Here is a 57,671-nt window from a genome sequence, read left to right as displayed (position 1 = left end):
CGATTTGTTTGCGCGTTTAATGGCTGGTGTGGATATGAGTTTCGATCAACTCTATCGCGGTTACGTTGGCAAAAACGTATTGAATTTTTTTCGCCAGGACCATGGTTACAAAGACGGCACTTACCGCAAGCATTGGCACGATGGTCGTGAAGATAATGAACACCTGGTAGAAGCGGTGCAGTCGCTGGATGCGAGCAAACCTGAATTTAAAGATGAGTTGTATCAGGCGTTGGTTACTCGATATAAAAAATAAGATCAGGGATTGCTTAGGTGGTTTTTGTTTTGAGTGTTGGCGAAAACATGAATCTATGTAGTCGCTTTATGATATTAAAGGCTCAACCTCAGTAAAGTGTATTTCAATAATTTCAAAGGGGGGTGCGGGCAATCCATAAGTCGCCCGCCCCCTTGTACAGGCTTCGTTCACCCCCTCATCCTCATAAATAGCGAAGGTTGCGATTAAGTTAGCACCTTTCGCAATGTCGAATTTGCAAATTCCTTACTTTTTTTCAAGAAAACTACTCGTTCGTCGATTAAATATTCTTCATTATTTGCAGTTATATGTGGTGACAAGGTTATTTGCTTTTGATGGCCAGATTTTTGCGTACAGATTTTCTGAAACCAAATACGGTTTGATTCGTCACAGTTATACAGTTGTCCAAAGGAGGATGCGCGATGCCCACGCGTAAGGTTGATGTTGCAATTATTGGCGCCGGTACAGCCGGGTTGAGCGCTTACAATGCGGCGAAAAAATATACCGACGATATTCTTATCATTGAGGCTGGTAAATATGGAACTACCTGTGCCCGCGTTGGTTGTATGCCCAGTAAATTATTGATCGCTGCTGCTGACTATGCCCATCATGGCCAGCAGGGCGCAGATGTATTCGGTATTACTTACGCGGCTCCACTCATAAATGGCGTCGCTATTATGCAAAGGATTCGCAAGGAGCGGGACCGTTTTGTGGGTTCTGTTATTGAATCCGTTAATGAATTTCCCATCGACAATAAACTTGAAGGACGCGCCAGGTTTATATCGGCGCATGAATTGGAAGTGACAAAAGAAGATGGGTCTCTGGAAATAGTTCACGCGAAGCGAATTATCATCGCAACCGGTTCATCACCTTCCATTCCTGAATTTTTAAATGCTGCGGGTTCGCGTCTTTTGGTAAGCGATGATGTGTTCGAGTGGTATGACTTACCAGCGTCAATTGCGATTTTTGGACCGGGTGTTATTGGTTTGGAGCTCGGTCAAGCATTAAGTCGCCTCGGAATAAAAGTGGCGGTTTTTGGCAAGAGCGGCGAGTTGGCGGCGATTAGTGATCCGGCGATTAGCCATTGTGCTGATATTGAATTCAATCGCGAATTTTATTTGGATCTGAATGCCGAAATCGAAAATATTCGCCAGGAAGAACATGGGGTAACTATTCAATATCGCCATCGTGAAAAAGGGATGGTTGAAGAGCAATTTGATTACGTATTAGCGGCAACGGGGCGGCGCCCGAATATTGAATTTCTCGCATTGGAAAATACAGATTTGGCATTGGATGCTAAAGGCATTCCACTCTACAACCGTTACACCGGTCAGTGTGGTAATTCATCTATTTATATTGCTGGCGATGTATCCAGCGATGTGCCCTTGCTACACGAAGCTGTGGATGAGGGACGAATTGCGGGCGCCAATGCAGCGCGTTCATTACGCGATCCGGAAGATATTCGTGCGGGTGTGCGCAGGACGCCACTCAGTGTAGTGTTTACTGATCCGCAAATTGCCAGTGTCGGGCAGAATCTGGAGTCAATCAGAAAAGGTTGCAATGATTGTTACGCGATTGGTGAAGTGAATTTTGAGGATCAGGGGCGTGCACGGGTCATTAATAAAAATCGTGGCTTGTTGCGGGTCTATGGGGAGCAGGGTACTGGCCTCTTGCTAGGCGCCGAGATGTTTGGCCCGGCAGCCGAACATATCGCCCATCAATTGGCATGGGTTATCCAATTGCGGTTAACGGTCCAGCAAGTACTTGAGCTACCGTTTTATCATCCGGTGCTTGAAGAAGGGGTCCGAACAGCATTGCGCGATTTGAACCGCAAATTAAAGACGGGGGCTTCAAGCGGGAATTCCTGCCTTGATTCGGGGCCGGGTGCGTAACGATCAGTTTGTGCAAATATTGGCTGTCCTTAAATTGCTTGTCTGCAGTCCAGGTGTAAATATCCGGTTAATTTCGCGAATCATTCTCAATTAATTCATCCCCAAGGGTATTTACTGTCATTCTTGGGGTGAATTTTTCAGGCAAATGCCTATAATGCCCACCCGTCCTATGTAACAAATCCTGGCACACAATGCCGAACTTTCGTTTCCTTTCCAATATCACCCGAATAAATGGAGTCTCATCGTGAAAGCACCTGTAAGAGTTACCGTCACTGGCGCCGCTGGCCAAATCAGCTACTCATTGTTGTTCCGCATTGCTGCTGGCGACATGTTGGGTAAAGACCAACCAGTAATCCTGCAATTGCTGGAAATCACCCCGGCCCTGAAAGCGCTGCAAGGCGTGGCGATGGAATTGGACGATTGCGCATTCCCATTGTTGGCTGGCATTGTGACTACTGATGACCCGGCTGTTGCCTTCAAGGATACCGATTACGCCTTGCTGGTTGGTGCGCGCCCACGTGGCCCGGGTATGGAGCGTAAAGACCTGCTGGCTGCTAACGCCGCGATTTTCTCGGTACAAGGTAAAGCAATCAACGACCACGCTTCACGCAACATCAAAGTGTTGGTAGTGGGCAACCCGGCAAACACCAACGCATTGATCGCACAACGCAACGCCCCGGACATCAACCCACGCCAATTCACTGCGATGACCCGCCTGGACCACAACCGCGCGTTGTCACAACTGGCCACCAAAACCGGTACCAGCATCAACAACATCACCAAGGCACTGATCTGGGGCAACCACTCTTCTACCCAATATCCAGACCTGCACAACACGTTGGTTGATGGCAAGCCAGCCCTGAGCCTGGTTGACCAGGCATGGTACGAAGGCGATTACATCCCAACCGTACAGCAACGCGGTGCTGCAATTATCGCTGCTCGTGGTGCTTCATCTGCTGCGTCTGCGGCTAACGCTGCAATCAACCACATCCGCGATTGGGCTCTGGGCACTCCAGCGAACGATTGGGTGAGCATGGGTGTGTACAGCGATGGTTCTTACGGCATCGAAAAAGGTTTGATCTATTCATTCCCGGTTGTGTGCAAAAACGGTGATTGGGAAATCGTTCAAGGTGTTGAGATTAATGAATTCTCACGCGCACGTATGACTGCAACTGAAAAAGAATTGCAAGAAGAGCGTGATGCAGTGAAAGAATTGTTGCCAGCGTAATTTTCGTTGCGCAATAAAAAAAGGGAGCACTTGCTCCCTTTTTTTATTCAAAATAAATTACATCACTTGGGGCCGAATATCAGCCATAAAATAAATCCTAACAATGGAAGTAACAGTAGCACTAGCGTCCAGACAACTTTTGTCCCTGTGCTCGCACTGCTTTGAACCGTTTTAACAATTGCGTAAATGACGCAGACCAACAGAATAAAACCAAAAAATCCGCCAACTTGTACGTCCATAATTTATCTCCTGGTGTAATTTTTGATATCTATATTGCTAGACAATCAGGTTAAATAATCGTTCGCGGCAGATTAAATTTGTTTGAACTCCATCCATGCGCTTAATCGTGTCCCTGCGGGTAAGTGCCATTTTTCTCCCAGCACCGCCCCGCGCTCCACACAAATATAAAACTGCTCATTGCCTGCGCCTATGTCCGCAATTTTAGCGGCTGCTTCAGTGCCTGGATTCCACACGACAACACTGGGGCAATTATGGTGCGTGATTTCAATGGAAGGTGATCCCTTGATGATAACTGGATTTTCAATTGCCGGATAAACGCGGTCAACCGGTCCTGGAAAATTCACATTACCGGATTGGCTTTTCACAGCGTAATTTTCAAAATTATCGAAATAATTTCTACCCGATAAACCTTCAACCCGTACATCCGTTAATGAACTGATGCGGTGGTAATTATGCATTGCCCAACTGCAATCAAAGTCTGCGGTGTCGGTATTGTTAATAGTTAATTCAATTTTTGCGCTATTGGCTAATGTCATGCGAACTTCTGCAGAAAAATCATGAGCAAATAAATCATTGGCGTCACTTTGGTATAAGAACTCTAATTCAACACTACCATCTGCTTGTTCGCGTGCACCACTAAATTCCCAAAACTGATTGCGCGCAAAACCATGTTTGGGTTTTGCCGGGTCTGCCTGGTTAACGCCAAACCAGGGTAAACATAATGGCACTCCACCGCGCAAGGCTGTACCGGGAGTGAAATCGCAATTAGGGCTTAACCAGAGCAACGGGTCTCCATTAACCGTTTTGAATTCCAACAGGTGCGCACCTTGCAGAGAGATCACAGCGGAGCAAAGTGAGGTTTCAACGGTCAGCAAGGGAAGGCCGGTGCCCGGTGCATCAGGATAAACTTCCCTGCTATTTGTTAATGTTAAAAATGGCGATTTCGCAACCAGTTGCTGGAGTTGTTGGGTGCTAGCGGCAGTAGGAGTATTGATATGCATGGGATCTACCAAATTCGGGACAAGTATGACGGGATTTTATAGAAAACCATGCAAGCAAACAGCCAAAATTTTTGGTTTTGTGGCCGTTAAACAGTATCATGCGCGCCTTTTCGACAATTTTGATTTTTCCCAACCAAGTGGGCATTAATAAATAGGTGCATGAGTGAGAAAGTCGCAGTTAGCTGATGGTTTTGTAATTGGACAACGCTGGATAAGTGAATCGGAAGCGGATTTGGGGTTGGGTATCGTACTGGATGTATCCAACCGCCGCTTAACCCTGAGTTTTCCGGCAGCTGGCGAGCGCCGCACCTATGCGATGGATAATGCCCCGGTGAGCCGTGTTAAATACGAAGTGGGTGAGAAGGTGCGTCATCAGGATGGCACTAAGGTTGTTATTACGGAAGTGATAGAGCAGGCTGGTTGCCTGTTGTATATCGGTCTCACTAAAGACAATGAAACACTTTCTATTCCCGAATTTGAACTCGATAGTTTTGTGCAGTTCAGCACTCCACGTGACCGCTTGTTTGCCGGTCAAATTGATAAGCACGACCATTTCACGCTGCGTTACCAGACGCTGCATTATCAAAACCAGCATCGCCAATCGCCGATATTTGGTTTGGCTGGCCCGCGTGTGCAATTGTTGCCGCACCAGTTATATATCGCCAGTGAAGTATCCCGGCGCCATGCACCGCGCGTTTTACTTGCTGATGAAGTCGGTTTGGGAAAAACCATTGAGGCCGGTTTGGTATTACACCAGCAATTAATGAGTGGCCGTGTGCAGCGTGCATTGATTGTCGTCCCGGCGAGTTTGCAGCACCAATGGCTGGTAGAAATGCTGCGTCGTTTTAATTTGGCATTTACTCTATTGGATGAAGCGCGTTGCAATGCATTGGTAGGTTTGGATAGCGTTGAAGAATCCATCGATTATGTTGACGATTTTGAAGATGACACCGAAAAATCTGCAGACACAAGCAATCCTTTTGAAACGGCGCAATTGATTATTTGCTCATTGGATTTTCTCACCAGGAATAATTATCGCTATGAACAGGCTGTACAAGCTGAGTGGGATTTATTATTGGTAGACGAAGCGCATCATTTGCAATGGTCAGAGAAAAAACCAAGCAAGGCTTACAATTGCATCGAAGGACTGGCAAAAAAATCCAAGGGATTATTGTTGTTGACAGCAACACCTGAACAACTCGGACTGGAAAGCCACTTTGCACGTTTGCGCTTGCTTGATCCGGATCGCTATTACGATTTGGAAACATTTATCGCTGAACAAAAAGCCTATCAGCCCTTAAACGAGTTGGTGCAGGAATTGTTGCAACAACAGCAAGACACCGCCGTAACGATTCCAACGACGTTATTAAAAGCATTGGCAGATTATTTGCCGAAAGAAACGCTTAACGAGTTGCAAGCACAAGCAGAAAGCCAAAGCCTTGCTGTTGCGCTGGACACTGCTGTGCATTATTTGCTGGATCGCCACGGTACTGGCCGCGTTCTATTCCGTAATACCCGCAACTCGGTGGCAGGTTTCCCTGATCGTAAATTACATGCGCATTCATTGACACTTTCTGATGAAGATACTCAAGCACTACAAACCCAACCTCTCGCAGTACAAATTTGTGCAGAACAATTCTGGCAACAAAAAACAGATAGCGATTGGTGGTTGCAAGATCCGCGTGTAACCTGGTTGGCTGAATGGTTGCGTCAGCATCGCCGTAAAAAAACGGTAGTGATTTGTGCGAGTGCTGATTCAGCGCAATCAATTGAAGAGTTCTTGCGCCTGCGCAAAGGTTTTACTACCGCAGTATTCCATGAAGGTTTGAGCCTGATTGAGCGCGATCGTGCAGCGGCTTACTTTGCGGAAGCAGAAGATGGTGCACAGGTATTGGTGTGTTCGGAGATCGGCAGTGAAGGCCGCAACTTCCAATTCGCACAAGATCTGGTGCTCTTTGACTTGCCTACCAACCCTGATTTATTGGAGCAGCGTATTGGTCGTCTGGATCGTATCGGCCAAACTGCTACTGTGAATGTTCATGTGCCTTTCTATCAGCATTCTGCACAGGAAAAAATGTTGAACTGGTATCACCAGGGGTTGAACGCATTTGAAAAAACCTGTGCAATTGGTCAAGCAGTATATGTTCAGTTTGCGGAAAAATTGTTGCCTGCATTGATAAACAATGACGAGGTTGCGTTTGCAAAACTCACTGGAGAAACTAATGCATTTGCCAGTAATTTGGTAGAACAATTACAGCAGGGGCGCGATCGCTTGCTTGAGTTAAATTCCTGCAAGCCCGAGCAGGCGCAGGCATTGGTTGATAAGTTGGCAGAAAACGACGCGAACGCTGCGTTGCCAAATTACATGGAGCAAGTGTTTGATAGCTTTGGTATCGACTATGAAAAACACAGTGAAAAAAGTTTGGTGTTACACCCCAGCGATCATATGCGGGTCGCAGAGTTTCCCGGTTTGCCGGAAAGCGGTTTAACGATTACCTATGATCGCCAGCAAGCATTATCGCGTGAGGATATTCAATTTCTTTCATGGGAGCATCCGTTGGTTGTTGGTGCACAGGATTTAATTTCCCTCAGCGAGTTTGGTAATACCGCATTATGTACGTTGAAGTTGCCACCGTTGAAGCCGGGAACATTAATGTTGGAGGCGCTGTTTGTATTGCATTGTCCGGCTCCCGCTGAGTTGCAGTTGTTCCGTTATATGCCACAATCTTTATTGCGTGTATTGCTGGATGATAAAGGGAAAGACTTGTCTGCCGTATTAGGTATTAGCCAGCTTAGTAAACTATTACAAAAAGTACCGCGTAATAATGCACAGGATCTGGTGCGCCATGCGCGCCCGACCTTAACCACCATGGTGCAAAAAGCAGAAGATATTACAGCAGCAAAACAAGCGGAATTAATTGCCGAAGCCACTGCCAAAGTCACTGAGCAACTCAATGGCGAATTATCGCGTATGAAGGCCTTGAAGGCGGTTAATCCAAATGTGCGCCAGGAAGAGATTGATTACTTGCAGCAACGTTTGGCCGCCAGCCAGCATTTCCTGGGGCAGGCAAGCATTCGTCTGGATGCATTGCGTGTAGTGATGACAATTTAATCCAATAAAAAGGCAAATATTATGTATATATTCTCTGCCAATGGCCGTGCCAAGAAAGCATTTGATGATATTAAAGAGGGGCAAATGGTGCCCTTTATTGTGTACATTAATTTCAAGGATCTATTTGGTGCGGAACACTTATGTAAACTTTATTTAATGCGCGCCGGTTTCACTGAAATTGATATTGAAAATCGCAAGCTGGTGCCGAGTAATTTAACCAGTGATCCACGGGTAATTGCTGCGGACAAAGCCATGGCTGAAGCCATAAAAGATGGCTATATGATTCAAATGTTTGATGAGTGATACTTCTCTTGCGGTTCAGGTGATGTAAATATAACGCGAGCCTCGAACTTTTTCTTTGCCATTGTGTCTAGTAAGAACTTTTTACAATGGCACTACAAGTATGTTAGCTATATCTTCTGAAATTAAAGAGCCGGCCGGTTATGGCCGGTTTTTTTCTTTTACTAAAACTTATCTCAATTCACCACGGCCAATAGCAATTGCTATCACGCTTTTGCTTCACTTATTGGTTTTCCGGGTGGCTATTGAAAGCAAAACATTATTTCCCTCGGATCCCATCGAGCCTCATCTACGATATGTCGAGCTTCCCACACTGGAAGAGCCAGTTGTGTCGCAAATAGAGTCGCCTTTTGTCGATTTTAAATCATCGGCAATCACCCTGCATCCGCTGCCAGAAATAACTATGCAAGCAGAACCTCTTTCGCCACAGGAGTTAAGAGAGCTTTTGGGTGGTGATGATTTTCCGTCGCAAAATAATTCCGCGGATATTGCTAAAAATGTTTTTCATCCGGGCTTGCGTAAACAATTAACGGACGAGGCAAATAAGCCTGTGCTTGCACGCGTGGAAGACAGGGGATTGGAAACTTACATAGACCCTTCAGGGGCGACTATTGTTGTGTCTGCAAGCGGCAGTTGCTTGAGTTCACCTGCGACTAAAATTGGAGAGCCAAGGAATTGGTATATGATTCCCTGCGCCGGAAAAAACGAAAGCGAAAAAGTGATGGATCGAATTGATGAGGCGGTGAACGGGACGTTGAAATTCAAATAACAGGGCTGTGCCATCAGGTGCGTGTCGTATATTTTTTGCAATGAAAAGGGTTCAATAAATTGAACTACTACGGGAATGATGTCGTTGTGATGCAATTTGATAGATCTGTAAGGGCGCAACAAACGTTTGTGTGATTGAAAAATAAAAAACCGCCATAACATTTTCATGCTATGGCGGTTTTCACTGAATATCCAAAAGAATTTAATTAACTAATTAATCAAATTTTTTAGGGCGATAGCCTGATTTTTTGCTGGCATTGTCACGGTCATTAAAGCGTGGTTTGTCACGACCGCCATCTCTGTAACCACCTTCGCGAGGAGCTCCATCCCTTGGGCCAAAGTCACGCTTTGGTTTTCCTCGACCAGGGAAGTCATCGCCACCACGTGGGCCGGTATCCAAAGAAATTTCCAGTGGGCGGTTGCGCACGCGCACTTTTTTCAGTTTGGCCAGAATGTCTTTTGAAATACCGGTTGGCAAATCGACGGTAGAAAATTCATCGTGCAATTTGATGTGGCCAATGAAACGGCTTTCAATTCCTGCTTCGTTGGCGATAGCGCCAACGATATCACCGGGACGCGCTTCATGGTTGCGGCCCACTTCAATACGGTAGCGATCCATGTTTTCATCGTTGCGTTCACGGCGCGGACGATCTTCACGCGGGCCGCGATCACGTCCGCCACGATCATCGCGATCACGACCACCGCGGTCATCACGGTCGCGACGTTCGCTGCGCTCGGGTTTTACATCGGTAAATTTCACTTGCAGCGGACGCTCGCGTTGCAACAGGAAGGCGAGGGCAGAAGCGATTTGCTCTGGTGACACATCATTTGAGTGGCTGTATTCAGCCAATAAATCATTGAAGAAGCTCAGATCAGGTTGCTCTTGCAAAGCATTGGTGATTTGCTGGGTAAATTGATCGATACGATGTTTGGTCACCGTTGCACCGCTCGGCAATTCCATCAAAGTAATAGGTTTTTTAGTGGCCTTTTCGATGGTGTAAAGCAAGCGCTTTTCACGTGGGGCAACAAACAAAATGGCTTTACCGCTGCGACCAGCGCGGCCAGTACGACCAATGCGGTGAACATAAGCTTCGCTATCGTAAGGGATGTCGTAGTTCACAACGTGGCTTACACGCTCAACGTCAATACCACGGGCCGCAACGTCGGTGGCAATAACAATATCCAGCTTTCCGGTTTTCAACCGCTCAATAGTGCGCTCACGTAATTGCTGATTCATGTCACCGTTAAGTGCAGAAGCAGAATAACCGCGCGCTTCCAGTTTTTCGGCAAGCTCAACCGTAGCGGTTTTGGTGCGCACGAAAATAATCATGCCGTCGAACGGCTCAACTTCCAGGATGCGGGTCAGTGCATCGAGTTTGTTGGTGCCGCTCACCATCCAGTAAACCTGCTCAATATTGGCATCGGTAGATTGGCTGCTGGCGATTTTAATTTCTTTGGCATCAGTTAAGTAGTTGTTGCAGACATTGCGGATTTCTTTCGGCATTGTTGCAGAGAATAATGCGGTTTGACGGGTTTTCGGCGTATGTTCCAAAATCCATTCAACATCATCGATGAAGCCCATACGCAGCATTTCGTCGGCTTCGTCGAGTACCAATGCTTTTAAATTGTTCAGGTTCAAGCTACCGCGACGCAAGTGATCCATTACGCGACCGGGAGTACCAACAACAACGTGAGCTCCACGCTTTAATTGCCGTAATTGGGTAGTCATTTCCTGACCGCCGTAAATCGGCAGTACATGGAAGCCAGGGATTTCGCTGGCGTATTTTTGGAAGGCTTCAGCAACCTGGATCGCGAGTTCGCGCGTCGGTGCCAATACCAGAATTTGTGGATCTGCTTGTTTGGTGTCGATGCGTGACAACAATGGCAACGCAAATGCCGCTGTTTTACCGGTGCCGGTCTGTGCCATACCCAGAATATCGCCACCTGCCAGCAGTACTGGAATAGCAGCGGCCTGGATCGGGGATGGTTGTTCGTAGCCAACTTTTTGGATGGCGCGCATAACGGGTTCAGAGAGGGCTAAATCGGAAAACAAAATGGGTTCAGACATGTAATAACCTGTGTTTAAACATAAAAATCGCACGCAAAAAACTACGAGATAACAGCAGTGCTGCATCTTGTCTTTTTACGATGTGATTTTTATTGGTTTTTTAATAGGTGTTTGCGAAAAATTGCCAAAAAAAGCAAACGTGAATGGGCAAACACAATAAAGTGGGGGCGATGATTGATCGCTAAGCGTATGAACTACATACAAGGTTCGGCAGCGCGTGAAAATAACTCGGAGAGCCAGGGCACGATTGCAACCGTAAAAGGCGATTTAATCAACGAATTCCCGCGTCATCTGCAAAGCAGACACTTATGCAATCCACAAACTCCAATTCATATAACCGATTGCATACTATGGGGCAGGCTGAAGTGATTTGATAAACAGAATCGATCAGCGTCAATATCTACCAGGTGGTTGGAAATCCAGTATTCAGAAGTCCAGCAAATGGTCCGGCAGCCCTCAGACATCCAGTCTGTTCAGCATTACCCCGGCAAGACATTCACGATCAAGGAAGGGGGTCACTGAAAGTGCGCGAAGTATAGGGGCTTGCACGCCGGGATGCCAGTTAAATTTTGCGCTTTGCTGCAATGGTGCGGGCAATCCAGCGGTCCAATGCATTGGCAAATGACTGGCGATCTTGCTGGCTGAAGGGTAGCGGGCCATCGTTCAATATTGTGCCGCTGGCACGCATGGTCTCCATAAAATCGCGCATATTCAGGCGCGCGCCAATATTTTCACGGGTATATTCTTGCCCGCGCGGGTTGATGACGGCAGCACCTTTGGCTAATGCATCGGCAGCGAGCGGAATATCCGCAGTGATCACCAAATCATCGGGTTGCAGTGAGTCGACGATGTAGTTATCCGCCACATCAAAGCCGCTACTGACTTGCAAGCTCTTGATAAAAGGTGAAGCGGGCACCGCAATATATTGATTGGCCACTAACGTGAGCGGAATTTGCCGCTGGTGCGCGGCGCGGAACAAAATTTCCTTGACGACTTTAGGGCAGGCGTCACCATCAACCCAAATAGGCATAAATCTCTCTAAGGCAGTAGAATGGCCAAACTTAATTCAGGATCGGCATGATGGCAGAAAAACACATTTCCACAACTGCTTTAGCGCGCTTGCTGGGTAAAGAGAGCAAGGAGCTATTTATTCTGCTGACCTCCGGTGGCTGGATAGTCAAAGTGGATAATCATTGGCAGCTCACCGAAAAAGGAAAATTCGAGGGTGGGGTTTATGTGAATCATCCCAAATACGGCGAATATATCGCCTGGCCTGAATCCATCCAGCACCATCCATTATTAAAACTTTTACCTGAGGCGCCACTCAGTGCGACAAATCTTGCGCATAAATGGGATATTCCCGCGCGCCTGGTGAATTTATTGCTCGCCGAAAAAGGCCTGATTAAAAAACATATCCGCGGCTGGCTGTTAAGCGCCAAAGGTAAATCATTGGGCGGGCAACAGCAGGAGGCTGAATCCGGGATTCCATTTGTCACCTGGCCTGAAACGATTGTGGATGAAGCGGAATTGATCGCTTCATTATTGCAAGTTAAGGGCGATCCCGGTTTGGATGGGCAACCGGCGCTGGATGGCCACCGCGTAAACAACGCAGTGCAGCGCCGGATCAATAACTGGTTGTATCTGGCGCGCATCGTTCATGCGCGCGATTATTTATTAATGTGGGATACGGAATCGGCGATTGCCGATTTTTATCTACCGGAAGCAGATTTATGCATTGAGTGTTGGGCTGATCAACTGGCGCAGGAAAAAAATCGTGCGGCCGTAATCAGCGGCGAACTTGAAAAGCAACAGCTTTATAAAAAACATAAAGTCGCCTATATCGAATTCCACAATGAAACCATTCATCAAATTGACGAAATGCTTGCGCGTGAATTACTGCGGCGTGGCATTGCCGTTTATTAATTTTATTTATCCAATTTTGTAAGGAGTTTTTATGGCAAGCGTATTTACCCTGATTATGGAAGGCAAAATTCCCGGCAATTTTGTCTGGAAGGATGACAAGGCAATCGCAATACTGACTATCCAACCTATTCGTCAGGGGCACGTATTGGTAATCCCGCGTGAGGAAATTGATCACTGGAATGATTTGCCCCTGGATCTTGCTGCGCACCTGATGCAAGTCAGCCATAAAATTGCCAATGCGTTGAAAGTGGCTTATCCCGCAAAACGTGTAGGTTTAATGATTGCCGGTTTGGAAGTTCCTCATACGCATCTTCATATCGTGCCAGTGGATCATATGGGCGACTTAAGTTTTGATCACGCCAAAAATGCTGATGGTGATGTACTCAAACAAACTGCCGAAAAAATTCGCGCCACCTTGCAGGCGCAAGGTCACCAGGAAGCACACGTGTAATCCCGCATGAACCTGCTTTTCGCTCCCGGCGCCAACTTGTTCTGGACCAGTTGTGCCATTGCCAGCCCGGCATTACTTATCGCGGCGATCACGGCTCCCTGGCGTATGCTATTGACAGAGTCACTGCGCCAACACGCTTTTTTTGCGGCGATATTAGGATTGGCGATTATCTGGTTATTACAGGTTTCGGTATGGAGCGCAATTGCCATACATCCGTTGATGATGATTGTTACCACTATGGTTTTCGGATGGAGTTTTGCTTTATTGATTGGTGGCGGGGCGCTTGTCGTTCTGGAGATTTTCCAATTGCCATTGCGCACTGCCAATATGGATTGGGATATGGCGCTGGCGCAATTTGATTTGCGCACATTTCCCGTGGATTTTGTTTTAAGTGTATTAGTGCCGGCGAGTTGGGCCTGGTTAATGATCTGGCTGGTTGATCATTGGAAGTTTAAAAACCCGTTTACCTACTTTTGGGGCGTGGGTTTTTTTGGCGCAATGATCAGTTGTTCGCTAATTGGTGCGTGCTCGTGGTTGTTGTTTTACATTACTGGCAGTGAAATCCAGCTTGAGGCGGTGCGTGAACATTTCTGGATATTTGTCTTGCTCACCTTTCCCGAAGGTTTCCTTAACGGTATCCTCGCCACTGTAATGACCGTATTTTATCCCGAGCTGGTAAAAACCTATCGCGATGATTGGTATACCCGTGACTAAGTAGTTAACCCGCTAGCAATTTGACAACAATAATGACCCGAAAAATATTCTCGTTCTTCCGTAATGTTATTGCTCTGCTTGTGATATTCGTTGTATTGGTTATTCCCAATCGTTTATCGGATATTTACCTTGATAGCTTTTTTCGTTTTCCCCTCGAATTTTTACTATTGGGCCTGTTATTGCTGATCCCCGGATCAGTGGGGAAAGTCTTGCGTTGGTTAGCGGCGAGCTTGCTTGCTGTAGGATTGATTTTCAAAATTGCCGATATGGCAACCTTCAATATTTTTGCGCGTCCGTTTAACCCTATCTTTGATGCTTATTTGTTGGTGAATGGCAAGGATTTATTAAATGGTGCGGTGGGAAAGTTTGCGGCAGTGTTGATTGTTGCAATGCTGGTTGTGGTTTCACTGGCCATTATTGTACTGGCATTTTTATTAATGGAACGCGTACGTAAACTCCTGACAATCCAGCCAAAAGCCGGTGTGATTTCGCTGCTGGTATTAGTGTGTATCTGGGGCGCATTGTGGTGGGCAGGTTCACCGCGCTTATCCACACAATTTTATGACCAGCTTGCAATGCATGTTACCAATACTCGCAATAGCATTAACGACATGAAGGATTTCGAGCAACTGCTGGCACAAAGTGATGAGGCAAAAATACCTGATCAAGGTTTATTTCAAACGCTGCAGGGCAAAGATGTATTGATTATTTTTATGGAGTCGTACGGGCGTACAGCGCTGGATAAACCGGAATTTTCTGAACACATTCGGCCGTTACTGCAAGCGCAAGCTGAACAATTGCAAGCGGCTGGAATCGGTGTGCGTAGCGCGTATTTTACATCGCCAACAGTGGGTGGATTAAGCTGGTTAGCCCACGGCACTGCCATGTCCGGTTTATGGGTAAATTCGCAAGTTCGTTACGATTCATTGGTGATGAGCAAGCGCGAATCGTTAAACCGCTTATTTCATCGCGCCGGTTGGCGCGCGGTTGGTGTGATGCCAGCCATAACCCTGGCGTGGCCGGAGGGTAATTATTATGGTTACGACCATATTTATCACGCTTACAACCTTGGCTATGAGGGCAAACCATTTAACTGGATTACCATGCCGGATCAATTTACGTTAGCGGCATTTCAACGTCATGAATTGCGGCCTGAAAATCGTTCGCCGGTAATGGCAGAAATTGCATTGATTTCCTCCCACGCGCCCTGGACGCCGGTGCCGGAATTAGTGGATTGGAATCTGGTTGGTAACGGCGAAATTTTTAACGAGCAAGCCACGCGTGGCGATAGCCCGGAAACAGTGTGGAAAAATCCTGAACGCATTCGTTTACAATTCCGTTTATCTATTGAATATACCTTGCAGACCGTGGTTGATTATGTGCTGAAGTACGGTGATGAGAATTTGGTAGTAATGGCATTTGGCGATCATCAGCCAGCGCCCCTGGTAACCGGCGACAGTGATAATCGCGATGTACCCGTGCATTTTTTTGCGCGCGATCCCAACATCCTTGATGCTATTGCCGGCTGGAATTGGGCAGAGGGAATGATCCCGGCTGATACAGGTCCGGTATGGACAATGGATCAGGTGCGTGAGCGTTTTATTACTACGTTTTCCGCACCCTGATTGTAATTCATTAGCCTGTTAATCAGGATTTGGTCGCCGGTAGCGCTAATAAATCCCAATGGCCGATAGTGCAGTTTCCGGTAGCGGCATGTTGCAAACGGAATTGTTTCCATTCGTCTAACGCGTTTTGATCGATACCGTAATCGTGCGCGACGGCATTGGCTACTCCATCAATTAACGCTTCAACCAGTTGCTGTTGCTGGCCATGTAGTTGCCATGGGCTGGCGGCGATTTGTACTGTATAACCTGCGTTTTCCAGTTGTGTTTTTAAATACGCCGTCGCTGCCGGGCCAAGGGCAGGGCCGAAGCCCTTATCGCGTAACTGGTCTTTATTAAATGCCGCTAATACCGCTTCATCCAACGGATGTTGTGGCGACCACTGTGTAGTTCCATCGTAATTGAGTGCCGCATAAATAGCTGTTTTGCGTGAATCGATACGCGCAATTAATGCATCGCAAAATTCGCGCGAGGCCAAATCAAATAATGCGGATGCAGTAACAATATTGGCGCCGGTCAAGGGCAATTCATTTACGACCGTTAAATCGGCTTGATAATCTTCAATCAATAATTGCTTGCCATGGCGTTTAAGCGCTTCATCCAATAATTTTCCATCCAGATCCACCAGGCGCCATACAAAATTACTGGCGCCGAGTTTGGTGAGTGCACGCAACGTTGAACCGGTGCCCGAGCCCAGATCAACCAATATACGGTCTGGTGAAATGGGATCTTCTTTTTGTCCGAGCCAATTCAGCGCATGATTTACCAATGATTTATCGCGCGCAGAAAAATCGGCGGGTTCACGTAAATCCAGCCAGGCGATGGAAAAGCTACTCATACATTCCTCAAACGAATAATTAAATCGATAATACTATTTGCACAATCTGCCCAGGTGGGCAGTGTGGTTGCAGCCTGTTGCGCGCCTGCTTGCAGTTGCTGGCGATAATCAGGATTTGTCAGTAATTGTTCAAGTGCTTTTGTTAAAGCATCAACATCACCCGGTGAAATTAAAATTCCTGCATTCGCTGGAACAAGATCCGGTACAGCACCTGCGTTGGTGGCGATAACCGGCAATCCAAACGAGAGCGCTTCGGCGAAGGCCATTCCGTAGCCTTCAAAATGTGAAGGTAATACAAATGCGTCAGCATTGGAAAACTCAATGGAAATATCGTCAACATTGCCGACGAAGGTAATACGTTGCTCGAGATTATGTTGTTGCACCAACTGTTGTAGATGCGCAACCCACAACGGATCAAATCCCGCTCCGCCAACAAACCGTGCATGCCAGTGTAAATGCGCGATTCGTGCAAGCGCATTGATTAATACATCGTGGCCTTTACGTTTTGTCAGCGTAGCGACCGTGAGTAATTGCGGGATGGGATGATTGCCCGGCGCAAACACTTGTGCCCGGGTCCCCGGACAGGCAAGAATAATTTTTTCCGGAGCAACTGCAAAATCACGCGCAATAATTCTGCCCGTCATGGCACTGGTAACAATTACCGCTTTTGCTGCGGCCAGTGCGCGGGTTTCGGAAATTTTTAATGCATTTGATTGCTTCGCGCTAATACCGGTTTCCAGCGCCAGGGGATGATGGCACAAAGCAACAAGAGTTAATCGCTGCGATTCGCGTGTGGCGATTTCATCCATAACGCCAAAGGCCAGGCCATCCGCAATCACTATCGCTCCGTCCGGAAGGTTGGCAAATATTGTTGCTGCGTCTACTAACGCCGTGGAACCGGGCGCAGGAAATTCAGCAGAGAGTGATAACAGTTGCACATGAATGCCAGCGCTTTTCAACTCTTTGATTAATTCACGGTCATACCCATAACCGCCGGTGAGGCTGTTAATATTGCCGGGCACTGCAAAATACAGAGTGAAAGTGCTGTTATTGGGGGTTATGGAATCAATCATTGCCGGTGCAGTTCGCATTTAATCCGAGAGTTGTGTCAGGGCGGTTGAGTCAGGTGCTAATTCTGCCTTAAGATCACCATCACTGACACAATAAAGACCACAAATATAAGGCCCTGTTTATCGGGCCCTGATTCCAGTGACCTGCATGAATCTGAATAACACTATCGAACACTGGTTAACCGGTGCGCAAAAATCCCTGTCTCCCGCCAATCGACCTTTCGTCACGCTCAGCTATGCCCAGAGTCTGGATGGCAGTATTGCCCTGCGTTCGTCCGAGCCGATGGCGCTGAGCGGGAGTGAATCCCTGCGTTTAACCCATCAATTGCGTAGCATGCATGATGGTATTTTGGTCGGTATCGGCACTGTGTTGAGTGACGATCCGCAATTAAATGTGCGGCATTGGACCGGTAGTAATCCGCAACCGATTGTATTGGACAGTCAATTACGTATGCCCAGTGATGCGCGCTTACGTCAATGCACTGAAAAACCTTGCTGGATTTTAACCACACAGGAAAGTGAATGGCCAAACCAGGATGGTATCGAAATTTGCCAGTCGCAACCGGGTAGCGATGGCCGTGTCTGTTTGAAAAATGCACTGGCGCTGCTTTATGAAAAAGGCATCCGGCATTTGATGGTGGAAGGTGGTGCCCATGTCATCACGGCTTTTTTGAAAGCGCAATTGGTGGACGCGGTTGTAATCACACTCGTTCCGCGAATTGTGGGCGGTTATAAAGCGGTGGGTGATTTGGAAATCAATGCGCGCGTGGATTTGCCCGCGATAAATCCATTTCACAGTGAGCGTCTCGGTGATGACTTGATTCTCTGGGGCACACTGGATTATCGCAAAGGTGCCGAATGAAAAATAGCGCGCAACAACTCTGGTTCACTGGTCCCCATCAATTGGAAATTCGCGAACAACAAATTTCCAAACCCGCCGCCGGTGAATTGTTGGTTGAAGTGATTTGCTCGGCGATTAGTGCCGGAACAGAAATGCTGGTTTATCGCGGGCAATTGCCAGCGGAAATCGCGCTGGATGCCACGATAGAAAATTTGCAGCAACAAGGTTATCCCTTGCAATATGGCTACGCCAGCGTTGGCAAAGTGATTCAGTCAGGCGCTGGTGTCGATGAATCCTGGTTGGGGAAAAATGTCTTTGCATTTCAACCTCATGCCAGTCATTTTGTTAGCCGTATTGAAAATGTAATTATTATTCCCACTGATATTGCTGCGGAAGATGCAGTGTTCCTCGCGAATATGGAAACCGCCGTAAATCTTATTCACGATGGAAAACCGTTGCTGGGTGAGCGTGTAGTGGTGTTAGGGCAGGGCATTGTTGGCTTGTTACTCACCAGTTTGCTGGGGCAATTGCCGTTAACGGATTTGCTCGTAGCCGACAAATGGCCATTGCGCCGCGAACATGCAGAAAAATTCGGCGCAAACACATTTGATCCGCTTATTGATCACGAGCGGATCGCACAGCAAACGCATTTGAATGCCGTGCAGGGCGCCGATCTGATTTATGAGCTAACCGGTGTGCCGGAGGCATTGAACCTTGCAATTGACTTAAGTGGATTCCACAGTCGTATTGTTATCGGCAGTTGGTATGGCGTTAAATCTGCACCGGTTTATTTAGGCGGCGCGGCGCATCGCAATCGCCTGCAAATAATTACCAGCCAGGTGAGCAGTATTGCACCGGATTTATCCGGACGTTGGGATAAGGCACGCCGCTTTGATGTTACCTGGGATATGATCCGCCGCATTAAACCATCGCGCTTTATTTCGCAGCGTTCAACACTTGTGCAAGCGCAAATGATTTATCAACAATTGGATCAACAACCTGAAGCGCTAATCCAGGCGTTGTTTGTTTACTAATATCAAGTTAAAAAATTAATCGGGAACTATTATGTACAGCGTAGCCGTAAGACGAGACTTTATTGCCAATCATTTTCTGGTTGGCGGCGATTGGGGTTCTGAAAATTTTCCCCATGCGCATCATTTTATCGCCGAAGTTATCATCGAAAGTACCCAGTTGGATAAGCACGGTTATTTAGTGGATATTGTAGAAATTGAAGCGGCTTTAAATAACACCATTGCTTACTTTCGCGACTCACTGCTCAATGAAAAACCGGAATTCGCTGGCCTTAACCCAAGCATTGAACATTTCAGCCGTATTATCAGTGAAAAATTATTGGTAGCGATTAATCCTCCCGGAACCGGATCTTTCACGGTAAAACTTTGGGAAAATGAATACTGCTGGGCGTCTTACAGGAAAGATTTTTAAAAACAAGAGAGTTAACCTTGTAATTATTGCGCGGCAGATTCTGGTCTGAGGCTAATCGTGGAAAAAATTGATCTCAAAAAAGAGTTTAAGCATTTATATCAAACATCTGCAAAAAAAATTGCTGAGGTTGATGTTCCTGCGCTTAATTATTTGATGATTGACGGAAAGGGAGATCCGAACACAACGCAAGTATATGCTGAGGCAGTGGAAGCGTTGTTTTCTGTATCCTATACCGCCAAATTTATGCTTAAAAAAGGACCTCAAGCGATTGATTATACGGTTATGCCATTGGAAGGGCTCTGGTGGGCTGATGATATGTCGGTATTTGCTGGCAACGATAAATCACAATGGAAATGGACCATGATGATTATGCAGCCATTGTTTGTAACTCAATCCATCATCCACTCTGCAATCGCAGAGGTAACCAAAAAGAAAAAATTACCGGCTTTATCTCAATTACGTTTTGAATCTTTTGCTGAGGGGCGCTGTGCACAAATTCTACATATTGGCCCATTTACAGAAGAAGGCCCTACTATTGAGCATCTTCATCAATACATCCAGGCAAACGGTAACCTTGCTGGAAAACACCACGAAATTTATTTAAGTGATATTCGAAAGGCAGCGCCGGAAAAATGGAAAACAATTATCCGACAACCATTTTGTTAGATGTTGTTGCGGTGATTTGCTCGCTGATGTAGATGAAAAGCGACTAAAGGGATTATTTAAGGTAATAACAACTATTATTTTGGCGTTGAATACATGTTTAATTTTCTAAATCATCATCATTTTGTCGCTTCATTTGGCTTGAATTACAGTTGAGTATGAATGTGTCTAAGGATTTTCTTTTTAAGTTTAATTGAGTTCTTTTTGAGTGTTTTTCCTGTGTTACAGTGGGATTCATCCTTTTTGAGCAGACTCCCATGAAAATCACCCAGGTTTGTGGCAATGCGCTTTACTCTATTCGGTTTGTAGAGTTTTTTAAAAGTGATGGGCATTTGTTGGATGCGTATTTCGAACTTATTAATCGCCCATTTAAATGCATCGGTATTTTTGCAACGGCAGAAGCGGCAAAAATGGAAATGATGCGATTAACAGCGTTGCATGACCAGATTGTCCACAAAACCTTGCCCAGCCGGGAACGAAAACTTCAACAGCATTGATGTGTTTATTTTTGTTGATCGATTCCACATTAATTCACTTTATTTTTCAATTAGTGCATAAGGTGAAATTGCAAAATATAAACAAGTGCCCCGGCAACATATCCGATCGTCGCTAGCGCACTTATTTTTTTCAAATACCAGAGAAAATCGATTTTTTCCAGGCCCATGGCGGCTACACCTGCTGCCGAACCTATGATCAATATTGATCCCCCGGTGCCCGCACAATAAGCCAAAAACTCCCAAATAAAACTATCGGCAGGATACTGTTCGAGGCTATACATTCCCATTGATGCGGCTACCAATGGAACGTTGTCGACAACAGCGCTAGCAAAACCAATCAATAGTACGATTACGTCCAAACGGCCTACGGTGTCATCGAGCCAGCCCGCAAGGCTTTTCAGAATTTGCGAATGTTCCAGCGTCGCAATCGCTAATAAAATTCCAATAAAAAATATAATCGATGAGGTGTCTATGCGGCTTAACGCATGGCTGATACTTAAGTGATCTTTATGTTCCTCATCTTTATTTTTATGCATCAAATCGGCGACTAACCAAAGAATGCCCAGTCCAAAGAGAATCCCCATAAAGGGAGGCAAGTGGGTAATTGCCTTGAAGACGGGAACTGCAATCAACACGCCAAGCCCCAGAAAAAATACAATATTTCTTTCTTGTGGAGTAGTTGAGCTTTTAGTGTTCATAATTTTAGCTACAGGGGCTTCGGCTGTTTTTCCGCGCAACACATAAGCGGTGATGAGCAGCGGGACTAACAGGTTTACTGCAGATGCAAGAAATACATTGGTAATTATATTGACTGGTGTGATCTGGCCGCCAATCCATAGCATGGTGGTTGTCACATCGCCAATCGGTGACCAGGCTCCACCAGCATTGGCGGCAATAACAATCATGCCGGCAAAAAATAAACGATCCTCACGTTTCGCCAGCAATTTTTTCATGAGTGAGACCATGACAATAGTGGTGGTGAGATTATCGAGAATTGCACTAAGAAAAAATGTCACCGTACCAACCAGCACCATGAGCGTTGATAGTTTTGTTGTTTTGATTCTGTCGGTAATTACCTGGAAGCCATTGTGGGCATCAATCACCTCTACAATTGTCATTGCACCTATCAGGAAAAATACAATCTGGGCCGTATTTACCAGTGTCTCTGCTAATTCTTCTGATATGTGCCCACTATTGGATAGCAACGCATAAACAGTCCACATAAGCCCCGCACTTAAGAGTGCCGTGGCGGCTTTATTAATTCTGAATGGATGTTCAAGTGCAATGAGAATGTAAGCAATGATAAATATGACGATGAGGGTTGTTAGCATAATAACTGCTTCGAGGCTTTTGGTGTTTAATAGCGTTATATTTGCGCAAAGGCTACCATGCTCAAACGGGCTAGTAAAATGGGGTATGTAAAATACCCGGTCAAAGTATTGTTGATGCTTCAGACGTTATATTTTCAATTAATGTTTACGTGAAATTATTTTTTGTTTGTTCCGGTGTCTGCAATTAATTCTTCCTCTTTGGTATCTACACGTTTTTTAGTAAAACCCAGACATCCTAATCCAAAGACTAACACCACTACATCACGCAAACGCATCAATGCAATCATCGCCAATGCTGACTCCATCGGTAAATTTAAATACTGAAAGGTCCAGAATACGGCGGCTTCCATCGTGCCTATTCCTCCGGGGAGCGGAAGTAATAAAGCGAGGCGCAATGCGACAAATAATAAAAGAAATCCGGTGAGAGGTAGCGGGGTATCAGTTAACCAAAGAATGAGGTGGAGTTCAGCGATGAGGCCGGCCCAGCCGAGCACTGATAATAAAGCAGCATAGAGCAAACGCTTTTTTTGATGGTATAAACAGCGGCGTAAATCTTCGCTTAATAAGTTCCATTGGGTTTTTATGTTGCATAAATAGCGGTGCGCTTGCCAGCGATGGGTGATGTTATTAAAACGTTGAGCGAGCCAGCCGGGTTGTTTAAATACGAGTGTGCCCAGGGTTGAGAGCAATATAAGCACAATAACAAGCGCTATGAGGATGGAACCCCAATTGGCAGTGGTGTTAGCGGAGGAGGTAAGTAATAACAAAACACCCAACACTAACACCGTAAAATTTACCCAGAGCTCATAGAAACGATCCAGCCCCAACGAAAGCAGCGCTTTGTGCAATGGTAATTTTGCATTGCGCCAGAGCCAGAATATTTGCAATGGTTCGCCACCAAATTGTGGTCCGGGTGTAATAAAACTAACGGTTTGCCCAGCCTGGCGAATCAGGAGCAATTGGAAAAAATTAACCGGTGCTTGAATAGCGTTGCCGAGTATTAACCAGCGCAGATTGAATACAAGAATGATGGCAAGGTTTGCACCAAACAGGATGATGTAATCACGGGCAGGCAGGTTTTCCAGGTTGGTAAGTATTTCACCAAAGGGTAATTGCGATAAAGTCCAGCCTGCAAGAATCAGTGCAGAAACCCACAGTAAGGCAATCAGCAATTTTGCTTTAGACATTAAGCTCCATCCTGACGATTTACCCAAACATCGTCACCACGCCATAACGCATAATTACCCGGTCCCAGCAATAGTAACCAGCTGCAGGTGAACAAGAGCGCAGGTTGATGCCATTCATTCATTAAATAACTGCAGAGCATTAATAATAAAAGTGCTGCAATACGCGCGCCTGCACCCAACAAAATCAGAATAGCGAATATGGCAATCGCCACGGCGCTGATGGACGATAATAAATCGTCGACATAAATCAGAAAAAAAATCAGCGTTGAGATAATGATCCGCAAGGCGGGTTGAAAGAGGTATTTACTCATTGCATCGAGTTCGAAAAAAAACTCCAGGGTTTTCGTTTGTGTTCCATCAATGCGACCGGAAACCACTAGCCAATCTACTACGAATCCAATCAGGATGGGCAGCATAAAAGCTGCGCCGAGTAATACCGTGGCATCTGCTGGAAATACAGGTAATAAAATCACAGCGACAAACCCCATTTGAAATCCGGCGAACGCGCGACGTAATTGGCTGGGTAAGAGTGGGTAGGTAGGAAGGTTGTGTTTATGTCGCCAATAAATCCCAAAAATAAATACGTAATAGGCGAGGCTGACCGCAAAAAAACTCCAGTGTAATTTGCCTAACTGAATCGCAAGTAATGGCGCAATCAATAAACCCAATGCATCAAACAGTGTATCGAGTTCGCTGCCGAGCAAACTCGTCCTGCCCGTGCGGCGTGCGATAAAACCATCGACGCGGTCCAGTATCGCAGCGGCGCTATACAGTAAACCCGGTAACCAGGCGATGATGCCGATGGGATCGGGTTGGAATAAAAAGCCGCCGGTTAACGCGATTAATCCACCGCGTAGTAGCGTAAGGTTATTCGCCCAACCCAGGTTTGGAAATGCGGGCGAATTTTTTTCAGGGCGATTTAACGTAGCGCGCTTCCAGGTTTGCCACCAGCAAAAAAACCAGATGCTGGTGGCAATTGGAAAATACATGGCTGGCTGAATATTTGCGTTGGGAAAAATCCAGAAAATTGTACTGGATAAAACAATAATGAGTAGTCCGACAACGCCAATAATACGCAACTCTTTGTAGATGGTTGTATTGTGCATATTGTTGGCCTTTTAAGAATTATTGTTTTCGAATGCAGGGCATTTTACGCATTAATCAGTGTGACGATACCCATACCGATAAAAATAATGCATGCAGCTTTGTGCGCAAAACCCAGCGGTAATTTATCCATCAGCCATTTGCCTGCAAAAATAACGGGCACATTGGCGAGCAGCATTCCGAACGTTGTTCCGGCAATGACGGCTATGGTCATCAACATATCGGCAGAATATTTTGCTGCGAGAATAACGGTGGCGATTTGGGTTTTATCGCCAATTTCAGCGAGAAAAAATAATACCAATGTGGCCATAAAGGGACCGTAGTTGGCGAAGCGGCCCATGTCGCCATCTTCTTTATCGGGAATTAATAACCAAAGGCCGATAGCGATAAAACTTCCGCCTATGATCCACGGAATCCAATGCGGTGGAATTACATCAGCTAACACGGCGCCCAACCAGGCAGAGAGGGCATGGTTAACCAGCGTTGCAACCAATACTCCTAAGCTAATGACCCAGGGGCGACCGTAGCGTGCGGCAAGGAAGAGGGCAAGTAGCTGGGTTTTATCGCCGATTTCCGCGATAGAGACGGCAAGCGTTGAACTGAGGAATGCTTCCATTATTAAAGTACCAGGGCGGGATGAATACATGAGATACAACCGTGTCCCGCCCGGGGCCACAGTGGTATCTCAGGTCTCATCAATCCGGTGTGGTGAGCGATGCGTGATCGCCGCACAGAGGACGCTTTTGCCATATCGATTGAGCGATAAGTTTGTTGACAAAAGCGCTCGGCATTTAACGTTAATGCCGGAGCAGATTACTCCCCCGAGAGGGTGCGCGCATTATAGAGAGGGTAAATAAATGCGACAACCCCGGTACGGTGAATAAAGGAATCTATTTGTATTTTCCAGCCAATGATTTGACTGCAGTTGTGCTTATTCTTTTTAACTTATTGAAATAAAAGAAAAAATTAGATTGGCATTGCGATTGCAATTACCCCGGTATTCACAGATAAAACGTCAACAATCCGATGGATTATTGACGCTCGCTTCTGAATTGCGAACAAGAAAAGGTCACTCGGGGTATCTATGACGCAAGCAGCATTCAGTCTGGTAAAAGCACCTGCCGGTAACAGTCGTCGGTTGAGTTTGTTACTGCCAGACAGTGATACCAGCCCTTCGGTAATTCACGGCCCCGATTTACTTGTCGCCGATAAAGGACAGGAATTACACACGCTGTTTAACGAAATGTCCGAACAATTGGCCGATTCGTACCACTTGCTGGAAAACCGTGTTGCGGAGTTAAACCAGGAGCTGAATCACCTCAGTGACCGCCGTTTGCAAGAACTGGCGGAGAAAGAGAAGCTCGCGAATCGCCTGGAAAGCCTGCTTAATTTTTTGCCCGGTGGAGTCGTGGTGCTGGATTCCTCCGGTTATGTTTCCGAATGTAATCCGGCCGCGAAAGATTTATTGGGCGAGCCATTACAGGGGCAATTGTGGCGCGACGTGATCAAGCGCAGTTTTGCCCCGCGCCAGGATGATGGCCATGAAGTGTCATTACGGGATGGTCGCCGTATCAGTATCCAGACACGTAACCTGGGCGAAGATGGCCAGATTATTTTACTGACTGACCAAACCGAAACCCGCCGTTTGCAAGGTGAGTTGAGCCGGCATGAACGCTTGTCTGCATTGGGCAAAATGATGAGCGCACTGGCCCATCAAATCCGCACGCCCTTGTCATCCGCGATGTTGTACGCCGGGCATTTATGCAGTGGCAAACTGGATGAAGAACGCCGCCAACAATTTTCTGAAAAAATCCTCGGACGTTTGAATAACATCGAGCGACAAGTTCAGGACATGCTCTTTTATGTCAAAGGTGAATTGGCATTAAACGATGTGATTAGCGTGGCGCAATTACAGGCGGAACTTGCTGAAGCAATGGAAGTCCCCTTGATGACCAGTGAATCCACCTGCGAGTGGGTGATCCATTGCCGGGAAAATTATATCCAATGCAATCGTGATGCATTAGTTGGCGCGTTGCTGAATCTGGTTAATAACGCCATTCAAGCCGTAGAGAAAAAAGCGCATTTGCGCATTGAATTTAATAGTTATCCGCAAGCATTGAACGATAGCAAGTTAGCAAACGAAGTGCCGCAACTGTGGATTCGTGTTTGCGATAAAGGGCCGGGAATTCCCGCAGAAATGTTAGCGAATGTCGGTGATTTGTTTGTTACTACCAAAGCCCAGGGCACAGGTCTGGGATTGAGTGTCGTAAAGGCGGTAGCGCGCGCGCACAAGGGTAAATTTTTGCTGCAGTCCACCGCAGGCAAAGGCACCTGCGCCAGTATGCTATTACCTTTTGCGAAGTTTTAATTTGTTTTGGTAGTGGCAGCGTCACTACTTATTGATGCCGGTTTTAAATATATTTTTTATTAACGTAATTAATCCTAACGTTATTTTTCTGGAGAATAGTCATGGCCCTTGCATTGCAACAAGCATCGTTTGAAAGTGCAATCAAAGTGCTGGTTGTTGAAGATGACAACAATTTGCGCGAAGCCTTAACCGATACGCTGCAATTGGCAGATTATTCTGTTGTCGCTGTTAATAGTGCGGAAGAAGCTATCAAGCAACTGGCTGATTACAACGATATCCGTATGATTGTTTCCGATGTGAATATGGGGGCAATGAGCGGGCACGATTTATTAAAAATCGTTAAAAAAGAATATCCGCATATTCCGATGATGCTGATTACTGCTTATGCCAGTATCAGTGAATCGGTCGATGCAATGAAGCATGGCGCGGTGGATTACCTGGTTAAACCATTCGCACCGCAAACGCTGGTGGAAACTGTTGCGCGCCATTTGGGTGTTGCGCAATTCTCCGGTGATGAACCCGTGGCCATGGCGCCATCCAGCAAACAATTATTGCTATTGGCGCAGCGTGTTGCGCAATCAGATTCAACGGTATTAATCGTGGGTGAATCGGGCACGGGTAAAGAGGTGTTGGCGCGTTATATTCACGATCATTCTCCGCGTCGCAATCAACCTTTTATTGCTATTAACTGTGCGGCTATTCCGGAAAACATGCTGGAAGCGATGTTGTTCGGCCATGAAAAAGGGGCTTACACCGGCGCGCACACCAGCAGCCCCGGTAAATTTGAACAGGCTAATGGCGGAACATTGTTACTGGATGAAATTTCGGAAATGGATATCGGCCTGCAAGCAAAATTATTGCGGGTACTGCAAGAGCGCGAAGTGGAACGTTTGGGTGGACGTAAAACAATTAAGCTTGATGTGCGTGTTATTGCGACGTCCAACCGCGACATGCGCAGCGAAGTCGTTGCTGCAAAATTCCGCGAAGACTTGTATTACCGTTTGAGTGTATTGCCATTGCAATGGGCACCCCTGCGTGATCGCCTGGAAGATATTATTCCGCTCGCCGATAAATTGTTGCAAAAGCACGCGCACAAGCAAAACCGTCGCGGTGTAAGTTTGTCGCCTTCTGCGCAGCAACAATTACTGGCTTATCCGTGGCCGGGTAATGTGCGTGAATTGGATAATATTATGCAGCGCGCGTTAATTTTACAGCCGGGAAAATCTATCCAGGCAGAGGATTTGGGGCTAGGTGGACACGGAACTTATTCACAAAGCCCAACGCACTACAGCCAGAAACCTAATTTGCTGGAAGCGGCGCAAGTGATTGGCGGTTCTGTGGAATCGGTTGCTCCAATCGCGGCTGAGTCGCACTATCAACCGGTTATTGCTGCACCGGCTTACGCTAGCACTGCGTATCGCGCCAGCCAATTTTCTGTTGGTAATCTGGCGGGCGATAATATTGCATTGATTAGCAATACGCCCGTGCATCACTCCTCGTTGAATAATCCGGCATTGGGTAATGATTTAAAACAGCGCGAATACGAAATTATTATGAATACCTTGCGCATAGAGCGCGGCAGCCGCAAAAATACCGCTGAGCGTTTGGGGATTAGTGCGCGTACCTTGCGTTATAAGATCGCTCGCTTGCGTGAAGAAGGTTATGAAATTACGGAGTGATTATGACGAATTTGCCCCACGAGTTTGTGGGGCAATTTTTATGTAAGCTTAATGCATAAAATCAAACTCATACTCGCAAGTTTCACGCGCCAGTTTTTTGGCCTCCCATTTTTCTTCCAACTTACGACGGCATTCCATATTGCGACGGATTTGTTGGCGTTTGCTTTTTGAAATCACCACATCGGCGAGGAAACTTGCCATGGCACTTTCTAATAATTCCTGCTCATTAATCAATTCAGCGTTGTTCATGAAAAGCTCCTTTGGACGAGGGCGTTACAGGTATTTTCGAGTGGATCTTATTCCGCGCGAATGACAGATGCGTGAACTCTCTGCGACAAATTGATTACGATTTCCGATCACATTTCAGGCGTTTTCTGGCAATGGATTGCCATGCGGCAAATCTTGGCCTGCTTTGTGCAAAATCCCCTGCAATGACGAATTTTCTCGCTGTTCTGCCAATTTTTTGTCAGTTCAAATTTTTGTTGGTATAGGCAGCGAATAAAGTGAAGGGGAACTGGATCATGACTGATCGTGTAGATATCAACCGTTTACTGGGCGATATGCGCAGCCTGAAGGCGCAAACGCAAGTATTTCAAAGACCCCAAGGTGTTGGTGATACACCTGCTGGCCTGCGCAGCCTGGGTGCGTTGCCGGTTGAGGGTACAGTTAAAACCCCAAGCTTCGGCGATTTAATGACGCAGGCGATCAATAAGGTAAATGACGTACAAAAAACTTCCAGTTCCATGGCGGAAGCGTATGAACGCGGTGTGGCGGGCGTGGATATTACCGATGTAATGGTCGCTTCACAAAAAGCGTCAGTCGCATTTCAGGCGACCGTGCAAGTGCGCAACAAATTGATTGATGCCTATCGCGATGTAATGAATATGCCAATTTAGTTTGTAGCGATGATTGTCGATTTAAAACAATTGTTAACCGTTAAAAAGTAATTCCAAGGTGTAAACATTATGGCTACTCCCGCCACAGCTGATAACGAAAACCTGCCCGCCGAAAAAAGTAAAATTGGCGGTGATTTTTTAGAAGGTTTGAGCAACCTGAATTTGTTGCGTCAGGTTGGTTTGATGATCACGCTTGCCGCCAGTGTTGCTATTGGTTTTGCGGTGGTGATGTGGATTCAGGGTGATGATTATCGTCCATTGTATGGCCGCATGGATAACCTGGATGCTGGTAGCGTGATTGAAGTGCTGGAGCAAAACCAGATTAAATTTAAAGTGGATGCAAATTCCGGTGCAATTCTGGTTGCCGCGGAAGATGTACACATGGCGCGTTTGAAGCTGGCTGAATTTGGTTTGCCATCTAACCCCACCCAGGGGTTTGAGCTTATGGATAAAGAGCAACCATTAGGCACCAGCCAGTTTGTAGAAGGCACTCGTTACCAACGCAGCATTGAAGGGGAACTCGCACGCACCATCACGAGTATTAACAGTATTCGCAGTGCGCGCGTGCATTTGGCAATTCCGAAAAAAACTGTATTCGTGCGCGACGCTACTAACCCGACAGCATCCGTTTTTGTGGAAGTATTTTCCGGCAGGGGTGTTGAGCCGGCGCAAGTCAAGGCGATTATGAACCTGGTCGCCTCATCGGTTCCCGGAATGAAAATGGCCGATGTAACAGTCGTTGACCAGCACGGTAATTTGTTATCAACCGGTGAAGAAAGTGCTGATCTTCTGCTTGCCGAAAAACAACACAAATATTCGCAGGAAGTAGAGTCCAGCGTTATTAAACGTATTAACAGTATTTTGGAGCCGGTTGTTGGTAGCGGTAAATTCCGCGCGGAAGTGAGCGCTGATGTTGATTTCACTGCGGTGGAGCAAGCGGCTGAAACGTTTAATCCGGATCTACCGGCAATTCGCTCCGAACAAACCTTAAACGAAACCCGTCGTGCAGGCGATACTGCGGCGGGAATTCCCGGCGCACTTACTAATCAACCCCCCGGGACAACAACCCAGGTTCCTGAACAAATCGACCCGGCTACCGGTCAGCCGGTAGCAAAGCCAGAACCAACGAATAATCGGGAACAAGCAACCCGCAATTACGAATTGGATCGCACCGTAAGCTATACCAAGCATCAGCAGGGCGCATTGAAGCGTTTAACGGTTGCAGTGGTAGTGGATGATAAAGTGGTCGTAAATGCGGACGGAACCCAAACCGTAACACCATGGACTGAAAACGAATTGGAACGCTTGTCTATACTGGTGAGGGATGCGGTGGGCTTCAGCGCTGTGCGTGGTGATAGCGTCAATGTATTGAACTCACCGTTTGCCGGGCGTGTCCTCGACCCAAATGCCGGTGTTGAAGAAACGCCCTGGTGGGAACAATGGATCATGCCCAACATCAAATACATTGCCAGCGTGTTGGTTATACTCCTGATTGTATTTGGATTGTTGCGACCGATGTTCAAGAGCCTTTCCAAACAAGGTGGCAGGCTGGCAGAGGAAGAGGAAGCCCGTCAATTGGCTGCACTTGAAGCTGCGGGTGGTATGGCTGGCCTGGAAAATATGTCAGATGAAACAGTAACCCTTACCGGTGGCCACGCGCTTATGCTGCCTGGGCCTGAGCAAGGTTACGAAGAACAAATTAATGCTATTAAAGGTTTGATTGCCGATGATCCGGGCCGTGTTGCCCAAGTTGTTAAAAAGTGGATAAATCGCGATGACTGATGCAAATACCAACGATAAAGCGGTCGCCAAACCGGCGCTAAAAATGCGCTATGTGGATCAGGCAGCGATTTTATTGATGTCGCTGGGCGAATCTGATGCGGCAGAAATTTTAAAGCACATGGGGCCAAAAGAAGTGCAACGTATTGGCGCTGCCATGACCCAATTGCAAAACGTGCAGCAATCCGAAGTGCAAGCGGTACTTGGTAATTTTTTGGATGAAGTCCGCACCTTAACCGGTTTGGGTGTCGGTGCTGATAATTACATCCGCAAAATGCTGGTGACAGCGTTAGGTGAAGATAAAGCAAACAGCCTGATTGACCGTATCCTGATCGGTGGAAATACCACGGGCCTGGATACACTCAAGTGGATGGAAGCGCGTTCCGTCGCCGATATTATTCGCAATGAACACCCCCAAATCCAGGCGATTGTTATCGCGTATCTGGACGCAGATCAATCGGCTGAAATCCTCGGTTATTTTCCGGAAAAAGTGCGCCTCGATATTATGATGCGTGTTGCATCATTGGATACAGTTCAACCGAGTGCATTGCAAGAACTGAATGATATCCTGGAAAAACAATTTTCCGGTAATGCCGCATCGCAAACGAAAACGATGGGTGGTTATAAAGTTGCTGCGGAAATTATGAATAACCTGGATGGTTCGATCGAAGCCGAATTGATGGAAGGTATTAAAGAGATTGACGAAGACATGGGTAACCAGATCCAGGATCTCATGTTCGTATTCGACAATCTCAAAGAGGTGGACGACCGCGGTATCCAGGCATTGTTGCGCGAAGTTTCTTCCGATGTGTTGGTGGTCGCTCTCAAAGGGGCCGACGACGAACTCAAGGAAAAAATATTCAAAAATATGTCCAAACGTGCTGCCGAATTGTTGCGCGACGATTTGGAAACCAAACCGCCAATGCGTTTGGCCGATGTGGAAGCGGCGCAAAAAGAAATTCTTATTACTGCGCGTCGCATGGCCGATGCGGGCGAAATTATGCTGGGTGGTGGCGGCGACCAAATGGTGTAAAAGCCATGGTCGCCAGTTCATTGCAATGTGTTGTTGAAATAAAGCGCTGTTTGCGTGCGCTGTTGAGATTAGATGAGCATGTCGGATTCCAGTTTACCCAGCCGTATTCCTGCTGAATCGGTTGATCAAGCAACGACCTGGGTGTTGCCGCCGGTGAGCGACAACGGGCGGGTGCTTTCATCTGCGGAGAAAGAAGCGCGTGAGCGGCGCGAACGGTTGCTTCGGCGCGAACAGGAAAAAATCGAAACTGTTGAAATTCCTGTCGTTGAACAAACCCCGCAAGTTGGAATGACTGCGGAGGAAATGCAGGCGATTTTTGATGAAGCTGAAAAAGAAGGCTTTGAACAAGGTCATAAAGAAGGTTTTGCTAAAGGCAACACCGAAGGTTATGAAGCAGGCCGCCAGCAAGGTTTAAAAGAAATGCGCGCGCAATTAGTCGCGGAGCAACAGCGCTTCCAGGCGTTGGCGAATGCGTTATTGAATCCACTGACTGCACAAGATGATGATATTGAGCACATGTTGCTGGATGTAATCTGCACACTCACCCAAAGCGTAGTGCAACGCGAACTGCAAACCGATTCATCGCAAACCCTGGCGTTGGTTCGCAATGCGATTGATGCATTGCCTATTGGTAGTAAAAATATTCGCGTTTGTGTCAATCCGGATGATCTGGCGGCGATCGAAACTTACGCGGCCGAGCAACAACTGGAATGGAAGTTTTTCGGCGATGCTGAATTATTACCCGGTGGTTGCCGTATAGAAACGCCGGAAAGTCGCGTGGATTTTTCCGTATCTTCCCGTTTGCAAACAGTGCTGGAACAATTTCTTACCAAACAATTGGCGGGTACTGATGACGATAGTGATGAAGGGGAATCATCGTCGGGTATTGATTCCTCATCCGTTGCTGTTGTCGATGACGAAAAGTAGGCTGTTATGTCTGAACGCCAATCCCTGACTTCACGCATTCGCAGTTACGCACCACGAAAACCCACCCTGGTTGAACCCCAGGCGGAAGGGCGCATTACCCGCGCAGTCGGCCTGACACTGGAAGCGGTTGGGTTGAATGTATCCGTGGGGCGCCAGTGCGAAATTATTAATAACGATAATCGTCGTATCGAAGCAGAAGTCGTGGGGTTTGCGGGTGATAAAGTTTTCCTTATGCCCATCAAACAAGTAGAAGGCTTGCAACCTGGCGCACGCGTTGTACCTGTATCTACGCAAATGGGCATGCGCGTTGGACCGCAATTACTCGGACGTGTTGTTAACGGCATTGGCCAGCCGCTTGACGGTAAGGGCCCTTTGATCGGTGATGAATTCCTCGACTTTCACCCCCGGGCAATCAATCCTTTGCAGCGTCATCCCATCAGCGAACCATTGGATGTAGGTGTGCGTGCGATTAATGCGCTGATTACTGTCGGTCGTGGGCAACGCCTTGGGCTGATGGCAGGTTCCGGTGTCGGTAAAAGTGTGTTGATGGGCATGATGACCCGCTTTACTACGGCAGATGTCGTTGTCGTGGGATTGGTTGGTGAACGTGGCCGTGAAGTAAAAGAATTTATTGACCACATCCTGGGTGAGGAAGGTTTGCGTCGCGCAGTGGTAGTTGCATCACCCGCTGATGACGCCCCCTTGATGCGTCTGCGTGCATCGCAATTATCGAGTCGTATCGCCGAATACTATCGGGATCAGGGTTTGAATGTATTGTTGCTGATGGATTCACTGACCCGTTTTGCCCAGGCGCAACGTGAAATTGCCCTGGCGATTGGTGAACCGCCAGCGACTAAAGGTTATCCTCCTTCCGTTTTTGCAAAGATTCCCCAGTTGGTTGAGCGTGCCGGTAATGCGGCAGAAGGGGAAGGGTCCATTACGGCGTTTTACACCGTGTTGACAGAGGGCGATGACCTGCAAGATCCGATTGCGGACTCCGCGCGCGCTATCCTCGATGGTCACGTGGTGCTCTCACGCCGTTTGGCGGAAGAAGGGGTTTATCCTGCCATTGATGTGGAAGCATCCATCAGCCGGGCCATGCAGAATATTGTTGATGATGAGCATCTGAAAATGATGCAGCGTTTCAAGCAATTATTAGCCAGGTACCAACAGAATCGTGACCTTATCTCCATCGGTGCCTATACCCCGGGCGCAGATCCGGATACCGATATGGCGATTGAACGTTTTCCTCATTTGCGCGCGTTCATCCAGCAGGGCATCAAACAGGGAGTGCATATGCCTGAATGTGTTGCCAACCTGAAATCCCTGTTAAAACCTCCGGCAAATACCAGGGCGAATAGCCCGTTGGCTGCACAGCATCGTCAAAAATAAATACTTTTTAATTATAAAAATACAGAAGTTCACATTGGAGGACGTTAATTAATGGCGGAATCGCGGGCAAAACGCATGCAAGTCGTGTTGACGTTGGCAGTGCGTCAGGAAGACGAGGCCGCTGAGAAATTACGTCAATTTCGCGATCAGGTTGTGCAGGAGGAGCGCCAATTGCAGGATCTGCGTGATTACGCTGCCCAGTATCTGCAAGCCCAGGGGGGATTGCGTGAGGGTATTCTTGCCCATGAACTGATTAATTACAGTAGTTTTATTCATCGTCTGAACGAGGCTTGCACTGAGCAGGAAGGTAAAGTGCTGCGTATGCAATCCCTGCTACTTAACATGCAGAAGCAGTGGCAGATTAAACATCAAAAACGCAAGTCAATTGAGGATTTGATCAAACGTTTGCAACATGAGGATGATGTAATCCTTGAAAAGCGTTTGCAGAAAGAATTGGATGAACTAAGCTCGCTGCAGTTACGGCATAGGTCCAATCAGGAATAAATCGCTGATTTAACCCGGAAAACTGGACAAGTCCCTACTGCAAGTCAGGCGTTATAGGCTATCCTTAGGGGGTGCCTGCCGATGGGCCACCCCAGAGCCGGGAATGATCTGAAGTATTTTAACGAGGTAAGACATGGCGATCACGTCAACAGTATCCCCTGACGGTAATCAAGTCACAATTTATATCCAGGGCCGCTTTGATTTTAGTTCCCACCAGGAATTCCGTAGTGCCTACGAAAAACTTTCCCATGCACCGACTCATTATCGAGTCGATTTACAAGGTACTTCGTATCTCGATAGTTCTGCATTGGGCATGTTATTGCTGTTGCGCGATTACGCCGGTGGTGAGCAATCCAATATCCAGATCGTAAATTGCGCCCCTGATGTGAAAAAGATTTTATTGATCTCCAATTTTGAGCAGCTATTTGACATTCAATAATTGCCTGACAGTAATTGATTGTTTGTAGTTTCCACTTTTCCGGTTGCAAAGGTTTGTTTCCACCTTCTTTATACGTTGAGTGTGCGAGTGTTGTATGGAAGCGATCTTATGAATGATGTGCGTCGTTTGAAAATTCTGGTCGCTGACGATACAGATACTGACAGGCTTATTTTGGAGAGCATTGTACGCAAAGAAGGGCACACCGTTGTTTCTGCGTGCAATGGCCTTCAGGCGATTGAAGTTTACAACGCTGAGCGTCCGGATATCGTTTTGCTGGATGCGTTGATGCCGGAGCTGGATGGCTTTGGTGCGGCGCGAAAAATCAAAGAGCTGGCGGGTGATGAGCTGGTTCCTATTATTTTCCTCACATCATTGTCTGATACCGAATCCCTGGTGCAGTGCCTGGATGCCGGGGGCGATGATTTTTTATCCAAACCCTATAATCGCATCATTCTCCAGGCCAAAATAAAATCCTTCAATCGCATGCGCGAACTGCACAGCACCATGCTGACCCAGCGCGACCAGATTGTGCAATACAACAATCGCTTGTTGCAGGAACAAATGGTCGCCAAGCATGTGTTCGATAACGTTGCCCATAGCGGCTGTTTGAATGCAAATAATGTGCGCTATTTTTTGTCGTCACTTGCCGTATTTAACGGTGATGTATTGGTTGCGGCGATGCGACCTTCAGGCAGCATGATGGTATTGCTGGGTGATTTCACCGGTCACGGTTTGCCCGCTGCTATTGGCGCTATGCCATTGGCATCCACATTCTATGGCATGGTACCCAAAGGGTTTTCCATGACCGATATCCTGCGTGAAATCAATGGCAAATTAAAAAATATTCTGCCGGTAGGCATTTTTTGCTGTGCGGTGATGATGGATATTAATTTTCGTAAGCGAAAAATTAAAATCTGGAATGGTGGTTTACCGGACTGCTTTGTTCACCGGCACTCCGACAGCAGCATTACTCCTGTTAAATCAACTCATCTACCTTTGGGTGTTTTATCAAATCGCGCATTCAAAGACGATTGTGAATATATTGAGTTAGAAAAAAATGACCGCATTTTTGTCTGGTCGGATGGTATTCACGAAGCGCGTAATGCGGCGGGCGAAATGTTCGGCGAAGCGCGGTTGAAACAGGTCTTTGCCAACAATCGTAACCAGAATCGCTTGTTTGATGAAATTATCGAGGGAGTTCAGCAATTTGTCGGTGGCGGAGAAAAAGATGATGATTTATCGCTACTGGAAATTCGCATGGATGAACCGGAGCGGGTTAATGCCTATGCCAAAGAGGCCAGCGACCGTTTCGGCAATGCTGATATTGAATGGAGCATGCGTTTCGAAGTAAAACCTACCAGCTTCAAAGTATTTGATCCACTGCCCATGTTGTTAAATGTGCTTATGGAAGTTCCCAGCCTGCGCGGCTTCAGCAGCACGCTTTACACTATTTTGGCTGAGCTTTATACCAATGCATTAGAGCACGGTGTACTTAAATTAGACTCCGGGCTCAAGCAGACACCCGATGGTTTTTCTGAATATTATCGCTTGCGTGAAGAGCGGATTAATCTCGTCGGTAGCGGTTATGTGCGCATCAATATCTTGCATAAAACCAATGAAAATGGCGGCCTGTTAAAAGTGCGTATTGAAGACAGTGGCGACGGTTTTGATTTTGCCAATCGCAGCCACGATAACCTGTCAGCATTCGGCTATAGCGGGCGTGGTATTGCTTTGGTGGAAAAGCTTTGTGGTGGTGTGAAATACTCTGGCCGTGGCAATATTGCGGAAGTCGATTTTTCCTGGCTGAAGGATGACTAACGCAAATTTGACGCGACATAATATCAATCGAGATGCCAACCAATGGAACACCTGGATTACGAAACCCTAAACACCCTGAAGCAAGTAATGGAGGATGATTTCAATTTATTGATTGAAACCTTCACGCAGGATTCCACCGAACGCCTTAAGAAATTGCAGGAGCTTATTCAGGGAAATGACGCCGACCTGATTCGTCGGGCAGCCCATAGTTTTAAAGGAAGTAGCAGTAATATCGGTGCCCAGCAGTTATCGGCCCTGTGCGCTGCGCTGGAAAAGAAAGCGCTTGCAGGAGAGTTGGAAAATTTAACTGTGGATGTGGCACGCATCGAGCAGGAATTTCAACTGGTTCTAACCCAACTGGATGCGTTCCATTAATTTGCCAACCGGTATTGGCACCTCCCTTGCAATATCTCCGCTGAACCTACTTATCGACTGGGCAAACGGCAAATACTTGCCGACGCTTATGGCAGGAGCAGCAAATGAATAGTGGCAATCTTCTTAATAGCTTGCTGGGTGCAACAGGTGCCAATGCGGCCGCCAGTAAAAATGCATCACCTAAAATCCGTATTGATACCAGCGAGCAATTTCGTAATGCATTGGAACAGGCCCGGCCAGAAGTTGCCGCTCCCAAGCCTGCTGCGCGAAAAGCGCCACCGACTCCCGCCCCCAGGGCAGAGCCACGCTCCGTTGATGCCGCAGACTCTCGTGCTAAAACCAAAGCAGATGCTCGACCATCGGCAGATCGTCAAATAGAAAGGTCTGTTTCAACGACTGGTGCCAGCAAAAAAAGCGAAACCAACACTTGCAGCAAGGCTGGCGATTCGGGAAAAAATCCCGAATCAAAAGACGTTGTTCGCCAGGAATCCAATGATATTGAACAGGCTGCGGTAGCCCAGGCCAAGCCTACCGGGGAAGTTGATGCCGCAGAGACAGAAGTTCCTGTCATTGTTAATGCATTATTAGCGGCTGGTGAATTAGAGGTTTCACCAGATGTAAGCACTGAAGATCCCGGCTTGGCGCTTGAAGACCCATCAAAAAAAGCGGTTACCCCCGATGATGCCTCAATAAATCCGGCACTCCTGCCGCTTGACGGCACATTGGTATATCCCTTGGTCGCAACACCACCCGAAAATGCTCCAGTGCTTCAGGTGCTAAGTGGAAGCGGTAAGGAGGATGCTAGTGATTTACCAGAATCCGATATAGATGCTTCTATATTGTTAGCCCAGTCTGGTGCGTCGGCTGTTACAACTCCCTCACTCAAAACTGTTACGACTTCTTCGTTCAATAATGTTTCAGGCACAAATAACGGTAATGCCAATGCTCCTTTAACCACGCCAATGATTAATCAGATGCCAATAGATACCGCGGCCTCCAAGCCTGACGAGCAGGCCGGTTTACTGGGTGAGCCAGCGCCGGAAACATCGGCAGATAACCCGGATTTCCTCCTGTTAAGTGGTAAAGCGGTGCTCGGAAAACTAATGGATACCAATGTTTCAGCGGATAAAACTGCTGCGACAATTGATGCAGCAAAACCTGCATTGACCCCCACTGTGTTGACCGAACCTTTAACGCGTTTGGCAGAACCCCAATCTCCTGCTGCGAGAAATTTTGTAGTGCAAACCGGTGTTCCGGTTGCTGTTGGACAACCACAATGGAATCAGGCTGTTGGTGAAAAAGTATTGTGGTTGGCGGCGCAAAATGTGAGTGCTGCTGAAATTCGCCTTGATCCACCGGATCTTGGGCAATTGCATGTAAAAGTCAGCGTAAACCAGGACCAGGCAACTGTGACATTTACCAGCCCACATCCAATGGTACGCGACGCATTGGACCAGCAACTTAACCGTTTACGCGAAATGTTTTCCGAGCAAGGTTTAAATCTGGTGAATGTAGATGTTTCCGATAAATCCTTCGCACAACATGAGCAAGAACGCGGACAGGGCGGAAGCGCGGGTACGTCGGGTGATGTGGATGATGATGAACTGGTCCCGGTTGCAATGACAACCATCACATCGACTCGTCTTGTCGATCATTACGCCTGATTATTTAGATTTTCCTCCCCAACAACGTTGTAGTGGCGAGAAGCTGAGCGAATTGCTCAGCTTCTCTACATCTTTGTTTTTTATCGAATTTCCCCTCGCAAACTGCACAGCCACTGCTAAGCTTTCAGAGGCGATACTGGCACAGGTATTGCTCAACCCCTTTTGATCTCTGAAAGTGACGGAGTTTTGACATGGCTGCTGCTCCCCAGAAAGCTACTAATGACGCAGGCGATGAAGCCGGCGGTAAAAAAAAGAAAAAATTATTATTAATTATTGGTTTGGCGGTAGCGTTGGTCGCTGTTTCCATTGGTGGAACGGTGGTTGCGCTCAAAATGTTATCGCCGGCGCCCGCAGCGACCGATGAAAAATCGGCGGCGAAAGACGAGGAAAAGTCACCGCTGGAGCCTGCTATTTATTTCGATATGGCCCCGAATTTTACTATCAATTTTAATGTGAATGGCCGGCAGCGTTATCTGCAGGCTGCGATCACGTTGTTATATCGGGACCCTGCGTTAGAAGCATTATTAAAATTACACATGCCTGCGATTCGCAACGGGTTGGTGATGCTATTCAGCGGCAAGAATTTTGATGAATTGCAATCTACCGAGGGTAAAGAAACTCTAAAGGCCGAAGCCTTGGAAATTATCAATAACCAATTAAAGAAAGAGCAACAAGCACTCGCTGAAAAAAATGAAGATGATGAAAAAAAATCGCCTTCCACTGTTGAACAAGTGCTGTTCACCAATTTTGTAATGCAATAAGGAATCCGTCGTGCAAGATCTACTCTCACAAGACGAAATTGATGCGCTCTTACATGGCGTTGATGACGGTGATATAGATACCGAATCGGATGTAGAGCCGGGTACGGTAAAAAATTATGACCTGACCAGTCAGGATCGTATTGTGCGTGGGCGCATGCCAACGCTGGAGATGATCAACGAACGTTTTGCGCGTTACACCCGTATTAGCATGTTCAACCTGTTGCGTAGAACCGCGGATGTATCTGTTGGTGGTGTTCAAATCCAGAAATTTGGCGAATACGTACACACGCTTTACGTGCCTACCAGTTTAAATATGGTGAAATTTCGTCCGTTGCGCGGTACTGCACTAATTATTCTGGATGCGCGCCTGGTATTTAAATTGGTGGATAATTTTTTTGGTGGTGATGGTCGCCATGCAAAAATTGAAGGTCGCGAATTTACGCCGACAGAATTACGCGTTGTGCAAATGGTTTTGAACCAGGCTTTTGTGGATTTAACAGAAGCCTGGAAAGCTGTGTTTCCAATTACATTTGAATATGTCCATTCTGAAGTAAACCCTTCACTCGCTAACATCGTGAGCCCGAGTGAAGTGGTTGTGGTAAGTACATTCCATATTGAGCTGGATGGTGGCGGCGGTGAAATGCATATCACCGTTCCTTATTCAATGATTGAACCCATTCGCGAAGTACTTGATGCCGGTTTGCAAAGTGACAGCGATGAACACGATGAGCGTTGGGAAAAAGCGCTCCGTGAAGATGTACTTTCCGCAAAAGTGGATTTGGAGTGCGATATCGTCCGCCGCGATATTACCCTGCGCGATATTGTTGATTTAAAAGTAGGTGATGTAATTCCGGTGGAATTTCCGGATTACCATGTACTTACCGCAAACGGAGTGCCGATGTTTCGCACACAACTAGGACAATCCAACGGTTTTCTCTCATTAAAAGTTAAAGAATTTATTGATCGCAGTAGTGCCTACAACATAACTGGTACTAAAGGCGAAAATGCAAACGCGAACAAAGGTGATAAAAATGGCAGATGATGACATTGATCAGGACTCAATGGCCGATGATTGGGCCGCGGCGATGGCTGAACAAGCCGATGTCGATGCAGCCATGGCCCATGCGGTGAGTTTTGATGAATTAAAAAATGAAGTAACCAAACAATCAGCGCCGGGCAGCCCGGACCTGGATGTAATTCTGGATATCCCTGTTTCCATTTCAATGGAGGTAGGGCGCACGTCAATTACGATTCGCAATTTGCTGCAATTAAATCAGGGTTCAGTCATTGAATTGGATCGTCTTGCCGGTGAGCCATTGGATGTATTGGTGAACGGAACCCTGATTGCGCACGGTGAAGTGGTTGTAGTTAACGAAAAATTCGGAATTCGAATGACCGACGTTATTAGCCCGGCCGAGCGGATTAAAAAATTACGTTAGTGGAACTGATTTAGGAATGCATAATGAGCCCCGCATTTAAAAAAGTAATTTACAGGGTGACAGGGGCGGGGCTATTAGCAGCTGCGATGACTTGTTCGGCTGCTAATGATGTCACTGCGTCACCATCTGCAGAAGTTTCTTCAAACGCCGTTGCCTCGACATTGTCGGCGAGTTCAGTCGTAGCGTCACCGATGGTACAAAATCCGGATACGGCCGTTGTTCCTGCTACCCCACAAAACGATGTGCAAACACCTGCGAATAACACGAATCCCTACTATAAAAATGCAAATGGTAATAACCCGCCTATTGGTAGTGGTGGGCATTTGCTCAATGTAACGGTGGGCTTGTTGTTGGTAATCGGTTTGATTTTTGGTCTCTCCTGGTTTGTAAAACGTTTCAACCAGGGAAATTTTTCCGGTAACTCACACTTAAAAATTATTGCCACCATGCCATTGGGCACGCGTGAGCGTATCGCGTTAATCGATGTTGGTGGCCAACAATTGTTGTTAGGTATTACTCCAACACACATCAATACGTTACATACGTTTGATACGCCTATCGCCGCAAATTCAGCGGATATGAACACCTCCGATTTTGGCCGCAAACTAATGGCAATATTACAGCGGCCAAGTGATGCTGGCGACCAATCCGATCAATCGAGTGGCAATAATAATTCCGGAAAGCGGGAATAATTATGGTGAATTATCAATTACCCACAATTAAAAAATTAAATAGCAAAAAATTAATTAGCCTGGGTTTTATTTTATTGCTGTGGTTATTCACAAATGTAGTTGCAGCACAAACGAGTTTGCCACCGGTTACTGACCCGGGTTCTGGTAGTTTGCCCATGGCACAAACCAATGCATCCCAGCTTGGCAGCCTTCCGGCCATCCCCGGCTTGCCCGCTTTGACCGTAAAAACCAACCCAAATGGAACGCAAGAATACACAGTAACCCTGCAAATTCTTGCCATCATGACGGCGCTGACATTTTTGCCAGCGATTTTAATGATGATGACTTCATTCACGCGCATCATTATTGTGTTTTCTATTTTGCGACAGGCATTAGGTTTACAACAATCACCATCAAACCAGATTCTGATCGGCCTCGCGTTATTCCTTACGTTATTTATCATGCAGCCGGTATTAAATAAGGTGAACCAGGATGCGCTGCAACCTTATCTCAACCAGCAAATCACTGCTCAGGATGCATTAGCAAAAACGGCGGCACCTTTTCATAGTTTTATGCTGGCGCAAACACGTGAATCCGATATTGCACTTTTTGTCGGCATTGCCAAGCATCCACCCATTGCAACACCGGAAGAAACGCCGTTCAACATATTGGTTCCGGCATTTATTATCAGTGAATTAAAAACGGCATTTCAGATTGGTTTTATTATTTTCATTCCCTTTTTAGTGATTGATATTGTGGTATCCAGTGTGCTGATGGCGATGGGTATGATGATGCTGTCACCACTTATTATTTCCCTGCCATTTAAAATTATGTTGTTTGTATTGGTCGATGGCTGGGCCATGATTGTTGGCACACTTGCTGCCAGTTATGGCATATGACGGAGGTAATATCATGACACCCGAAGTCGTTATGGATTTATTTGCAGATGCTTTTTATCTCACTATTTTAATGCTGCTGGTGATTATCGGCCCGGGCCTGATTGTTGGTTTGATCGTCAGTATGTTTCAGGCCGCTACGCAAATTAACGAACAAACGTTAAGTTTTTTGCCTCGCTTAATTGTAACCCTGATTACTTTGATGATTGCTGGCCCCTGGTTGCTGACCAAGTTTATGGATTTGTTCAATCGACTTTTCTCCAGCGTTCCCAGTTTAATCGGCTAGGTTGCTCGCGATGCAAGAACTGATCATCAGTGAAGAGCAACTCAGTCAATTTATCGGTACTTATATTTGGCCGATGTTGCGTATCAGTGCATTCTATTTTGCAGTTCCTGTGATTGGCGCGCGTACCGTGCCGGCGCGCTTGCGGATTATTCTCACCCTCTTCACTACTATGTTGATAGCGCCGGTTTTGCCTGCTGCACCAATTACTTCTTTATTATCAATGCAAGGATTTGTGATGGTAATCCAGGAGGTATTAATTGGGTTGGCGCTTGGGTTTTGTATGCAAGTCGTTATGCATGTTTTTATCCTGGCTGGCCAATTTATGGCGATGAAAATGGGTTTGGGATTTGCGGCGATGAATGATCCCTCCAGCGGTGTAAGCGTAACAATTCTCTCGCAATTTTATTTATTGCTATCAACATTATTGTTCTTAAGTACAAATGGTCATTTGGTGGTATTACAGTTATTGATTGATAGCTTTGCTACCTTTCCTATTGGTGGCGACGGTATGAACAGTGCACATTTTTCCACGATTGTGGATATGGGTTCCTGGTTGTTTAGCGCCGGTTTATTGGTAACCTTGCCACTGTTTACATCATTGATGATTGTGAATATGTCCTTTGGTGTAATGAGCCGTTCCGCACCGCAACTAAACGTATTCACCGTTGGTTTTCCGATCACATTGATTTTTGGTTTTATCCTGATGTGGTTTACCCTGGCCAATTTCCTTCCTGTGTATTACGACATTATGGAAGAGGGAATTGGTACGCTGCGTACTTTGGCATTGAGCCCCTGACAAAGGTGATCTATGGCTGAAGAAGACGACAGCGGTCAGGAAAAAACGGAAGAGGCCAGTTCGCGCAAAATTGAAAAAGCGCGCGAAGAAGGCCAGATTCCCCGTTCACGTGATTTAACTACCACTGTTGTATTATTACTGGCGACTATTGGCCTTTATATTTTTGCAGATTTCATGGCCGATAAAATAATCGGCATTACCCGCGCCAGTTTTGTGATTCCCCGCGAAACTATTTTTGATACCAATGCCATGATCGCCCTGTTGGCCGCTGCAATCTATGATGGCTTATTTAGTATTGCTCCTTTAATGGCCGTTTTAGTGATTGCCTCAATTGCCGGCCCAATTGCCCTGGGTGGATTTATTTTTAGCGGCAAGGCCATGGCGCCGCAATTAAATCGCATGAACCCAATCGCCGGCATCAAGCGTATGTTTTCGCTGAACTCATTAATCGAACTGATTAAGTCAGTTGCCAAGGTCTCATTAATTTTGTGGGCAACCATTTTGATTTTGCAAATGTATGCACAGGATATGTTCCGCATGTCAGACGAGCCTGTTGGCGACGCGATTATCCATTCGCTCGATATCTCGATTTTCGCCACCATCTTGTTATCAGTGACGACTATAGCGATTGCAGCAATTGATATTCCGATCCAGATTTACCAGTACAACAAAAAATTAAAAATGTCGCGGCAGGATTTAAAAGACGAAGCCAAAGACACTGACGGCAAACCGGAAGTCAAAGGGCGCATCCGCCAATTACAACGCGAAATGGCCCAGCGCCGCATGATGGGAAATGTCCCGCAAGCCGACGTCGTCATTACCAACCCCGAACACTTTTCTGTTGCGCTACGATACGACCCGGAAACTATGGATGTACCCATCATGCTCGCAAAAGGCGGCGATCATATGGCGATGAAAATCCGCGAAATCGCCAACGCCCATAAAATTGAAATTATCCAATCGCCTGTATTGGCGCGTGCGATTTTTTATACCACAGATGCCGACGAAGAAATTCCTGCCGGTTTGTATCTTGCGGTAGCGCAGGTTCTTGCGTACGTATTCCAATTGCGTAATTACCGCAAAGGTAAAGGTGATAGGCCGCAATATCCGCGCAACATCAACGTGCCGCGTGAGATGCGGTATGACGCTAAAGGTAAACTTGAATAAAATTTTCCCGCTGTTTATGAATTAATTCAAATAGGTACGCTTCTTGCGATAACACGGAAAACCGACTTAAACCGTCAAGAATCCGTGACTATGGCGCTACCGACTTTTAACCAACTCAATAACGTGAACGGCAGGGCCGTCCTTGGTTCTATCAAAGGGGCTGGACGCGGCAATCTGGGTATTCCCATTTTGCTGATGATGCTGTTGGCAATGATTATTTTGCCGATTCCACCATTGCTGTTGGACGTGTTCTTTACTTTCAATATTGCGCTCTCACTGGTTGTGTTGCTGGTGAGTATCTATGCGTTGCGGCCGCTGGATTTTGCGGCCTTCCCGACGATTTTGTTAATTGCCACCTTATTGCGCCTCGGATTGAACGTGGCGTCCACCCGTGTTGTTTTGCTGGAAGGGCATAACGGTGGCGATGCGGCCGGTAAGGTGATTGAGGCGTTCGGTCATGTGGTGATTGGCGGTAATTTGGCAGTGGGTATCGTGGTGTTCATCATTTTGATGATCATCAACTTCGTGGTGGTTACCAAAGGTGCTGGCCGTATTTCGGAAGTGAGCGCGCGTTTTACATTGGACGCGATGCCCGGTAAACAAATGGCGATTGACGCGGATTTGAACGCGGGTTTGATCGACCAGGACCAGGCGCGTACACGTCGCCAGGAAGTCGCTGCGGAAGCAGATTTCTACGGTGCGATGGACGGTGCGAGCAAGTTCGTACGCGGTGACGCGGTCGCGGGCATCATGATCATGTTTATCAATATTTTCGGTGGGTTGGCTATCGGAATGCTCCAGCATGACCTGGACTTCAATACGGCATTCGAGCACTACACAATCCTGACCATTGGTGATGGCCTGGTAGCACAAATTCCCGGCTTATTGCTGTCGGTTGCCTCAGCGATTCTGGTAACCCGTGTTAACACCGCCCAGGACATGGGTAAACAAGTCGTTTCGCAAATGTTTACCTCACCCAAGGCGTTGGCAGTAGCGGCGATTATGTTGGTAGTTATGGGTTCTGTACCGGGCATGCCACACCTCGCATTTTTGAGTTTGGGTTTGTTGTGCGCAGGCTTGGCTTATTACATTCACTGGCGTAAGCAACAACCTGCTGCAGTGGAAGACAATTCATTTATCCCAGCTGGTGCACGTTTGGCCAGTGAGGGGCCATCTTCAATGCCTTCTGGTAGTGGCGCCAGCATCGCTCCGCAACCGCGTTCCGTTCCGGCATTGCCATCGGGTGCGCCTGAATCTCCGGAACTGGGTTGGGATGACGTTCAACCTGTGGATGTGATTGGGCTGGAGGTCGGATATCGCCTTATTCCTATGGTCGATAAAAACCAGGGTGGGGAATTGTTAGGTCGTATTAAGGGGGTGCGTAAAAAGTTATCACAGGAAATGGGTTTCCTGATCCCGTCGGTACATATCCGTGACAACCTGGATCTTAACCCTACCGGTTATCGCATTAGCCTGATGGGCGTATCCATGGCGGAAGCGGATGTTTATCCGGATCGCGAGTTAGCAATTAACCCAGGTCAGGTATTTGGCTCCATTGACGGGATCAAAACCAAGGACCCTGCCTTTGGCCTGGATGCTATCTGGATCAGCCCCAACCAACGGGAGCAGGCCCAAACATTGGGTTATACCGTAGTAGACCCGAGCACCGTGGTTGCTACCCATCTCAACCAAATCTTGCAACATCACACCTTTGAATTGCTCGGTCATGAGGATGTACAGAAGCTGCTGGATATGCTGGCCAAAACTTCCCCCAAACTGGTGGAGGAATTAGTACCGAATACCATCAGCATTAATACCTTATTGAAAGTGCTGCAGAACCTGTTGCGTGAGCGGGTACCGATTCGCGATATCCGCTCCATCGCCGAAGCCTTGGCGGGGACGACAGGCAGGAGTCAAGATCCCGCCGCTTTAACCTCGCTTGCGCGGGTGGCGTTAGCGCGGCAAATCGTGCAAAACATCATTGGAAACGAGCGAAACCTGCCTGTTATCACGCTTGAGCCCAGTTTGGAACAGTTGTTGCTAAATACCGTGCAACAGGCACAAAAAGCTGGCGCTGATGACAGTGCGTTTATTGAGCCTGGTTTGGCGGATCGTTTGCAGCAGTCGTTAATTTCTGCTGCACAGAAGCAGGAAATGTCAGGCAAGCCGTTGGTATTGTTAGTTGCCGCACCCTTGCGCCCGATGCTCTCACGCTTTGTTCGCCACAGTGTTCCGGAAATGCGGGTATTGGCTTATACCGAAGTGCCGGACAACAAACAAATCAGTATTGATGCCAGCGTTGGTGCTGACAGAAAGTAGCTGTTGATACAAAGTAATCCACGTCGCCCCTAGGGGCAGGAGTTGAATATGCAAGTCAAACGTTTCGTAGCTGCTGATATGCGCCGCGCGTTGGAATTGGTTCGCCAGGAATTGGGGCCAGATGCAATTATTCTCTCCAGCAATCGTATCCCGGAAGGGGTGGAGTTGCTGACGACTATGGGGTCGGACCTCGAACTCAAGCAATTACAAAATCGCCCGTTTTCCGAAGCGACCTTTGCGCCAAGCGAACCCTTGCTGAGTGATGGGGAAATTTCTCCGCGTGTGGTAGGAGCGAAGCCAGTGCGTAAAACTGCACCGGTCATTACCGAAGTCCCGCATCATCCGAACTCCGGTAAAACCGGTGCGCAATTGGCGGATGATATTGAAAAAGCACGCCAACGCATGATGGCGGCGCGCAAGGCAGAAGAGTCTGCGAAAGAATTTCTGGTGGGCAAAAATACCCTGGTCAATGCCGGTATTCCCCGCCACGCAGCCGCGACAACTGCAAGGCCAAAAACCGGTATGAGCGCGGCGGAAAGATACCCGTTAGTGGACGATATTACTGTAGCGGCAAAACCGGCGTTGTCGAAAGAGTCGCTGTCATTTCGCGAAACGTTATTTCAGGAATCTCGCACTAAAGAATCTGCTGCGCTTAACGCTGACGTAGCGAAAGATTCGGCGGATCAAAATGCACAACTTTCCGAGCTGCAAGCGGAAATTGCCGATATGCGTTTCTTGCTCGAACAACAATTGGATCGCCTGACTGGCCAACAAACTATCCCAACCGATTCACCAGTGTTGGCGAGTGTGAGTCGTCGCCTTGAACGTTTGGGGCTACCTAAAGATGTTGTGGGCAACGTAATTAAAGCCTGTACCAAAAACAAAACCCTGAGCGATGCATGGCCGGATGCGTTGGCGAACCTCGCCCATCAATTACCGATTAATGGTCGCGATATTGTGGAGCAGGGCGGTGTATTCGCCTTTGTTGGCCCCACCGGTGTCGGTAAAACCACGACCATCGGCAAGCTTGCCGCGCGTTATGTGTTGCAGCATGGCGCCGACAAAGTTGCGCTGATTACGACGGATACCTATCGCATTGCAGCACATGACCAATTGCGTTCACTCGCGCGTATTTTGCGCGTGCCGGTACGGGTGGTGGATGAAGCGAATCCGCTGGATACCGTATTGCGCAGCCTGCGCCATTGCAGTCTGGTGTTAATTGATACCGCCGGTTTCCGCCATGGAGACCCGCATTTGAAAGCGCAGTTGCAAGCGCTTGCCGGGCAGCAGCAGGTAAAAACCTATCTGGTGATGTCGTGCAACAGCCAGGCGCAAATGCTGAAAGCATCGATCCATGCTTATGGTGCTGCACGTTTGCAAGGTTGCATCCTGACCAAGCTGGATGAGACGGCGAGTATGGGGGAAGCTCTGGGTGTAGTAATGCAAAACCGTTTGCCAATCGTTTATACCACCGATGGACAGGACATTCCCAAGAACATTGATGTGGCCCGTGCACATCAATTGGTATCCAAAGCTGTCGCGTTGCTCAAAGCGAATGCAGCTTCGGCGGTTTCTTAATCGACCTTTACAGTAAAAGAGCGAGATTTAACCATAAGCACATGATTTTTCGAGTGAAACTGAAATTAGTCAGATGAATTTCCAATCCCAAACTATACTCAGTTCACTATCAGGGCACCCCCTTTGTGGATTAGCTGATCTTCTGGTGAGTGCCTCAAAAAACAGATTTACGTTTCAAATTTACGTTACAAACGGTTGGCGTAACAAAACAGGTGTGGAGCAAGTCAATGAGCCAAGTGCGACCAGTACAGGTGATCGCGGTATCCGGCGGTAAAGGCGGGGTAGGTAAGAGTAATATTTCCGTGAACCTGAGCATTGCTTTGGCTGAGTTGCGTCGTCGCGTGGTATTGCTGGATGCTGACCTCGGTCTTGCCAACGTGGATGTGCTGCTTGGTGTGCGTGCAACCCATACGCTAGCGGATGTATTGGCAGGTACCCACAGTTTGAGCGAAGTCCTGGTAAATGGCCCCGGTGGCATGAAGATTGTTCCGGCGTCATCCGGCGTGCAGCGCATGGCGGAATTAAGCACCGCTGAGCATGTGGGATTAATTAACGCATTTAATGAACTGTCTGATCAGGTCGACATATTAGTCATTGATACCGCCGCAGGTATTTCCGATACGGTAGTCAGTTTTGTCCGCGCCGCCAATGAAGTCATTATTGTGGTTTGCGATGAACCTTCTTCAATCACGGATTCCTATGCGCTCATTAAATTGCTCAACAAAGAATACGGTATGTTCCGTTTCCGTGTTGTCGCCAATATGACGCGCACACCGCAAGAAGGGCTCAACATGTTTAACAAATTGAATACTGTGTGCGAAAAATTCCTGGATGTCAGTTTGCAATTCGTGGGTCAGATTCCCTTTGACGAAAACGTACGCAAAGCGGTGCAAAAACAAAAAGCACTGCTGGAGTTTGCACCATCATCCAAAGCATCAGTTGCCATTCGCGCCCTTGCGCAGGCAGTGGATAAATGGCCCTTACCCAATACTCCAACCGGGCGATTGGAATTTTTTGTTGAACGTTTATTACAGGCCGCCAATGCGCGCTAAGCTGAATTTGTATTTAGAAAACCTGAATGAGTTGTTGCGTGGTTATGGGATGGATAAATCAACATCTTATTATTGCAGCAAAGAAGGTGTTCGATGGCCGCAGTCAATGGTTTAGCCATGTACGATAAAAAAATCTTACGCGATCCGCCAATCAATATCGAAGACTACGCACCTTTGGTTAAGCGTATTGCCTATCACATGATGATGCGTATGCCGGCAAGTGTGCAGGTAGACGATCTTATTCAAGCTGGCATGATCGGCTTGATCGAAGCTTCCCAAAAATATGACATGTCGCGCGGCGCCAGTTTTGAAACTTATGCCGGCATCCGCATTCGCGGTGCAATTGTGGATGAAATGCGCCGCGGTGATTGGGTACCGCGCTCTGTGCACCGCAATGCACGGCGCGTAGCGCAAGCGATTGCCGCCGTTGAGGCACGCACTGGTCGCGATGCATCTGACGCACAAGTTGCGGAAGAATTGGGTGTTTCGCTCGACGAGTATTTTGTAATGCTGCAAGACTCCAGTAGCAGTCGCCTCTACAGCTACGAGGAAACCTTTGGCGAAGAAGATAGCAATATCGATGCCTCAGAGCACAGCAGCGCGTTTGCCAGCCCACTTGAAGGGATGCAGCGCGATGGACTTAAAAAAGCCCTGGTGGATGCGATCCGCCAACTGCCCGAGCGCGAGCAAATGGTACTTTCCCTGTACTACGATCAAGAATTAAACCTGAAAGAAATCGGTTTGGTATTGGGTGTCAGTGAGTCGCGTGTAAGCCAGATTCACAGCCAGGCAGCCGCTCGCTTGCGCAATAAATTGGGTGATTGGCAGCCCGCCTGATTGATTAAATACCGTACTTATTGATTAAGAAATGCAGGATGGCCGGTGAGATAGGTTCGAATAATCTATACATACTGGAAATTGAGCTATGATTTGCATTAAAAGTTGAAGATTTGCGTGCCGTAACTGGCCGATGCTTTAACTCCTACTAGACTATGAGTAAATGAAAATCCCGTCGGGGTTAGTGGAGGTTACGTTGGATAAGAATATGAAAATCCTGATTGTTGACGACTTTTCAACAATGCGACGGATCATAAAAAATTTGCTGCGCGACCTGGGTTTTTCCAATACCCACGAAGCAGATGATGGTGTCACCGCATTGCCAATGCTGAAAAGTGGTGATTTCCAGTTTTTAGTGACCGACTGGAATATGCCTGGCATGACCGGTATCGATTTATTAAAAGCAGTTCGTGCCGATGAAAAATTGCGCACCTTGCCGGTCTTGATGGTAACTGCCGAAGCCAAGCGCGACCAGATTATTGAAGCGGCCCAGGCCGGTGTGAATGGTTATGTTGTTAAACCATTTACGGCACAAGCCCTGAAAGAAAAAATCGAGAAAATTTTTGATCGAGTAGGTTAATCGCCTCGGATCAAATAATAAAAAGGCGTTGCCATGGCATCTGACATCCAAACATCCGTCAATAATGAATTCGTCGTTGAATTGAAAGAGTGCGCCAAGCTGCTCACTGAAAAGTTGCAAAGCAACCAGTTCGAAGATGCATCCGTATTGATACACACCATCACCCAATCCCGTGATCGCCATATTTTCCAATCCGTAGGGCGATTAACGCGTGGGCTGCACGATGCCATCGTCAATTTCAATGTCGATGCCGACCTCTCCAAAGAACCGCCAAAAATTCAAAACTCGGATATTCACGATGCCTCCAATCGTTTGAATTACGTGATTGAACTTACGCAAAAAGCGGCGGAAAAAACCATGGATATGGTTGATGAAGCTGCGCCTATTGCAATGAACCTCGGGCAAGAAGCAACCAGTTTGCGCGATGAATGGGCGCGGCTTAAGCGCCGTGAAATGAGCCTGGATGAATTTCGTTTGCTCTATGACCGGATGGATGTTTTTTTAGGGCAAATGGTGACAGGCACTGAGCAATTAAATAAAAATTTGCAAGATATTGTTTTGGAACAAGGCTTTCAGGATTTAACCGGGCAAGTATTAAAGCGTGTTATCGGTTTAATTAATGAAGTGGAAAAGGATTTGGTAAGCCTGGTGCGTATTGCTGGTCAGGTAGAAGAAATTACTGGCCTTGCAGATGATCGTGAAACTATCGCTCACGACATGGAAATTATGCACAAGCGAAAAACCGAAGCCGAAGGGCCGCAAATTAATAAAGACCGGCCTGATGTAGTTGCAGGGCAAGACGAAGTTGACGATCTCTTGTCGAGCCTTGGCTTTTAGTTGCTGGATACTTGAGGAATCTTGAATGAGTTTTGGTGATGACGAAGACATTCTCCAGGATTTCCTGGTAGAGGCGGGGGAAATCCTCGAACGCCTCAGCCAGCAATTAGTGGATTTGGAGCAGCGTCCTGAAGACAAAGATTTATTGAATGCTATTTTTCGTGGTTTTCACACCGTAAAAGGTGGTGCCGGATTTTTATCATTAACTCCCATGGTGGAGTGTTGCCACGTCACTGAGAACCTGTTTGATATTTTGCGCAATGGCAAACGCACTGTTACGTCTGAACTAATGGACGTGGTGTTGCAAGCATTGGATATGGTGAACCAACAATTCGAATTGGTTTCCCAGCGCGAAGAATTGCCGCCAGTTGATCCTTCATTAATCCATGCGTTGGAGCGATTGGTTTCTTGTGAAGACTTACAAGAGTCGTCTGTTGCTCCTGCAGAAATTGAAGTTGCTCCTGCGCCTGAAACAGAAGTAATAGAACCGGTAACAAATACAACAACAGTTGGCGGCGATATTACGGATGCTGAATTTGAACAATTGTTGGATGCCATTGCCGGTAAGCCACCAACCCCAACCGCTCCGGCAGCTGCTGTGTCTGCTGCATCATCAACGAGCGATGAAATTTCTGAAGATGAATTTGAAGCGTTACTGGATCAATTACACGGTAAAGGTAAAGGCCCGGGTGATGTTGTTGCATCCACACCAGCGGCGGCTCCGGTAGCTGCAGCACCGGTAACAACGAGTTCAACATCCGATGAAATTTCTGAAGACGAATTTGAAGCGTTATTAGATCAATTGCATGGCAAAGGTAAAGGGCCTGCTGGCGCATCGGCGTCAGTAGTACCTGCGGCGGCTCCTGCTGCTGTTGCGCCACCGGTTCCAGTTTCAACGGGCGGTGATTTAATTACCGATGATGAGTTTGATGCGTTGCTCGATCAATTGCATGGTAAAGGTAAAGGGCCGGGCACCACCGGTGCTTCTGCGCCGGTAGTCGCTCCTGCACCTGCTGCAAAACCCGCCCCCAAACCGGCAGCCGCTGAAATAAAGCCTGCAGTTGCCCCGGTTAAAAAGCCTGAGCCGGCAAAACCTGCTCCTGTTGCAGCCGCTGCTCCAGCACCAGCGGCCGATAAAGACGCGCCGCAAGTGGAAACCACGGTGCGTGTTGATACCCAGCGCCTTGACGACATCATGAATATGGTGGGTGAATTGGTATTGGTGCGTAACCGTTTGGTACGTTTGGGCAACAGTTCAACGAATGAAGCGTTGGTAAAAGCGGTTGCGAATCTGGATGTGGTGACAGCAGATTTGCAAACGTCGGTAATGAAAACGCGGATGCAACCGATCAAAAAAGTATTCGGTCGGTTCCCGCGCGTTGTGCGCGATTTGGCGCGTAGCTTGCGCAAAGAAATCAATCTGGAATTAGTGGGCGAAGAAACTGATCTGGATAAAAATCTAGTTGAAGCGCTTGCTGATCCATTAGTGCATCTAGTACGTAATTCCGTTGATCACGGCATTGAGTTTCCTGAAGTGCGTGAAGCAAATGGCAAATCACGTACTGGCCAGGTAGTGCTTGCCGCTGAGCAGGAAGGCGATCATATTTTATTATCTATTAGTGATGACGGTGCGGGGATGGACCCGGCAAAATTGCGTCGTATTGCTGTAGAAAAAGGCATGTTTGATGAGGACACTGCCAATCGTTTATCCGATACAGAAGCCTATAATTTAATTTTTGCCCCGGGTTTTTCAACCAAAAAAGAAATTTCCGATGTGTCGGGTCGCGGTGTGGGAATGGATGTGGTGAAAACCAAAATCACCCAGCTAAATGGCACAGTGGAAATTAAATCTGAATTGGGCAAAGGCACTCGTTTTATTATTAAAGTGCCGTTGACGTTAGCGATCATGCCCACACTGATGTTTATGTTGGGGCAGCAAACATTTGCGTTCCCGTTAGTCAGTGTGAATGAAATTTTCCACATGGATCTAACCAAAAGTCATATCGTAGATGGACAGGATTGTGTCGCGATTCGCGATCAAGCCATTCCATTGTTTTATATGAAGGACTGGTTAGTGAAAGGCGCGTATGGTGATCGCCCGGATAATGCCCATGTTGTTATTGTTACTGTAGGAACCCGTCGTGTCGGGTTTGTGGTAGATCAATTAATTGGCCAGGAAGAAGTGGTAATAAAACCGCTTGGGAAAATGTTGCAGGGAACACCGGGCATGGCCGGTGCAACCATTACCGGTGACGGTACCATCGCATTGATTTTGGATATCCCCAGCCTATTACGTCGCTACGCAAAAGGATCGACGAGTTGGGGACACAATTAATCTATTCAATAAAACGCCTGTATTGCAGGCGTTTTCATTGGAACTGTTTTCCAAAGCAGTTGCTACTGCGGAGTATGTTGAATGCCTGTCCGGGTATTAGTGGTCGATGATTCCAATTTCTTTCAACATCGCTTGAAAGATATTATTAATGAGCACCCGGATTTAAAAGTTATCGGTATTGCCAGCAATGGTCGCGAAGCCATCGAAAAAGCGGCGGAACTGAAGCCGGATATCATCACCATGGATTTTGAAATGCCGGTGATGGATGGTGTCACTGCGATCAAACATATCATGGCCAATCGCAAAGTCCCGATCCTGATGTTTTCGTCGCTCACTTATGAAGGCGCAAAAATTACGCTGGATGCCCTCGCAGCGGGCGCACTGGATTTTATCCCCAAAGATTTTGCCGAAGTTTCCCGCAGCTCCGAAGTGCTTAAGAAAAAATTACACGAGCGTTTAATTACATTGGCCGGTGTATCTGCGCGTTTGTCTCCAATATCACCAGCGCCCGCTGTTGACACCAAACCGGCGATTACCCCAACAACCAGCCATTTGCGAACGAGTGTTCCGGTGGCACCGCCAGCATCGACAAAAACGGCTGTTTCCCCGGACGATAATAAATCGGCAGCATCTGATAATTATCGTTTAAAAAACAAACCTAAAATTTTGGTCATTGGTGCTTCCACCGGTGGGCCGGTTGCGCTTGCCGAAGTATTAGTGGCATTGCCAGCCAATTTTCCGTTGCCCATCGTGTTGGTGCAACATATGCCGGAAAATTTCACGAAAGCATTTGCTGAGCGTTTGAACAAGCAATGCAAAATACAGGTGCGCGAGGCTGCAGATGGCGATCAATTGCAACCTGGTTTGGCGTTACTTGCGCCCGGCGGGAAACAATTAATGCTCGATAAACGCAACGGTGGTTCAGTGCGCGTGTTGCCGGATGATGATCGAGTTACTTACAAACCTTCGCTGGATATTACCTTTGGTTCCGCTGCAAATACCTATGCCGATAAAGTATTGGGCGTAGTGCTCACGGGTATGGGATCAGATGGTTGCAAGGGGGCAGGATTGTTAAAGCAATGCGGTTCATCGCTCTGGTCGCAAGATGAGGCCAGTTGTGTAATTTACGGGATGCCAATGGCGGTTGCTCGCGCAGGGTTATCAGATAAAGTGCTCAGTTTGAAAGATATTGGGCCACGTTTGGTGCGAGAGGTAATGTAATGGATGTACTAAGTATTGTCGGGGTTATCGTTGCATTTGCGGCAATCATTGGCGGTAGTTTTTTAGAAGGGGGTGGTGTTGGTAGTCTGGTAAATGGCCCGGCGGCGTTTATTGTCGTAGGGGGAACACTGGGGGCTGCCATGTTGCAAACGTCCAAAAGCAATTTGCGCCGTGCGTTAAAAATTATTCGCTGGGTTTTTAAACCGCCCTATGCTCCTTTTAAACAAGGTATTTCCAATATCGCCCGCTGGGCAGCAGCAGCACGTAAAGATGGACTGTTGGGCCTGGAGTCAATTTCCGAACGTGAAAAAGATGCATTCGCGAAAAAAGGTTTGCAATTATTAGTCGATGGTAACGAGCCGGAAGTGATTCGTCGCATTTTGGAAACCGATTTAATTGTTGATGAACAGCGCGATTTTGATGCAATTAAATTTTACGAAAGTATGGGGGGGTATGCTCCAACGATCGGTATTATCGGTGCGGTGATGGGATTGATCCACGTGATGAATAATCTGGCTGATCCGGCGACGCTCGGGCCGGGAATTGCAATTGCGTTTGTGGCGACTATTTACGGTGTGGCGTTGGCCAACCTGGTGTTTATTCCTATCTCCAATAAATTGCGTATGTGCGTCAATGAAAACTCCCAATATCGCGAGTTGATTATTGAAGGCATTATTGCCATCGCTGATGGCGAGAACCCGCGCTCGATTGAAATGAAACTTAACGGCTATTTGCATCCGCATTAAGGTAAATTAACTCCCATGGTGCGTCGCAGGCGAGAAGATATTCACATTAATCATGAACGTTGGTTAATTTCCTACGCGGATTTCATCACCTTGTTGTTCGCTTTTTTTGTGGTGATGTATTCCATCTCCCAGGTTAACGATAGCAAGTATCGCGTCTTGTCCGACACATTTGTTGAAGCGTTTAATCAGCCAACTGATTCCCAAACCAATGCTGAACCCAGTGATCAATTAAACCCTTCCAATGATGCAATTACACCTATTGATATGGGTAAGACGGCGCAATCTACCAAAGGTGAACAGGAAGCGCCCAATGTGGTTGCCGATCAGGGAGAAAACACGCAGGCGACCAGTTCAGCTGCTGCGGAGCCGGTAACAACAACGGATGAGTTATCGCAAATATCAGATCTGGTGACTGAAAAATTTTCACAGTTGATTAATGATCAAATGATCCAGGTTTCCAGCAATGAACTGTGGCTGCAAATTGAATTGAAAGACAGTATTTTATTTAGTTCCGGCAGTGCGGATGCCAGTGAACAAGCACAGAAAATTTTTGATGAAATTGCCGCAATTTTGAAAAATTATTCCAATCCGGTACAGGTGGAAGGTTTTACCGATAACATTCCTATCAACAGCGCGAAATATCCCACGAATTGGGAATTGTCGTCGGCGCGCGCCAGTGCGATTGTGAAATATTTGGCAAGCAAAGGTGTTTCACCGGAGCGTTTGTCTGCAG

56 protein-coding genes (2 of these 56 running past the window's edge) are annotated in these 57,671 nt (G+C 47.1%); 45 read left to right on the top strand and 11 right to left on the bottom strand.

Going from position 1 to position 57,671, the window contains the following annotated elements:
- The 3 genes from A596_RS09415 to A596_RS09405 form a co-directional block, all read left to right on the top strand.
- Positions 1–253 carry the end of a dUTP diphosphatase gene (locus A596_RS09415; protein ID WP_039913931.1) on the top strand. The gene continues 371 nt to the left of window position 1, outside the view, so only the last 253 of its 624 coding nucleotides appear in the window; the start codon falls outside the window, past its left edge; the stop codon is at positions 251–253.
- A 419-nt stretch (positions 254–672) separates the two neighbouring features.
- A complete protein-coding gene (locus A596_RS09410) occupies positions 673–2,142 on the top strand; it encodes a dihydrolipoyl dehydrogenase (protein WP_039913928.1) in 1,470 nt (489 codons plus the stop codon).
- A gap of 244 nt (positions 2,143–2,386) precedes the next feature.
- Positions 2,387–3,370, top strand: a complete 984-nt coding sequence (locus A596_RS09405; RefSeq protein WP_039913925.1) for a malate dehydrogenase — start codon at positions 2,387–2,389, stop codon at positions 3,368–3,370.
- 62 nt (positions 3,371–3,432) lie between these two features.
- Here the strand turns inward: A596_RS09405 and A596_RS22660 are convergent, their stop codons facing one another.
- Both A596_RS22660 and A596_RS09400 read right to left on the bottom strand, forming a co-directional pair.
- Positions 3,433–3,609 carry a PLDc N-terminal domain-containing protein gene (locus A596_RS22660; RefSeq protein ID WP_084128178.1) on the bottom strand — a complete coding sequence of 59 codons (177 nt, stop codon included), beginning with the start codon at positions 3,607–3,609 and terminating at the stop codon, positions 3,433–3,435.
- 72 nt (positions 3,610–3,681) lie between these two features.
- Complete coding sequence (locus A596_RS09400) at positions 3,682–4,611, bottom strand: D-hexose-6-phosphate mutarotase (RefSeq protein ID WP_039913924.1); 930 nt, start codon at positions 4,609–4,611, stop codon at positions 3,682–3,684.
- A 163-nt stretch (positions 4,612–4,774) separates the two neighbouring features.
- On the opposite strand from A596_RS09400, the gene rapA reads away from it, so the two are divergent.
- The 3 genes from rapA to A596_RS09385 all read left to right on the top strand — a co-directional run bounded on the left by rapA (position 4,775) and on the right by A596_RS09385 (position 8,792).
- Positions 4,775–7,723, top strand: coding sequence for an RNA polymerase-associated protein RapA (gene rapA, locus A596_RS09395; RefSeq protein ID WP_039913921.1), 2,949 nt, complete (start codon positions 4,775–4,777; stop codon positions 7,721–7,723).
- A 21-nt stretch (positions 7,724–7,744) separates the two neighbouring features.
- Positions 7,745–8,026 carry a hypothetical protein gene (locus tag A596_RS09390; RefSeq protein WP_039913920.1) on the top strand — a complete coding sequence of 94 codons (282 nt, stop codon included), beginning with the start codon at positions 7,745–7,747 and terminating at the stop codon, positions 8,024–8,026.
- A gap of 100 nt (positions 8,027–8,126) precedes the next feature.
- A complete protein-coding gene (locus tag A596_RS09385; protein WP_039913919.1) occupies positions 8,127–8,792 on the top strand; it encodes a hypothetical protein in 666 nt (221 codons plus the stop codon).
- Positions 8,793–9,005: 213 nt separating this feature from the next.
- On the opposite strand, the gene A596_RS09380 is transcribed toward A596_RS09385, so the two are convergent.
- Positions 9,006–10,859: a DEAD/DEAH box helicase gene (locus A596_RS09380; protein WP_039913918.1), complete on the bottom strand. Its 1,854-nt coding sequence runs from the start codon at positions 10,857–10,859 to the stop codon at positions 9,006–9,008.
- Between the two features lie 562 nt (positions 10,860–11,421).
- Entirely contained in the window at positions 11,422–11,889 is a 468-nt protein-coding gene (locus A596_RS09375) for a YaiI/YqxD family protein (RefSeq protein ID WP_039913911.1), read from the bottom strand.
- 50 nt (positions 11,890–11,939) lie between these two features.
- Between A596_RS09375 and A596_RS09370 the strand changes: the two genes are divergently transcribed.
- The 4 genes from A596_RS09370 to A596_RS09355 are packed head-to-tail and all read left to right on the top strand — an operon-like array spanning position 11,940 to position 15,572.
- The gene (locus A596_RS09370) at positions 11,940–12,782 is read left to right on the top strand and encodes a hypothetical protein (RefSeq protein ID WP_039913909.1); all 843 of its coding nucleotides are present in this window, start codon (positions 11,940–11,942) and stop codon (positions 12,780–12,782) included.
- A gap of 31 nt (positions 12,783–12,813) precedes the next feature.
- Entirely contained in the window at positions 12,814–13,233 is a 420-nt protein-coding gene (locus A596_RS09365; protein WP_039913907.1) for an HIT family protein, read from the top strand.
- 6 nt (positions 13,234–13,239) lie between these two features.
- Positions 13,240–13,947: a hypothetical protein gene (locus A596_RS09360; RefSeq protein ID WP_039913904.1), complete on the top strand. Its 708-nt coding sequence runs from the start codon at positions 13,240–13,242 to the stop codon at positions 13,945–13,947.
- Positions 13,948–13,979: 32 nt separating this feature from the next.
- Positions 13,980–15,572, top strand: coding sequence for an LTA synthase family protein (locus A596_RS09355; protein WP_039913903.1), 1,593 nt, complete (start codon positions 13,980–13,982; stop codon positions 15,570–15,572).
- A gap of 22 nt (positions 15,573–15,594) precedes the next feature.
- Here A596_RS09355 and A596_RS09350 read toward each other — a convergent pair whose 3' ends face one another.
- Positions 15,595–16,407: a class I SAM-dependent methyltransferase gene (locus A596_RS09350; RefSeq protein ID WP_039913902.1), complete on the bottom strand. Its 813-nt coding sequence runs from the start codon at positions 16,405–16,407 to the stop codon at positions 15,595–15,597.
- Positions 16,404–17,480, bottom strand: coding sequence for a glycosyltransferase family 4 protein (locus tag A596_RS09345; protein WP_160280117.1), 1,077 nt, complete (start codon positions 17,478–17,480; stop codon positions 16,404–16,406). The genes A596_RS09350 and A596_RS09345 overlap by 4 nt, the downstream gene beginning before the upstream one ends.
- Before the next feature lie 145 nt (positions 17,481–17,625).
- Between A596_RS09345 and A596_RS09340 the strand changes: the two genes are divergently transcribed.
- The 5 genes from A596_RS09340 (at position 17,626) to A596_RS09320 (ending at position 20,921) form a co-directional block, all read left to right on the top strand.
- Entirely contained in the window at positions 17,626–18,339 is a 714-nt protein-coding gene (locus A596_RS09340) for a RibD family protein (RefSeq protein WP_039913899.1), read from the top strand.
- Positions 18,336–19,352, top strand: coding sequence for a zinc-dependent alcohol dehydrogenase (locus A596_RS09335; RefSeq protein ID WP_039913898.1), 1,017 nt, complete (start codon positions 18,336–18,338; stop codon positions 19,350–19,352). The genes A596_RS09340 and A596_RS09335 overlap by 4 nt, the downstream gene beginning before the upstream one ends.
- A 31-nt stretch (positions 19,353–19,383) precedes the next feature.
- On the top strand, positions 19,384–19,761 hold the full coding sequence (locus A596_RS09330; protein ID WP_039913897.1) for a 6-pyruvoyl trahydropterin synthase family protein: 378 nt from the start codon (positions 19,384–19,386) through the stop codon (positions 19,759–19,761).
- A 57-nt stretch (positions 19,762–19,818) separates the two neighbouring features.
- Positions 19,819–20,427, top strand: coding sequence for a GyrI-like domain-containing protein (locus A596_RS09325; RefSeq protein WP_039913896.1), 609 nt, complete (start codon positions 19,819–19,821; stop codon positions 20,425–20,427).
- Between the two features lie 254 nt (positions 20,428–20,681).
- Entirely contained in the window at positions 20,682–20,921 is a 240-nt protein-coding gene (locus tag A596_RS09320) for a hypothetical protein (RefSeq protein ID WP_039913894.1), read from the top strand.
- Between the two features lie 50 nt (positions 20,922–20,971).
- Here the strand turns inward: A596_RS09320 and nhaD are convergent, their stop codons facing one another.
- From nhaD to A596_RS09300, 4 genes are all read right to left on the bottom strand, one after another.
- Positions 20,972–22,252 carry a sodium:proton antiporter NhaD gene (gene nhaD, locus A596_RS09315; protein ID WP_039913892.1) on the bottom strand — a complete coding sequence of 427 codons (1,281 nt, stop codon included), beginning with the start codon at positions 22,250–22,252 and terminating at the stop codon, positions 20,972–20,974.
- A 155-nt stretch (positions 22,253–22,407) separates the two neighbouring features.
- Positions 22,408–23,439, bottom strand: coding sequence for a lysylphosphatidylglycerol synthase transmembrane domain-containing protein (locus A596_RS09310; protein ID WP_084128174.1), 1,032 nt, complete (start codon positions 23,437–23,439; stop codon positions 22,408–22,410).
- Complete coding sequence (locus tag A596_RS22055) at positions 23,439–24,545, bottom strand: CDP-alcohol phosphatidyltransferase family protein (protein ID WP_052417362.1); 1,107 nt, start codon at positions 24,543–24,545, stop codon at positions 23,439–23,441. The genes A596_RS09310 and A596_RS22055 overlap by 1 nt, the downstream gene beginning before the upstream one ends.
- A 44-nt stretch (positions 24,546–24,589) precedes the next feature.
- Positions 24,590–25,159, bottom strand: coding sequence for a TMEM165/GDT1 family protein (locus A596_RS09300; RefSeq protein ID WP_039913890.1), 570 nt, complete (start codon positions 25,157–25,159; stop codon positions 24,590–24,592).
- Positions 25,160–25,627: 468 nt separating this feature from the next.
- Here A596_RS09300 and A596_RS09295 point away from each other — a divergent pair, with 468 nt between their 5' ends.
- Both A596_RS09295 and A596_RS09290 read left to right on the top strand, forming a co-directional pair.
- On the top strand, positions 25,628–26,911 hold the full coding sequence (locus A596_RS09295; RefSeq protein ID WP_039913889.1) for a sensor histidine kinase: 1,284 nt from the start codon (positions 25,628–25,630) through the stop codon (positions 26,909–26,911).
- A gap of 101 nt (positions 26,912–27,012) precedes the next feature.
- The gene (locus tag A596_RS09290) at positions 27,013–28,590 is read left to right on the top strand and encodes a sigma-54-dependent transcriptional regulator (RefSeq protein ID WP_052417361.1); all 1,578 of its coding nucleotides are present in this window, start codon (positions 27,013–27,015) and stop codon (positions 28,588–28,590) included.
- Positions 28,591–28,638: 48 nt separating this feature from the next.
- Here the strand turns inward: A596_RS09290 and A596_RS09285 are convergent, their stop codons facing one another.
- Entirely contained in the window at positions 28,639–28,839 is a 201-nt protein-coding gene (locus A596_RS09285; RefSeq protein WP_039913888.1) for a PA3496 family putative envelope integrity protein, read from the bottom strand.
- Positions 28,840–29,111: 272 nt separating this feature from the next.
- On the opposite strand from A596_RS09285, the gene fliE reads away from it, so the two are divergent.
- The 28 genes from fliE to motD form a co-directional block, all read left to right on the top strand.
- Positions 29,112–29,486, top strand: coding sequence for a flagellar hook-basal body complex protein FliE (gene fliE / locus A596_RS09280; protein WP_039913887.1), 375 nt, complete (start codon positions 29,112–29,114; stop codon positions 29,484–29,486).
- Positions 29,487–29,555: 69 nt separating this feature from the next.
- A complete protein-coding gene (gene fliF, locus A596_RS09275) occupies positions 29,556–31,268 on the top strand; it encodes a flagellar basal-body MS-ring/collar protein FliF (RefSeq protein WP_039913885.1) in 1,713 nt (570 codons plus the stop codon).
- Complete coding sequence (gene fliG, locus A596_RS09270) at positions 31,261–32,298, top strand: flagellar motor switch protein FliG (RefSeq protein WP_039913883.1); 1,038 nt, start codon at positions 31,261–31,263, stop codon at positions 32,296–32,298. Before fliF ends, fliG begins: the two co-directional genes overlap by 8 nt.
- Before the next feature lie 72 nt (positions 32,299–32,370).
- A complete protein-coding gene (locus A596_RS09265) occupies positions 32,371–33,225 on the top strand; it encodes a flagellar assembly protein FliH (RefSeq protein WP_235425660.1) in 855 nt (284 codons plus the stop codon).
- Between the two features lie 6 nt (positions 33,226–33,231).
- Entirely contained in the window at positions 33,232–34,617 is a 1,386-nt protein-coding gene (gene fliI, locus A596_RS09260; RefSeq protein ID WP_039913882.1) for a flagellar protein export ATPase FliI, read from the top strand.
- A 51-nt stretch (positions 34,618–34,668) separates the two neighbouring features.
- Positions 34,669–35,121, top strand: coding sequence for a flagellar export protein FliJ (fliJ, locus tag A596_RS09255; protein ID WP_039913881.1), 453 nt, complete (start codon positions 34,669–34,671; stop codon positions 35,119–35,121).
- 133 nt (positions 35,122–35,254) lie between these two features.
- Complete coding sequence (locus A596_RS09250) at positions 35,255–35,560, top strand: STAS domain-containing protein (RefSeq protein WP_039913880.1); 306 nt, start codon at positions 35,255–35,257, stop codon at positions 35,558–35,560.
- A gap of 108 nt (positions 35,561–35,668) precedes the next feature.
- Positions 35,669–37,378 carry an ATP-binding SpoIIE family protein phosphatase gene (locus A596_RS09245; protein WP_039913879.1) on the top strand — a complete coding sequence of 570 codons (1,710 nt, stop codon included), beginning with the start codon at positions 35,669–35,671 and terminating at the stop codon, positions 37,376–37,378.
- 42 nt (positions 37,379–37,420) lie between these two features.
- Entirely contained in the window at positions 37,421–37,753 is a 333-nt protein-coding gene (locus tag A596_RS09240; protein WP_039913877.1) for an Hpt domain-containing protein, read from the top strand.
- 104 nt (positions 37,754–37,857) lie between these two features.
- On the top strand, positions 37,858–39,417 hold the full coding sequence (locus A596_RS22050) for a flagellar hook-length control protein FliK (protein ID WP_052417360.1): 1,560 nt from the start codon (positions 37,858–37,860) through the stop codon (positions 39,415–39,417).
- 191 nt (positions 39,418–39,608) lie between these two features.
- A complete protein-coding gene (locus A596_RS09230; RefSeq protein ID WP_039913876.1) occupies positions 39,609–40,178 on the top strand; it encodes a flagellar basal body-associated FliL family protein in 570 nt (189 codons plus the stop codon).
- Positions 40,179–40,188: 10 nt separating this feature from the next.
- Positions 40,189–41,220, top strand: coding sequence for a flagellar motor switch protein FliM (gene fliM / locus A596_RS09225; RefSeq protein WP_039913875.1), 1,032 nt, complete (start codon positions 40,189–40,191; stop codon positions 41,218–41,220).
- Complete coding sequence (gene fliN, locus A596_RS09220; protein ID WP_039913874.1) at positions 41,210–41,617, top strand: flagellar motor switch protein FliN; 408 nt, start codon at positions 41,210–41,212, stop codon at positions 41,615–41,617. The genes fliM and fliN overlap by 11 nt, the downstream gene beginning before the upstream one ends.
- A gap of 23 nt (positions 41,618–41,640) precedes the next feature.
- A complete protein-coding gene (gene fliO / locus A596_RS22045) occupies positions 41,641–42,309 on the top strand; it encodes a flagellar biosynthetic protein FliO (protein ID WP_052417359.1) in 669 nt (222 codons plus the stop codon).
- Between the two features lie 155 nt (positions 42,310–42,464).
- On the top strand, positions 42,465–43,187 hold the full coding sequence (gene fliP, locus A596_RS09210) for a flagellar type III secretion system pore protein FliP (RefSeq protein WP_152600151.1): 723 nt from the start codon (positions 42,465–42,467) through the stop codon (positions 43,185–43,187).
- Between the two features lie 13 nt (positions 43,188–43,200).
- Entirely contained in the window at positions 43,201–43,470 is a 270-nt protein-coding gene (gene fliQ, locus A596_RS09205; protein WP_039913872.1) for a flagellar biosynthesis protein FliQ, read from the top strand.
- Positions 43,471–43,480: 10 nt separating this feature from the next.
- The gene (gene fliR, locus A596_RS09200) at positions 43,481–44,266 is read left to right on the top strand and encodes a flagellar biosynthetic protein FliR (RefSeq protein ID WP_039913870.1); all 786 of its coding nucleotides are present in this window, start codon (positions 43,481–43,483) and stop codon (positions 44,264–44,266) included.
- 12 nt (positions 44,267–44,278) lie between these two features.
- Positions 44,279–45,433, top strand: a complete 1,155-nt coding sequence (gene flhB, locus A596_RS09195) for a flagellar biosynthesis protein FlhB (protein WP_039913868.1) — start codon at positions 44,279–44,281, stop codon at positions 45,431–45,433.
- Positions 45,434–45,523: 90 nt separating this feature from the next.
- Positions 45,524–47,752, top strand: coding sequence for a flagellar biosynthesis protein FlhA (gene flhA / locus A596_RS09190; RefSeq protein WP_039913866.1), 2,229 nt, complete (start codon positions 45,524–45,526; stop codon positions 47,750–47,752).
- A gap of 48 nt (positions 47,753–47,800) precedes the next feature.
- The gene (gene flhF, locus A596_RS09185; protein ID WP_039913865.1) at positions 47,801–49,330 is read left to right on the top strand and encodes a flagellar biosynthesis GTPase FlhF; all 1,530 of its coding nucleotides are present in this window, start codon (positions 47,801–47,803) and stop codon (positions 49,328–49,330) included.
- 227 nt (positions 49,331–49,557) lie between these two features.
- A complete protein-coding gene (locus A596_RS09180; protein ID WP_039913864.1) occupies positions 49,558–50,382 on the top strand; it encodes a MinD/ParA family protein in 825 nt (274 codons plus the stop codon).
- 93 nt (positions 50,383–50,475) lie between these two features.
- Positions 50,476–51,219: an RNA polymerase sigma factor FliA gene (locus A596_RS09175; protein ID WP_084128170.1), complete on the top strand. Its 744-nt coding sequence runs from the start codon at positions 50,476–50,478 to the stop codon at positions 51,217–51,219.
- Positions 51,220–51,415: 196 nt separating this feature from the next.
- Positions 51,416–51,799, top strand: a complete 384-nt coding sequence (gene cheY, locus A596_RS09170; protein WP_039914554.1) for a chemotaxis response regulator CheY — start codon at positions 51,416–51,418, stop codon at positions 51,797–51,799.
- A 33-nt stretch (positions 51,800–51,832) separates the two neighbouring features.
- Positions 51,833–52,636, top strand: a complete 804-nt coding sequence (locus A596_RS09165; protein WP_039913863.1) for a protein phosphatase CheZ — start codon at positions 51,833–51,835, stop codon at positions 52,634–52,636.
- A gap of 25 nt (positions 52,637–52,661) precedes the next feature.
- The gene (locus A596_RS09160; RefSeq protein WP_039913860.1) at positions 52,662–54,971 is read left to right on the top strand and encodes a chemotaxis protein CheA; all 2,310 of its coding nucleotides are present in this window, start codon (positions 52,662–52,664) and stop codon (positions 54,969–54,971) included.
- An 81-nt stretch (positions 54,972–55,052) separates the two neighbouring features.
- Positions 55,053–56,192, top strand: coding sequence for a protein-glutamate methylesterase/protein-glutamine glutaminase (locus tag A596_RS09155; RefSeq protein ID WP_039913859.1), 1,140 nt, complete (start codon positions 55,053–55,055; stop codon positions 56,190–56,192).
- A complete protein-coding gene (locus A596_RS09150) occupies positions 56,192–56,938 on the top strand; it encodes a flagellar motor protein (RefSeq protein WP_039913858.1) in 747 nt (248 codons plus the stop codon). The genes A596_RS09155 and A596_RS09150 overlap by 1 nt, the downstream gene beginning before the upstream one ends.
- Before the next feature lie 15 nt (positions 56,939–56,953).
- On the top strand, positions 56,954–57,671 hold the 5' portion of the coding sequence (gene motD, locus A596_RS09145) for a flagellar motor protein MotD (protein ID WP_039913857.1). It continues 143 nt past the right edge of the window; 718 of the gene's 861 nt are visible here — the first part of the coding sequence; it begins with the start codon at positions 56,954–56,956; the stop codon falls past the right edge of the window.

Origin of the sequence: Cellvibrio mixtus subsp. mixtus J3-8 (genome assembly GCF_000766945.1) — a bacterium.
GTDB lineage: Bacteria > Pseudomonadota > Gammaproteobacteria > Pseudomonadales > Cellvibrionaceae > Cellvibrio > Cellvibrio mixtus_A.
The sequence above is the reverse complement of the archived record's forward strand: the minus strand, read 5'-3'. Positions and strand labels throughout refer to the sequence as shown.

What these genes read in the sequence shown, in the direction of transcription:
- nhaD (WP_039913892.1), bottom strand. Translation starts at nt 22,252, where the DNA reads ATGCTAACAACCCTCATCGTCATATTTATCATTGCTTACATTCTCATT.
- A596_RS09180 (WP_039913864.1), top strand. Translation starts at nt 49,558, where the DNA reads ATGAGCCAAGTGCGACCAGTACAGGTGATCGCGGTATCCGGCGGTAAA.
- flhF (WP_039913865.1), top strand. Translation starts at nt 47,801, where the DNA reads ATGCAAGTCAAACGTTTCGTAGCTGCTGATATGCGCCGCGCGTTGGAA.
- A596_RS09250 (WP_039913880.1), top strand. Translation starts at nt 35,255, where the DNA reads ATGGCGATCACGTCAACAGTATCCCCTGACGGTAATCAAGTCACAATT.
- A596_RS09330 (WP_039913897.1), top strand. Translation starts at nt 19,384, where the DNA reads ATGTACAGCGTAGCCGTAAGACGAGACTTTATTGCCAATCATTTTCTG.
- fliJ (WP_039913881.1), top strand. Translation starts at nt 34,669, where the DNA reads ATGGCGGAATCGCGGGCAAAACGCATGCAAGTCGTGTTGACGTTGGCA.
- fliP (WP_152600151.1), top strand. Translation starts at nt 42,465, where the DNA reads ATGGCACAAACCAATGCATCCCAGCTTGGCAGCCTTCCGGCCATCCCC.
- A596_RS09290 (WP_052417361.1), top strand. Translation starts at nt 27,013, where the DNA reads ATGGCCCTTGCATTGCAACAAGCATCGTTTGAAAGTGCAATCAAAGTG.
- A596_RS09310 (WP_084128174.1), bottom strand. Translation starts at nt 23,439, where the DNA reads ATGTCTAAAGCAAAATTGCTGATTGCCTTACTGTGGGTTTCTGCACTG.
- fliN (WP_039913874.1), top strand. Translation starts at nt 41,210, where the DNA reads ATGGCAGATGATGACATTGATCAGGACTCAATGGCCGATGATTGGGCC.
- flhA (WP_039913866.1), top strand. Translation starts at nt 45,524, where the DNA reads ATGGCGCTACCGACTTTTAACCAACTCAATAACGTGAACGGCAGGGCC.
- fliF (WP_039913885.1), top strand. Translation starts at nt 29,556, where the DNA reads ATGGCTACTCCCGCCACAGCTGATAACGAAAACCTGCCCGCCGAAAAA.
- A596_RS09385 (WP_039913919.1), top strand. Translation starts at nt 8,127, where the DNA reads ATGTTAGCTATATCTTCTGAAATTAAAGAGCCGGCCGGTTATGGCCGG.
- fliI (WP_039913882.1), top strand. Translation starts at nt 33,232, where the DNA reads ATGTCTGAACGCCAATCCCTGACTTCACGCATTCGCAGTTACGCACCA.
- A596_RS09150 (WP_039913858.1), top strand. Translation starts at nt 56,192, where the DNA reads ATGGATGTACTAAGTATTGTCGGGGTTATCGTTGCATTTGCGGCAATC.
- A596_RS09320 (WP_039913894.1), top strand. Translation starts at nt 20,682, where the DNA reads ATGAAAATCACCCAGGTTTGTGGCAATGCGCTTTACTCTATTCGGTTT.
- A596_RS22660 (WP_084128178.1), bottom strand. Translation starts at nt 3,609, where the DNA reads ATGGACGTACAAGTTGGCGGATTTTTTGGTTTTATTCTGTTGGTCTGC.
- A596_RS09300 (WP_039913890.1), bottom strand. Translation starts at nt 25,159, where the DNA reads ATGGAAGCATTCCTCAGTTCAACGCTTGCCGTCTCTATCGCGGAAATC.
- A596_RS09390 (WP_039913920.1), top strand. Translation starts at nt 7,745, where the DNA reads ATGTATATATTCTCTGCCAATGGCCGTGCCAAGAAAGCATTTGATGAT.
- fliG (WP_039913883.1), top strand. Translation starts at nt 31,261, where the DNA reads ATGACTGATGCAAATACCAACGATAAAGCGGTCGCCAAACCGGCGCTA.
- A596_RS09375 (WP_039913911.1), bottom strand. Translation starts at nt 11,889, where the DNA reads ATGCCTATTTGGGTTGATGGTGACGCCTGCCCTAAAGTCGTCAAGGAA.
- A596_RS22055 (WP_052417362.1), bottom strand. Translation starts at nt 24,545, where the DNA reads ATGCACAATACAACCATCTACAAAGAGTTGCGTATTATTGGCGTTGTC.
- A596_RS09160 (WP_039913860.1), top strand. Translation starts at nt 52,662, where the DNA reads ATGAGTTTTGGTGATGACGAAGACATTCTCCAGGATTTCCTGGTAGAG.
- A596_RS09175 (WP_084128170.1), top strand. Translation starts at nt 50,476, where the DNA reads ATGGCCGCAGTCAATGGTTTAGCCATGTACGATAAAAAAATCTTACGC.
- A596_RS09400 (WP_039913924.1), bottom strand. Translation starts at nt 4,611, where the DNA reads ATGCATATCAATACTCCTACTGCCGCTAGCACCCAACAACTCCAGCAA.
- A596_RS09370 (WP_039913909.1), top strand. Translation starts at nt 11,940, where the DNA reads ATGGCAGAAAAACACATTTCCACAACTGCTTTAGCGCGCTTGCTGGGT.
- A596_RS09165 (WP_039913863.1), top strand. Translation starts at nt 51,833, where the DNA reads ATGGCATCTGACATCCAAACATCCGTCAATAATGAATTCGTCGTTGAA.
- A596_RS09155 (WP_039913859.1), top strand. Translation starts at nt 55,053, where the DNA reads ATGCCTGTCCGGGTATTAGTGGTCGATGATTCCAATTTCTTTCAACAT.
- A596_RS09265 (WP_235425660.1), top strand. Translation starts at nt 32,371, where the DNA reads ATGAGCATGTCGGATTCCAGTTTACCCAGCCGTATTCCTGCTGAATCG.
- A596_RS09365 (WP_039913907.1), top strand. Translation starts at nt 12,814, where the DNA reads ATGGCAAGCGTATTTACCCTGATTATGGAAGGCAAAATTCCCGGCAAT.
- fliR (WP_039913870.1), top strand. Translation starts at nt 43,481, where the DNA reads ATGCAAGAACTGATCATCAGTGAAGAGCAACTCAGTCAATTTATCGGT.
- A596_RS09335 (WP_039913898.1), top strand. Translation starts at nt 18,336, where the DNA reads ATGAAAAATAGCGCGCAACAACTCTGGTTCACTGGTCCCCATCAATTG.
- A596_RS09345 (WP_160280117.1), bottom strand. Translation starts at nt 17,480, where the DNA reads ATGATTGATTCCATAACCCCCAATAACAGCACTTTCACTCTGTATTTT.
- A596_RS09340 (WP_039913899.1), top strand. Translation starts at nt 17,626, where the DNA reads ATGAATCTGAATAACACTATCGAACACTGGTTAACCGGTGCGCAAAAA.
- A596_RS09230 (WP_039913876.1), top strand. Translation starts at nt 39,609, where the DNA reads ATGGCTGCTGCTCCCCAGAAAGCTACTAATGACGCAGGCGATGAAGCC.
- A596_RS09245 (WP_039913879.1), top strand. Translation starts at nt 35,669, where the DNA reads ATGAATGATGTGCGTCGTTTGAAAATTCTGGTCGCTGACGATACAGAT.
- A596_RS09380 (WP_039913918.1), bottom strand. Translation starts at nt 10,859, where the DNA reads ATGTCTGAACCCATTTTGTTTTCCGATTTAGCCCTCTCTGAACCCGTT.
- A596_RS09355 (WP_039913903.1), top strand. Translation starts at nt 13,980, where the DNA reads ATGACCCGAAAAATATTCTCGTTCTTCCGTAATGTTATTGCTCTGCTT.
- A596_RS09295 (WP_039913889.1), top strand. Translation starts at nt 25,628, where the DNA reads ATGACGCAAGCAGCATTCAGTCTGGTAAAAGCACCTGCCGGTAACAGT.
- A596_RS09410 (WP_039913928.1), top strand. Translation starts at nt 673, where the DNA reads ATGCCCACGCGTAAGGTTGATGTTGCAATTATTGGCGCCGGTACAGCC.
- fliQ (WP_039913872.1), top strand. Translation starts at nt 43,201, where the DNA reads ATGACACCCGAAGTCGTTATGGATTTATTTGCAGATGCTTTTTATCTC.
- A596_RS22050 (WP_052417360.1), top strand. Translation starts at nt 37,858, where the DNA reads ATGAATAGTGGCAATCTTCTTAATAGCTTGCTGGGTGCAACAGGTGCC.
- A596_RS09360 (WP_039913904.1), top strand. Translation starts at nt 13,240, where the DNA reads ATGAACCTGCTTTTCGCTCCCGGCGCCAACTTGTTCTGGACCAGTTGT.
- fliE (WP_039913887.1), top strand. Translation starts at nt 29,112, where the DNA reads ATGACTGATCGTGTAGATATCAACCGTTTACTGGGCGATATGCGCAGC.
- A596_RS09240 (WP_039913877.1), top strand. Translation starts at nt 37,421, where the DNA reads ATGGAACACCTGGATTACGAAACCCTAAACACCCTGAAGCAAGTAATG.
- A596_RS09350 (WP_039913902.1), bottom strand. Translation starts at nt 16,407, where the DNA reads ATGAGTAGCTTTTCCATCGCCTGGCTGGATTTACGTGAACCCGCCGAT.
- flhB (WP_039913868.1), top strand. Translation starts at nt 44,279, where the DNA reads ATGGCTGAAGAAGACGACAGCGGTCAGGAAAAAACGGAAGAGGCCAGT.
- A596_RS09285 (WP_039913888.1), bottom strand. Translation starts at nt 28,839, where the DNA reads ATGAACAACGCTGAATTGATTAATGAGCAGGAATTATTAGAAAGTGCC.
- fliO (WP_052417359.1), top strand. Translation starts at nt 41,641, where the DNA reads ATGAGCCCCGCATTTAAAAAAGTAATTTACAGGGTGACAGGGGCGGGG.